At 66.4% G+C, this 57,671-nt stretch carries 51 protein-coding genes and 1 pseudogene (1 of these 52 cut by a window edge); 18 read left to right on the top strand and 34 right to left on the bottom strand.

What is annotated here, in order from left to right; genetic code table 11:
• Positions 1–919 carry the 5' portion of a PhoH family protein gene (locus tag AB0C34_RS20840; RefSeq protein WP_357075295.1) on the bottom strand. Its footprint begins 1,220 nt before the window's first position, so the window shows 919 of its 2,139 coding nt (coding positions 1–919); the start codon lies at positions 917–919; its stop codon lies off the left edge, out of view.
• 156 nt (positions 920–1,075) lie between these two features.
• Positions 1,076–1,978: a LysR family transcriptional regulator gene (locus tag AB0C34_RS20835; protein ID WP_357075240.1), complete on the bottom strand. Its 903-nt coding sequence runs from the start codon at positions 1,976–1,978 to the stop codon at positions 1,076–1,078.
• A gap of 99 nt (positions 1,979–2,077) precedes the next feature.
• Here AB0C34_RS20835 and AB0C34_RS20830 point away from each other — a divergent pair, with 99 nt between their 5' ends.
• Positions 2,078–3,298, top strand: coding sequence for an MFS transporter (locus tag AB0C34_RS20830; RefSeq protein WP_357075237.1), 1,221 nt, complete (start codon positions 2,078–2,080; stop codon positions 3,296–3,298).
• Between the two features lie 91 nt (positions 3,299–3,389).
• On the opposite strand, the gene AB0C34_RS20825 is transcribed toward AB0C34_RS20830, so the two are convergent.
• From AB0C34_RS20825 to AB0C34_RS20795, 7 genes are all read right to left on the bottom strand, one after another.
• Positions 3,390–4,130, bottom strand: a complete 741-nt coding sequence (locus AB0C34_RS20825) for a 16S rRNA (uracil(1498)-N(3))-methyltransferase (RefSeq protein WP_357075235.1) — start codon at positions 4,128–4,130, stop codon at positions 3,390–3,392.
• Entirely contained in the window at positions 4,131–5,288 is a 1,158-nt protein-coding gene (gene dnaJ, locus AB0C34_RS20820) for a molecular chaperone DnaJ (RefSeq protein WP_357075232.1), read from the bottom strand.
• A 150-nt stretch (positions 5,289–5,438) separates the two neighbouring features.
• Entirely contained in the window at positions 5,439–6,470 is a 1,032-nt protein-coding gene (hrcA, locus tag AB0C34_RS20815; RefSeq protein WP_357075229.1) for a heat-inducible transcriptional repressor HrcA, read from the bottom strand.
• Between the two features lie 192 nt (positions 6,471–6,662).
• Positions 6,663–7,583 (bottom strand): LLM class flavin-dependent oxidoreductase, encoded by a 921-nt coding sequence (locus AB0C34_RS20810; protein WP_357075226.1) that lies wholly within the window; start codon positions 7,581–7,583, stop codon positions 6,663–6,665.
• Between the two features lie 96 nt (positions 7,584–7,679).
• Positions 7,680–8,468 carry an alpha/beta hydrolase gene (locus AB0C34_RS20805; protein WP_357075292.1) on the bottom strand — a complete coding sequence of 263 codons (789 nt, stop codon included), beginning with the start codon at positions 8,466–8,468 and terminating at the stop codon, positions 7,680–7,682.
• Between the two features lie 34 nt (positions 8,469–8,502).
• Positions 8,503–9,324: an alpha/beta hydrolase gene (locus tag AB0C34_RS20800; RefSeq protein ID WP_357075223.1), complete on the bottom strand. Its 822-nt coding sequence runs from the start codon at positions 9,322–9,324 to the stop codon at positions 8,503–8,505.
• A gap of 34 nt (positions 9,325–9,358) precedes the next feature.
• Positions 9,359–10,177, bottom strand: coding sequence for an alpha/beta hydrolase (locus AB0C34_RS20795; RefSeq protein WP_357075220.1), 819 nt, complete (start codon positions 10,175–10,177; stop codon positions 9,359–9,361).
• 178 nt (positions 10,178–10,355) lie between these two features.
• Between AB0C34_RS20795 and AB0C34_RS20790 the strand changes: the two genes are divergently transcribed.
• Positions 10,356–11,321, top strand: a complete 966-nt coding sequence (locus AB0C34_RS20790; protein ID WP_357075217.1) for a helix-turn-helix domain-containing protein — start codon at positions 10,356–10,358, stop codon at positions 11,319–11,321.
• Positions 11,322–11,327: 6 nt separating this feature from the next.
• Here the strand turns inward: AB0C34_RS20790 and AB0C34_RS20785 are convergent, their stop codons facing one another.
• The gene (locus AB0C34_RS20785) at positions 11,328–11,540 is read right to left on the bottom strand and encodes a hypothetical protein (protein ID WP_357075214.1); all 213 of its coding nucleotides are present in this window, start codon (positions 11,538–11,540) and stop codon (positions 11,328–11,330) included.
• A 203-nt stretch (positions 11,541–11,743) separates the two neighbouring features.
• Entirely contained in the window at positions 11,744–13,033 is a 1,290-nt protein-coding gene (hemW, locus tag AB0C34_RS20780) for a radical SAM family heme chaperone HemW (RefSeq protein ID WP_357075211.1), read from the bottom strand.
• A gap of 116 nt (positions 13,034–13,149) precedes the next feature.
• On the opposite strand from hemW, the gene AB0C34_RS20775 reads away from it, so the two are divergent.
• From AB0C34_RS20775 to AB0C34_RS20745, 7 genes are all read left to right on the top strand, one after another.
• Positions 13,150–13,251, top strand: a complete 102-nt coding sequence (locus AB0C34_RS20775; RefSeq protein ID WP_357075208.1) for an Ms4527A family Cys-rich leader peptide — start codon at positions 13,150–13,152, stop codon at positions 13,249–13,251.
• Between the two features lie 143 nt (positions 13,252–13,394).
• The gene (locus tag AB0C34_RS20770; protein WP_357075205.1) at positions 13,395–15,206 is read left to right on the top strand and encodes a nitrite/sulfite reductase; all 1,812 of its coding nucleotides are present in this window, start codon (positions 13,395–13,397) and stop codon (positions 15,204–15,206) included.
• A gap of 54 nt (positions 15,207–15,260) precedes the next feature.
• Positions 15,261–15,980: a phosphoadenylyl-sulfate reductase gene (locus tag AB0C34_RS20765; RefSeq protein WP_357075202.1), complete on the top strand. Its 720-nt coding sequence runs from the start codon at positions 15,261–15,263 to the stop codon at positions 15,978–15,980.
• Positions 15,981–16,042: 62 nt separating this feature from the next.
• A complete protein-coding gene (gene cysD / locus AB0C34_RS20760) occupies positions 16,043–16,975 on the top strand; it encodes a sulfate adenylyltransferase subunit CysD (protein WP_357075199.1) in 933 nt (310 codons plus the stop codon).
• Position 16,976: 1 nt separating this feature from the next.
• Positions 16,977–18,272, top strand: coding sequence for a GTP-binding protein (locus AB0C34_RS20755; protein ID WP_357075196.1), 1,296 nt, complete (start codon positions 16,977–16,979; stop codon positions 18,270–18,272).
• A gap of 133 nt (positions 18,273–18,405) precedes the next feature.
• Positions 18,406–19,167, top strand: coding sequence for a sirohydrochlorin chelatase (locus tag AB0C34_RS20750; RefSeq protein WP_357075289.1), 762 nt, complete (start codon positions 18,406–18,408; stop codon positions 19,165–19,167).
• 416 nt (positions 19,168–19,583) lie between these two features.
• Positions 19,584–20,300 (top strand): anti-sigma factor, encoded by a 717-nt coding sequence (locus AB0C34_RS20745; protein WP_357075193.1) that lies wholly within the window; start codon positions 19,584–19,586, stop codon positions 20,298–20,300.
• Positions 20,301–20,451: 151 nt separating this feature from the next.
• Here AB0C34_RS20745 and AB0C34_RS20740 read toward each other — a convergent pair whose 3' ends face one another.
• Together AB0C34_RS20740 and AB0C34_RS20735 are read right to left on the bottom strand one after the other, a co-directional pair.
• A complete protein-coding gene (locus AB0C34_RS20740; protein ID WP_357075191.1) occupies positions 20,452–21,246 on the bottom strand; it encodes an HAD family hydrolase in 795 nt (264 codons plus the stop codon).
• A gap of 97 nt (positions 21,247–21,343) precedes the next feature.
• Positions 21,344–23,482, bottom strand: a complete 2,139-nt coding sequence (locus AB0C34_RS20735; protein WP_357075188.1) for an Hsp70 family protein — start codon at positions 23,480–23,482, stop codon at positions 21,344–21,346.
• Positions 23,483–23,981: 499 nt separating this feature from the next.
• Here AB0C34_RS20735 and AB0C34_RS20730 point away from each other — a divergent pair, with 499 nt between their 5' ends.
• Positions 23,982–24,752, top strand: a complete 771-nt coding sequence (locus tag AB0C34_RS20730) for an SDR family oxidoreductase (protein WP_357075185.1) — start codon at positions 23,982–23,984, stop codon at positions 24,750–24,752.
• Between the two features lie 73 nt (positions 24,753–24,825).
• Here the strand turns inward: AB0C34_RS20730 and AB0C34_RS20725 are convergent, their stop codons facing one another.
• The 9 genes from AB0C34_RS20725 to AB0C34_RS20685 form a co-directional block, all read right to left on the bottom strand.
• Positions 24,826–26,412 carry an FAD-dependent oxidoreductase gene (locus tag AB0C34_RS20725; protein ID WP_357075183.1) on the bottom strand — a complete coding sequence of 529 codons (1,587 nt, stop codon included), beginning with the start codon at positions 26,410–26,412 and terminating at the stop codon, positions 24,826–24,828.
• Positions 26,413–26,419: 7 nt separating this feature from the next.
• Positions 26,420–27,427 carry a diiron oxygenase gene (locus AB0C34_RS20720; protein ID WP_357075286.1) on the bottom strand — a complete coding sequence of 336 codons (1,008 nt, stop codon included), beginning with the start codon at positions 27,425–27,427 and terminating at the stop codon, positions 26,420–26,422.
• Positions 27,428–27,570: 143 nt separating this feature from the next.
• Positions 27,571–28,713, bottom strand: coding sequence for an Hsp70 family protein (locus tag AB0C34_RS20715; RefSeq protein WP_357075180.1), 1,143 nt, complete (start codon positions 28,711–28,713; stop codon positions 27,571–27,573).
• A gap of 551 nt (positions 28,714–29,264) precedes the next feature.
• Positions 29,265–30,260, bottom strand: a complete 996-nt coding sequence (locus tag AB0C34_RS20710; RefSeq protein ID WP_357075177.1) for a sulfate ABC transporter ATP-binding protein — start codon at positions 30,258–30,260, stop codon at positions 29,265–29,267.
• A complete protein-coding gene (cysW, locus tag AB0C34_RS20705) occupies positions 30,257–31,063 on the bottom strand; it encodes a sulfate ABC transporter permease subunit CysW (protein ID WP_357075175.1) in 807 nt (268 codons plus the stop codon). Before cysW ends, AB0C34_RS20710 begins: the two co-directional genes overlap by 4 nt.
• Positions 31,060–31,869 carry a sulfate ABC transporter permease subunit CysT gene (gene cysT, locus AB0C34_RS20700; RefSeq protein WP_357075283.1) on the bottom strand — a complete coding sequence of 270 codons (810 nt, stop codon included), beginning with the start codon at positions 31,867–31,869 and terminating at the stop codon, positions 31,060–31,062. Before cysT ends, cysW begins: the two co-directional genes overlap by 4 nt.
• Positions 31,870–31,989: 120 nt before the next feature.
• A complete protein-coding gene (locus AB0C34_RS20695) occupies positions 31,990–33,036 on the bottom strand; it encodes a sulfate ABC transporter substrate-binding protein (RefSeq protein ID WP_357075173.1) in 1,047 nt (348 codons plus the stop codon).
• A gap of 202 nt (positions 33,037–33,238) precedes the next feature.
• Entirely contained in the window at positions 33,239–33,328 is a 90-nt protein-coding gene (locus AB0C34_RS20690; protein ID WP_345789819.1) for an Ms4533A family Cys-rich leader peptide, read from the bottom strand.
• 425 nt (positions 33,329–33,753) lie between these two features.
• Positions 33,754–34,032: a hypothetical protein gene (locus tag AB0C34_RS20685; RefSeq protein ID WP_357075170.1), complete on the bottom strand. Its 279-nt coding sequence runs from the start codon at positions 34,030–34,032 to the stop codon at positions 33,754–33,756.
• 111 nt (positions 34,033–34,143) lie between these two features.
• Between AB0C34_RS20685 and AB0C34_RS20680 the strand changes: the two genes are divergently transcribed.
• Positions 34,144–36,114, top strand: a complete 1,971-nt coding sequence (locus AB0C34_RS20680; RefSeq protein WP_357075168.1) for a glycoside hydrolase family 15 protein — start codon at positions 34,144–34,146, stop codon at positions 36,112–36,114.
• Positions 36,115–36,152: 38 nt separating this feature from the next.
• Here AB0C34_RS20680 and AB0C34_RS20675 read toward each other — a convergent pair whose 3' ends face one another.
• The 5 genes from AB0C34_RS20675 to AB0C34_RS20655 all read right to left on the bottom strand — a co-directional run bounded on the left by AB0C34_RS20675 (position 36,153) and on the right by AB0C34_RS20655 (position 43,878).
• Positions 36,153–37,958 carry a dynamin family protein gene (locus AB0C34_RS20675; RefSeq protein ID WP_357075165.1) on the bottom strand — a complete coding sequence of 602 codons (1,806 nt, stop codon included), beginning with the start codon at positions 37,956–37,958 and terminating at the stop codon, positions 36,153–36,155.
• Between the two features lie 81 nt (positions 37,959–38,039).
• Positions 38,040–40,244, bottom strand: coding sequence for a hypothetical protein (locus tag AB0C34_RS20670; protein ID WP_357075162.1), 2,205 nt, complete (start codon positions 40,242–40,244; stop codon positions 38,040–38,042).
• 1,448 nt (positions 40,245–41,692) lie between these two features.
• Positions 41,693–42,361: an O-methyltransferase gene (locus AB0C34_RS20665; protein ID WP_357075159.1), complete on the bottom strand. Its 669-nt coding sequence runs from the start codon at positions 42,359–42,361 to the stop codon at positions 41,693–41,695.
• Positions 42,334–43,167: a hypothetical protein gene (locus AB0C34_RS20660; protein WP_357075156.1), complete on the bottom strand. Its 834-nt coding sequence runs from the start codon at positions 43,165–43,167 to the stop codon at positions 42,334–42,336. The genes AB0C34_RS20665 and AB0C34_RS20660 overlap by 28 nt, the downstream gene beginning before the upstream one ends.
• A gap of 294 nt (positions 43,168–43,461) precedes the next feature.
• Positions 43,462–43,878, bottom strand: a complete 417-nt coding sequence (locus AB0C34_RS20655; RefSeq protein WP_357075153.1) for a transposase — start codon at positions 43,876–43,878, stop codon at positions 43,462–43,464.
• Between the two features lie 692 nt (positions 43,879–44,570).
• On the opposite strand from AB0C34_RS20655, the gene AB0C34_RS20650 reads away from it, so the two are divergent.
• On the top strand, positions 44,571–45,293 hold the full coding sequence (locus tag AB0C34_RS20650; protein ID WP_357075151.1) for a hypothetical protein: 723 nt from the start codon (positions 44,571–44,573) through the stop codon (positions 45,291–45,293).
• Positions 45,294–46,149: 856 nt separating this feature from the next.
• On the opposite strand, the gene lepA is transcribed toward AB0C34_RS20650, so the two are convergent.
• Entirely contained in the window at positions 46,150–48,027 is a 1,878-nt protein-coding gene (gene lepA, locus AB0C34_RS20645; protein WP_357075148.1) for a translation elongation factor 4, read from the bottom strand.
• 596 nt (positions 48,028–48,623) lie between these two features.
• Between lepA and AB0C34_RS20640 the strand changes: the two genes are divergently transcribed.
• Positions 48,624–49,178, top strand: a complete 555-nt coding sequence (locus AB0C34_RS20640) for a type II toxin-antitoxin system PemK/MazF family toxin (protein WP_357075145.1) — start codon at positions 48,624–48,626, stop codon at positions 49,176–49,178.
• Between the two features lie 126 nt (positions 49,179–49,304).
• Here AB0C34_RS20640 and AB0C34_RS20635 read toward each other — a convergent pair whose 3' ends face one another.
• The 4 genes from AB0C34_RS20635 to AB0C34_RS20620 all read right to left on the bottom strand — a co-directional run bounded on the left by AB0C34_RS20635 (position 49,305) and on the right by AB0C34_RS20620 (position 53,657).
• A complete protein-coding gene (locus AB0C34_RS20635; protein WP_357075142.1) occupies positions 49,305–50,093 on the bottom strand; it encodes an aquaporin in 789 nt (262 codons plus the stop codon).
• 96 nt (positions 50,094–50,189) lie between these two features.
• The gene (locus AB0C34_RS20630) at positions 50,190–51,032 is read right to left on the bottom strand and encodes a transglutaminase family protein (protein WP_357075139.1); all 843 of its coding nucleotides are present in this window, start codon (positions 51,030–51,032) and stop codon (positions 50,190–50,192) included.
• The gene (locus AB0C34_RS20625) at positions 51,029–52,003 is read right to left on the bottom strand and encodes an alpha-E domain-containing protein (protein ID WP_357075136.1); all 975 of its coding nucleotides are present in this window, start codon (positions 52,001–52,003) and stop codon (positions 51,029–51,031) included. The genes AB0C34_RS20630 and AB0C34_RS20625 overlap by 4 nt, the downstream gene beginning before the upstream one ends.
• 7 nt (positions 52,004–52,010) lie before the next feature.
• Positions 52,011–53,657 carry a circularly permuted type 2 ATP-grasp protein gene (locus AB0C34_RS20620; RefSeq protein WP_357075280.1) on the bottom strand — a complete coding sequence of 549 codons (1,647 nt, stop codon included), beginning with the start codon at positions 53,655–53,657 and terminating at the stop codon, positions 52,011–52,013.
• Between the two features lie 340 nt (positions 53,658–53,997).
• Between AB0C34_RS20620 and rpsT the strand changes: the two genes are divergently transcribed.
• A complete protein-coding gene (gene rpsT, locus AB0C34_RS20615; protein ID WP_357075133.1) occupies positions 53,998–54,258 on the top strand; it encodes a 30S ribosomal protein S20 in 261 nt (86 codons plus the stop codon).
• A 182-nt stretch (positions 54,259–54,440) separates the two neighbouring features.
• A complete protein-coding gene (locus tag AB0C34_RS20610; protein WP_357075130.1) occupies positions 54,441–54,689 on the top strand; it encodes a hypothetical protein in 249 nt (82 codons plus the stop codon).
• 7 nt (positions 54,690–54,696) lie between these two features.
• On the opposite strand, the gene AB0C34_RS20605 is transcribed toward AB0C34_RS20610, so the two are convergent.
• Complete coding sequence (locus AB0C34_RS20605; RefSeq protein ID WP_357075128.1) at positions 54,697–55,029, bottom strand: hypothetical protein; 333 nt, start codon at positions 55,027–55,029, stop codon at positions 54,697–54,699.
• 275 nt (positions 55,030–55,304) lie between these two features.
• On the bottom strand, positions 55,305–55,379 hold the full coding sequence (locus AB0C34_RS20600) for a hypothetical protein (protein ID WP_357075277.1): 75 nt from the start codon (positions 55,377–55,379) through the stop codon (positions 55,305–55,307).
• Between the two features lie 350 nt (positions 55,380–55,729).
• Here AB0C34_RS20600 and AB0C34_RS20595 point away from each other — a divergent pair, with 350 nt between their 5' ends.
• The 3 genes and pseudogenes from AB0C34_RS20595 to AB0C34_RS20585 all read left to right on the top strand — a co-directional run bounded on the left by AB0C34_RS20595 (position 55,730) and on the right by AB0C34_RS20585 (position 57,660).
• Positions 55,730–55,939 (top strand): hypothetical protein, encoded by a 210-nt coding sequence (locus tag AB0C34_RS20595; protein ID WP_357075125.1) that lies wholly within the window; start codon positions 55,730–55,732, stop codon positions 55,937–55,939.
• A gap of 63 nt (positions 55,940–56,002) precedes the next feature.
• Positions 56,003–56,644, top strand: a pseudogene (locus AB0C34_RS20590) (aldo/keto reductase).
• 389 nt (positions 56,645–57,033) lie between these two features.
• On the top strand, positions 57,034–57,660 hold the full coding sequence (locus AB0C34_RS20585; RefSeq protein ID WP_357075122.1) for a maleylpyruvate isomerase family mycothiol-dependent enzyme: 627 nt from the start codon (positions 57,034–57,036) through the stop codon (positions 57,658–57,660).
• Positions 57,661–57,671 lie beyond the last annotated feature (11 nt).

Raw genomic sequence — 57,671 nt, 5'->3', positions numbered from 1 at the left:
CGGAACGTGTGTACACCGACCAAAGGTGATCACCCGACGCAAGCGTCGAAGCGCCATCCTGCGTGTAAACGCGGTAGATCTCTTTGAAACCTTGTGGGTAGACGCCCAGTACCTCGGTCGGACATCCGTCCGAGCCTATGACGAGGTCGCCGACCCGAAGCCCACCGATCGGACGAAAGCCGTCTGGGGTCAAAACCTTCGTGTGAAGCGGCTGCGCACGGCCGCGCATATACGCCAGCGGCGCCACCTCGATGACACCGGCCGCCATCAGCTTCGGAATGGCCTCCGGATCCATCATGTCGTGCAGCGCGTCGTAGAGCGGGCGCAGGTATGGATCGATCTTCTCGTTCAGCGTGCCGGGCAGGAAGCCGAGCCGCTCCCCCGCCTCTACCGCGGGGCGGGTGAGGATGATTCGGTTGACCTGCTTGGACTGCAACGCCTGGACGGCCTTGGCCATCGCGAGATAAGTCTTGCCGGTACCGGCGGGGCCGATGCCGAACACGATGGTGTTGGCGTCGATCGCGTCGACGTAGCGCTTCTGGTTGAGCGTCTTCGGCCGAATGGTCTTGCCGCGCCGGGACAGGATGTCCAGGCTGAGCACCTCCGCCGGGGACTCACTGGACCCCTCGGTGAGCATCGATACGGTGTGGCGCACCGCCTCCGGGGTGACCACTCGGTTACGGCCGGTGAGCGCGACCAGCTGCTCGATGACTCGCTCCGCGAGTGCGACGTCGGCCGCCTTACCGGTGAGGGTCACCGAATTGCCACGGACATGAATGTCGGCGTCGAGTAGTTTCTCCAGCTCACGCAGATTCTGGTCAGCCGAACCGAGAAACGGGAACACGGATTCGGGAGCGAGTTCGATACTCGAACGGACGGTGCGAGCTGCGGGGCCCGGACCGATGTCGCCGGTACCGATGCCTGCCGCGGGTGTAGTTGGGTCGCCGATCTCGCCTTGTGTTGTCAAAAGTGGCTATAGCCTGCTTTCCGGTCTCGTCTCTGCGGTATTGAGAAAAGTTTAACGCGCTGCACCGACACGGCCCAGTGAATAAGCCGCTATCGGTGCACAGCGTGATCACGGGATTCCACCGTGCCGCTGCGCCCAATCCTCGGTGAAGTCACGAAAGCGTCGCACCGCGTCCGACTGTCGCGCGGCTGCCGACCAGACCAGTCCGACCGCGCGGGCGGCGCCTGCGTCCGCGAGCGGCACCGCCACCGGACCGGACAGCGGGCCCGCCGATGGCAGGTCCGCACCCGGCAGAATCGCCACGCCCAACCCGGCCGACACCAGCCCTGCCACGGTGACCAGATCACTGGACTCGAACGCGATCCTCGGCCGGATGTCCGCGGCCGCGCACATCTCGTCGAAGATGCGCCGCATACCGAAACCGCGATGCATCGTGACGAACTCCGCGTCGGCCAGCTCGGCGAGCCGAGCCTGTCTGCGCCCGGCCAGCCGATGATCCGGGGGTACCGCGAGCACCAGAGGCTGGCGCAGCACCGTGTGCCAGCCGACCCCTGCGACCGCAGGGCGTGGCGAGACGATCCCGAGATCGGCATCCCCGTCGAGCACTCGCTTGGTCACCGCCTCGGCGGCGCCCTGCCACAGCACGACCGTGATCCGGCCGGACCCGCGCCGGAAGCCGCTGATCAGCTGCGGCACCAGCGACCCACCGAACGAATGCTGAAACGACAGCCGCAGCACACCTTCGGCCGGGTCGGCCAGATCGGCGACGGCCTGTTCGGCCGCGTCCAACTCGGACTGCGCGCGGCGGGCGTGCTCGTAATAGATCCGGCCGAACTCGTTGAGCGTGATGCGCTTTCCGCTCCGGTCGAACAGCTCTACACCGATTCTGCGCTCCAGCCGAGCCAGCATGCGCGAGAGCGTTGGCTGGGCAATGTGCAGTCGTTCGGCTGCCGCGCCGACGCGCTCCAGTTCGGCGAGTGTCGTGAACCACTCCAGATCTTTACCAAGCACAGCCCAACCTCTCTATATGCACATAGTGCATCAACTTTCCCATTATAATTCATTTCCTTTCCGAGCGGCCGTTGCTGATCCTGAACCGCAGGAGGCGCAATGACCACGACGCAGGACGAGACGGCGATCGAGCGGGACACCGGGCACGAACGCAGGATTACCATCGCGCTGTTCGCCGCGGGACTGACGACGTTCGCGTCCATGTACAGCGCCCAAGCGCTGCTGCCCAGTTTTTCGGCCGCGTTCGGCGCCACACCGGCACATGCCGCACTCGCGGTGTCGCTCACCACCGGATTTCTGGCGCTGGCGATCATTCCGGTCGGCGCGCTGTCGTCCCGGATCGGGCGGACCAGGGTGATGATCGGCTCCGCGGTCGCGGCGGCCGCGATCGGCGTGCTGCTGACGCTGAGCCCCTCGTTCGACCTGCTGCTCACCGGTCGTGCGTTACAGGGAATCGCGCTGGCCGGCGTGCCAGCGGTGGCGATGGCCTACCTCGCCGAGGAGATCGGCGGGGAGGGGCTGGGTGCCGCGATGGGCGTTTACGTCGCCGGAACGACGCTCGGCGGACTGACCGGCCGGCTGATCCCGGCGTTCGCCTTGGAAATGACGACGTGGCGGTGGGCGCAGGCGGCGGCTTCGCTCGCCGCGCTGGCGTGCACGCTCTGGTTCGTCCGCCGCCTACCGCCGTCCCGCGGCTTCGTGGCCAGGCCCGCCGGAATCCGCACAATGCTCGGCGATCTTGCGACACCGCTACGCCACCGTGGGTTGCGCGCGCTGTTCGGGTTGGGCTTCGTGCTGATGGGTGGGTTCGTCTCGGTCTACAACTATCTGGGCTACCGCCTGACCACGGCACCGTTCGAACTGCCGCAGACGCTGGTGGGACTGGTCTTCGTGCTGTATCTGGCCGGAACGGCAGCGTCGGCGGCGTCCGGTCGCCTAGCCGATCGGGTCGGCAGAGGGCAGGTACTCGCGGCATCGGTGGGGGTGATGGCGATCGGGCTCGCCGTGACGATTCCCGACCACCTCGGCACCGTTATCCTCGGTGTCTTGCTCTACACCGCAGGGTTTTTCGGTGCGCACACCGCGGCGAGCGCATGGGTCGGCGCGATCGCGAAGGGCAACCGGGGCGCTGCGTCGTCGCTCTACCTGTTCGCCTACTACCTGGGCAGCGCGCTCATCGGCGGCGGCGCGGGCGTCGCCTACGCCTGGGGTGGGTGGCTCGGATTGGTCCGCGGCATCGTGGTTCTTCTCGCGATCGCGGCGATGCTGGTCTGCACAGTGACGATTCATTCACGGCGCGCCGCGGTGGCGCACGACTGATCACGATCCGATCGGACCAGTCAGCGGCGGCCCCAGCCGAGTCGGGCACCCGCCAGCCGGCGACGTGCCACCCGGTCAGGCCCCGTGCTCGTCACCAACGCGGCGTGAGAGCGCCGAGCGCGCCGAGGGCGACCGCCGCGGCAGTGGACGTCCGCAGAACCGTCGGGCCGAGCAGGGTTACCCGCGCGCCCGCTTCGGCCAGCGCGGTCAATTCCGCATCATCCAGCCCGCCCTCCGGGCCGACGATCAGCATGATTTCGGAAGCCTCTGCGAACGCCAGTTCGGTGAAGCGGGCGTTGCCGGATTCGTGCAGCGCCGCGATGATGGCGCCGTCCGCCACGGCCGTGCGGACCACGCCGAGCAGATCGTTGGTGCGGTGTAGATCGGCTACGTCCGGGACGTAGGCGCGGCGGGACTGACGCGCAGCCGAACGGGCCGCCGCGCGCCACTTGTCGACCCCCTTCGCCGCCTTGCCGTCCCAGTTCGCGACGCAGCGCGCCGCCTGCCAAGGAACGATGGCGTCGGCGCCCGCCTCGGTCATGAGTTCGACGGCCAACTCCGATCGGTCGGATTTCGGGATCGCCTGCACGACCGTCACCCGCGGTGTCGGCGCGGCGGCCAGTACCCGATTGCGCACCGCCAATTCGAGCCGGTCCCGCTGCGCGGCGACGACCTCCGATTCCGCGAGCACGCCGCGTCCGTCGGAGAGCGTGATCGGTTCGCCGACCCGGATACGGCGAACCGTCGCGGCGTGCCTGCCCTCGTGACCGTCGAGCACCGCGATCGCGCCCGGTGCGGGCACCTCGTCGAGGTAGAAGACCGTCGCGGCCAACTAGCGCCCGCTGAACGACGCGCGCAGCCGGGCGAACAGGCCGCTGTTGTGCTCGGACTGCGCCGACATCACCTCCGCCTGCTCCCGCTCGCGCATGCCTTTGTATTTGCGCAGCGCTTCGGCCTGCTTGCTGTCCAACTTGGCCGGGATCACGATGTCCAGATGCGCGAGCAGATCGCCGCGCGCGCCGGAGCGCAGACGCGGCATGCCGTGACCGCGCAGCACCGAGACTTCGCCCGGCTGGGTGCCCGGCGCGACGGTCAACTCGGTGGGGCCGTCCAGGATGGTGTCGATCACGACCGTGGTGCCCAGCGCGGCGTCGACCATCGGCACGCGGATGGTGCAGTGCAAGTCGTCACCGTCGCGGACGAAGACATCGTGCGGCTGCTCGACGACCTCGACGTACAGGTCGCCCGCGTGCCCGCCTCCCGGCCCCACCTCGCCCTGCGCGGCCAGCCGCACCCGCATACCGTTCGCGACGCCGGCGGGAATCGGCGCGGCGATCTCGCGACGCGCGCGCACCCGGCCGTCGCCACCACATTTGTGGCACGGATCCGGGATGGTCTCACCCGCACCGCGGCAGGTCGGGCACGGACGCGAGGTCAGCACCTGGCCGAGGAACGACCGCTGCACGGACTGCACCTCACCGACGCCGCCACAGGTCTCGCAGCGCACCGGCTTGGACTTGCCGTTGGTGCCCGCGCCCTGGCAGATGTCGCACAGGATCGCCGTGTCCACGGTCAAGTGCTTGGTGACGCCGACCGCGCATTCGGCCAGGCTGAGCCGGGTACGAATCAGCGAATCGGCGCCCGGCTGGACGCGACCACGCGCCTTGCGTTGCCCGCCTCCGCCCGCTCCGCTCATGCCACCGAAGAACGCCTCGAATACGTCGCCCAGCCCACCGAAGCCCGCGCCGTTGAAGCCGCCACCGCCGCCACCGGATTCCAGCGGGTCGCCACCCAGGTCGACGATGCGCCGCTTCTCCGCGTCGGACAGCACCTCGTAGGCGCTCGACACTTCCTTGAACTTGGCCTGCGCCGCTTCGTCCGGGTTGACGTCGGGGTGGAGCTCACGCGCCAGCTTGCGGTATGCCCGCTTGATCTCCTGGTCGGTCGCGTTCTTCGCGACGCCGAGTAGTCCGTAGTAATCCCGTGCCACTTGAGCTCTCTAGTCCTTAGGCGTTCTCGACAGTGCCGCCGGTGCCCGCACCGCGTTCACCGCACGCTGACAACAGCATTAGTCTTGTCCACTCAACTTTATCCGGCCGAAAGAGCGAGCGTATCAGTGGCGTGTCCGACCATGTCACGCTCAGCGCTCGGCGAGGACCTCGCCGATGTATCGGGCGACGGCCGCCACCGAAGCGATCGTTCCCGGATAGTCCATTCGGGTCGGGCCGAGCACGCCCATGCCGCCGAGCACCGCACCGGCCGCACCGTAGCCAGTGGACACCACCGAAGTACCGCGCATTTGCTCGACCTGCGTCTCTTCACCGATCCGCACCGTCACCGTTCCGGGATGCTGGGCCGCGGCCAGCAGCTTGAGCACGATCACCTGCTCCTCCAGCGCCTCCAGCACCGAGCGTAGTGAGCCGGGGAAACCGAAGTCGGCCGCGTTGCGAGTGAGATTGGCCGTGCCGCCGAGCACCAACCGCTCCTCGGGATGTTCCACCAGCGTCTCGACCAGCACGGTGGACACCCGGATCAACACATCGCGTAGTCGTTGCGGCGCGTGCTCGGGCAGTTCGGCGACCGCCGCCGAGGCCGAGGCCAAGCGTTTGCCGTCCATCGCGCCGCCGAGCATGCCGCGCAGCGCGGCCAGATCCTCCTCATCGACCACCGCGCCGAGCTCCACCAACCGTTGGTCGACCCGGCCGGTGTCGGTGATCACCACCAGCAGCAACCGCGCGGGGTTGAGTGCGACAACCTCGATGTGGCGGACCGTGGACGCCGATACCGTCGGGTACTGCACTACCGCGACCTGCCTGGTCAGCTGGGCCAGTAGCCGCACACCACGCCGCAACACGTCATCGAGGTCGACACCCGACTCGAGAAATTCCATGATCGCCCTGCGTTCTGCGGGCGACAGCGGCTTCACCTCCGAGATCCGATCCACGAACTGGCGATAGCCCTTATCGGTCGGGATCCGACCGGAACTGGTGTGCGGCTGGGTGATGTAGCCCTCGGCCTCCAACACCGCCATGTCGTTGCGCACGGTCGCGCTGGAAACTCCCAGGTTGTGTCGGTCGACCAACGACTTCGACCCGATCGGCTCCTTGGTCGCGACATAGTCCGCGACGATCGCGCGCAGGACCTCGAAGCGCCGATCCTCGGTGCTCGACATCGGCCCACCTCCTCCGCTCTCGTCTCCACTCTCGCGGTGCCCACGAGCCGACGCCCCCGTCCTATCACACAAGTTCTGGCGAATTCCGGTTTCGTCTATTTATCCAGTCTAATGGCCTGCGGGAGGCGTGACCTCCCGGCGTAACTGGTGATTTCCAGCGCGGGCAGCGATTCGCCGACTGGGAATAGACCCTCAACCTACGTGTGGAAGCACCTCTGCGGCGATCCGCTCCATCTGGGCAGCCGAGTCGAACAGGGGGTTGATCAGGATCATTTCGGCTCCTGCCGCCGCTACCTCGCGCAGGCCCTCGATGCAGGCGGCGGGTGGGCCGCAGACAGCCACGGGAAGAAGACTCTTACCGTACGCACCGTATTGGGTGATCAGTACTTCGGACATTCGTGAACGGGCCCGGTCGGCGTCGTCGTCGACAGCGATGTAGACGCGTTTGACGATGCGGAAGTTCGTTGTCTCCCTGCCGGCGTCGGCGAGTGCGGTGCGAACGACCTGGACCTGCTCGGCGAACTCCGCCGTGGTGGTCGACCCCGCCCCGAAGAAACCGTGGCCGTGCCGCACGGCGCGCCGCAGGGCGGCGGGACGACGGCCGCCGAACCAGAGCGGCGGGTGCGGCTTCTGGAACGGCTTGGGCTCGATAGCGGCACCGCTCAGCTGCCAGAACTGGCCATCGATGTCGACTGTGGGCTGCGTCCAGAGCGCCTTCATGACCTGCAGCCCCTCGGTGAAGCGGGCCACGAGGTTGTCGTCGGGGTCGACGTCGAATGCGGTGAACATCCGGTTGCGTCCGCCGATGCCCACGCCGACCTCGAGACGCCCGCGACTGAGCTGATCCAGCGTGGCAATCCGTTTCGCCAGGTGCACCGGGTTGTGCAGGGGCGTGACGAATACGGCGCAACCGAGCCGCAACCGCTGATTGCAGGCCGCCGCGAACGCCAACGTCTCGAGTGGGCTCAGATTGGGGGACGATCCGAGCAGCTGCTCGGTCATCCACGCGCTCTCGAAGCCGAGTTCCTCGGCACGGTCCAGATAGCCGCGCAACTCGGTCGGCTGGAACATCCCGTCGGCGACGAGTTGTGGAACCGAGATGCCATAGTGCATGACGCCGACCCTATCTCCCCCCGACGACAAGCGGACCGCACCCCGGCCCGACCTGACCGTGACACCAGACGAAATGTCCCGCTCGGGCCGAGGCGGTCAGCGGAAAACAGCGGATTCGATGACGGCGGTCACGTCCTCGGGGCGGGAGACCAACGAGGCGTGCGAGGAGTTGATCTCAGCGGTCCGCGCACCCATCCGCTGGGCCATGAAGCGCTGGGACGCGGGCGGGATCACATGGTCCGCCCCCGAGACCAGGTACCAGCTGGGGGTGCTGGACCATGAGGTCGGTCCGGAGGGTTCGATATTGGCCGCCAACGCGATGGAACGCTGGTGGGCGATCATCTGCGCGGCGGTCGCGGAGTCGACATCCTGAGCGAAGACGGCATCGAAGCGGTCGGGCGCGATGTAGCCGTCGATGTTCTTGCCCGCGAGGCCCTCTGCGTCGTCGACGATCGCCGCCTGGAGCGTGGGCGGCAGCAGCTGACTTCCCGGAAACCGGATCGGGTCGAGGGCAGACTGCGCCACCTCGCCCTGCGCCGGCGCGAAAGCAGCTACGTAGACGAGGGATTCGACCTTCGGGTCGTGCACGTTGCTGATCACGAAACCGCCATAGGAGTGGCCGACGAGCACCACGGGACCGGAGAGGGTGTCCAGCGTGCGCTGGATGGCGGCGGCGTCCTTGGCCGGGCCGCGCAGCGGGTTGTCCGGCGTCACCACGTGATAGCCGCGGTGACGCAGCAGAGCGGCGACACCGTCCCAACTGGTGGCGTCGGCGAAGGCGCCGTGCACCAGCACGATGGTGGGCAGCGCCTGACCCTGCGCGGGCGCGCCCGCCACGGCGGTGGTGGTGACAGCCAGCGCGAGCGCGGCCACAATGCCGCGCATGGTCCGCCTGCGCTTCACGAGGTTTCCACCTTTCTCAGTTCTTCACGAAGTCGAGCAGGTCGGCGTTGAATTCCTGCTCGTAGGCGCCACACAGGCCGTGCGGCGCACCCGGATACACCTTGAGTTGACCTTGCGGGAGCAGCGACACGGTCTTGGGGGCCGCGTCGACGAACGGGACGATCTGGTCGTCGTCCCCGTGCCCGACCAGGATCGGGATGTCGATGATCGGTAGTTCCGCGGTGAAATCGGTCTCGGAGAACGCTCTGATGCACTCGAGCGCGCCATTGAGGCCGACCTGCATGCCCATCAGCCAGAACTGATCCCGAAGGCACTGCGAGACAGTTGATCCCGCGCGATCGGCACCATAGAAGGCAGTGGTGAGATCTTTGTAGAACTGGGATCGATCGGCGGCCAGGGCGGCCCGAAGATCGTCGAAGACCTCGATCGGAAGACCTTCCGGATTCGCCTCGGTCTGCAGCATCAGTGGCGGAACCGCCGCGAGCAGAACGGCTTTCGTGACCCGGGAGGTGCCATGTCTGGATAGGTACCTGGTGACCTCGCCGCCACCGGTCGAGTGCCCGACCAGCACGACGTCGGTGAGTTCCAGTTCGTTGAGTATTGCGCCGAGATCGTCGGCGTAGTGGTCCATATCGTGTCCGTCCCAGACCTGGCTGGACCGGCCGTGGCCACGACGGTCATGCGCGATGGCCCGATAGCCGTTGCTCGCCATCAGGTACATCTGGTTGTCCCACACATCGCCGGTCAGCGGCCATCCGTGGCTGAACACCACTGGACGCCCCGAACCCCAGTCCTTGTAGTAGATATCCACGTCATCGGTCGTCGTGATTGTTGGCATGACGTGCTCCTTCGGTCTGGAACAAACGAATGGACTACGTCTCGCCGGGGCCTGCTGGCAGGTTTCCGGCGAGGAATTCCAACGCGGTATCGCCGAGTTCACGCCACCCGTGGTCGGCGGTCATGCAGTGCCCGCGGTCGGCGAGCACCACGAGTTCGGTCACCGCCGGATTGCGGCGCTGGATTCGGTAGGCCGACCGCACGGTGGCCTCGGGCACGGTCCGGTCGAGGCCGCCCGCGAACATCAGCAACGGGCCCCGCTCGCTGCGGGTGTCCACGGCCGCTTCGCTCCGTGGCATGACATTGGCCAGACCCGCCTGAAACAGCGGCAGTCCCGGCGCGGGGATGGCGTAGTCGGCGAACAGCCGGTCGGATTCCACCCGAGATATCCCGTTGGCGAAGGCACGGTGATAAGTGTCGGCCGTGTGCGACCACGTCTTGGTGCGCAGCCACGGCCGACCCACAACGGATAACATGCTCCGCGGCCGCACCGCGGGGAGGGTCAGAACCCCTTTGAACTGTGCGGGCGCGATCGCGACGCACCCGCTGGCGAACCCGGTACCGAGCAGTTTTTGTGCGATCAGTCCACCGATGGAGTGCCCGATGACGACCGGCGGCATCGGCAACTCGGAGATGATCTCCGCATAGTGATCGGTGACCTCGGCGATGCCACGATTGTTGAGCGACTCGGAATTGATCCGCGTCGCCTCCGGCGTCTCGCCGTCGCCAGGCCACCCCGGCGCCGACACCTGATAACCCTCGGCATCGAATAGTTCGAGCCAAGGCGACCAACTGCTGCTGTGCATCCCCAAGCCGTGAATGAATACGACCGGACGTGATCGTGGTCGCGACACTTGGCCTCCTCGAGCGAACGGGATTCGACCCCACGTGGATCACCGTTCGACAGCGTATGACGGGCAGTGGCCGGAAAAAGGACTGTCCGTGCACGATCGTTGGCTCAGAATGCACGTCCCGAAACCCGCCGGACGTGCGACGATTGTCAAATCTGTCTCAATTGCGACGGAGGCTGCCATGACGGTCGTGTTCGATTCGGACACCATCGCGCCACACGAGCGGGTGGGCGCGGTGGCTGCCGCGATGCAGGAAGCGTCGGTCCCCTCCCACGTCGTCCTCGACCCGCCCGAGGACCGAGTGCATGCCACGTTCGATGTGTGGCAGTTCGGCGAAGCGAGCGTCTTCCGTGCGCGTACCTCGGGGATCCAGCTGATTCGCACACCGAAGCAGGTGCGCTGCTCGCCCGCTCCGGTACTGGCCGTCGCCGTGCAGCAGGCGGGCAACGGCAGATACGAGCAGGGCAGCGTGCAGCGTGTGATCCAGCCGGGCGACCTGCACGTCATGGACCTGAACGCGCCCTACGACTTCAGCTGGCGAGGTGAGGGCACATCCACCTGCCTGCACGTGCCGCTCGATCAGCTCGGCCTCTCGGCCGAGCTGATTCGTCAAGCCGCGACCCGAGTGCAGGACAGCCCGCACTATCGGCTGGTTGCCAACCACATCGTCGCGCTCACCACCGACGCCGACGCGCTCAGCACCGATCCGGCGGCCGCGCTGTCGGGCTGTGCCAGTATCGAATTGATCCGTGGGCTGCTGTTGTCGGCGGGCAGCGACGACGGCAGCGGCGCCGTCGTCGCTTCGGACATCGTGCTGTCCCGGATTCGCGCCTACGTTCGACGCAGCCTGGCCGATCCCGACCTCGGCGCGGAACAGATCGCCAGGGCACACAACATGTCGGTCCGGCAGCTGTACAAGATCTGCGCGAACGCGGACTACAGCCTGGAACAGTGGATCATCAGTCAGCGGCTCGAACAGGTGCGCGAGGACCTGACCAAGCCGGACAACAGGCACCGTACGATCTCGATGATCGCACGGCGCTGGGGTTTTCGCGATCCGTCACATTTCGCCAGGCGCTTTCGCGCCGCCTACGGACTGCCGCCGCGGGAATGGCGCACGATCGCGACAGCCGAACGCGAACCGTGACCTGACCTAGCCGCGACCGAGCTTCGCCTGCTTACCCGCGAGGGCATCGAGGCCGAGCATCGCCAATAACGACTGGCAGTCGTCGGCGTTCTGCGAATAACTGGCGACAGTGCGGGCGGCGACGGCGCTCTGGCGCGCGTTTTCCGCTTTTTCCGCTGCCCGCGCCTCGGCGAACTCGCCCTGCTCATGGATAAGAGTGATGTGTCGTGCCGACGCCATTGTTCTCCTTGGGGTTGCTGGCAGCCTACGCGGCGCACCTCCACCGCGATACCGGAACCGAAGGGGCATTTCGTGAAAATTTCACAATCTGCAGCGAACCGGGCTCGCTCGCGGTGGTGCGTCGTGGCATGGTCGACCCGCGGTGCGTGCGATTCGGCATCTCCATCGCCGAGCCGAGCGCCGGATCTCGTGCAGCGGAGTTGTCAGCCCAGCAGGTCGCGGACCACGCCGTCGGCGAGCAGACGACCACGATCGGTGAGTACGAGCCGATCACCCGATCGGTGCGCGAGACCATCGGCCACGACCCGCTCCGCTGCCGCCGTTCCGGATGCATCGAGGTCGGCCAACGGCAAGCCGGTGCGCAACCGGACGGCGAGCATGACGCGCTCCAGATATCGTTCGTCGTCGCCGAGTGCCTCCCAGCCCGCGGCGGGCAACCCGCCCTGGGCGACCCGATCCGCGTAGCGCGCAGGGTGTTTCACATTCCACCAGCGCACTCCGCCGACGTGACTGTGCGCCCCGGGCCCCGCGCCGAGCCAGTCGCCGCCATCCCAATAGCCGAGGTTGTGGCGGCAGACCGAGTCGTCACCCGCCGCCCAGTTCGATACCTCGTACCAGCCGAACCCGGCCGCGCCGAGCCGGGCATCGATGCGTTCGTAGCGTGCGGCGAGGACATCGTCATCCGGTGCGGGCAGTTCCCCGCGACGTACCCGGCGGGCCAACGCGGTGCCGTCCTCCACAATCAGCGAATAGGCCGAGACATGATCGACGCCCGCGCCGAGCACCGCGTCCAGGCTGGCGTCGAGATCGGCATCGGTCTCGCCCGGCGTCCCGTAGATCAAGTCCAGATTCACGTGCGCGAACCCGGCGGCGCGGGCCTCGCGCGCGGCGCCCACCGCACGGCCGGGGGTGTGTGTGCGGTCGAGCACCTTCAGCACGTGTGCCGCGGCCGACTGCATGCCCAGTGACACCCGGGTGAACCCGGCTTGTCGGATACGCTCGAAAAATTCCGGCGAGGTGGATTCCGGATTCGACTCCGTGGTCACCTCGGCGTCGGCCGCGAGGGTGAATTCGCCGCGAACCGCGTCGAGCACCGCGGCGAGCCCGGCGCCGCCGAGCAGCGAGGGCGTCCCACCACCGACGAAGATCGTGGCGACCTCCGGGGTCGCGGTCGGTAATGCGGCGAACTGGCGCGCGGCCGTCGCCAACTCCCCGCGCAACGCCTCCAGCCAGGACTGCGGCGAGGCCGAGGTACCCAGCTCCCCGGCGGTGTAGGTGTTGAAGTCGCAGTATCCGCACCGCGTCGCGCAGAACGGAACGTGCACATAGATTCCGAACGGGCCGTTCCCGAAATCACCGAGCGTCGGCGCCGACGCGTCGGCGCCGAGCGGGACAGCAGCAACTGAACTCACCCGTCCAGTGTGGACCGCGGTTCGACGGTGCTCATCGCCGGGCGGGAGGCGGTCGCCTCGAGTGCGATCCCGCGGACGCATTCGGAGGTGCTGAGATATGACTGCCGTCACAAACCAGGTCACCGGTCCAGGGAATTTCCCTCGAGATCGCGGAAAATATGACCGCGGGGTCGGATGGTCACCGCTGACATGGCACAATGGCCACCATGCGCGCATTGGGAGTACGACTTGTGGCACGCCGCCACGTCGATTACCAGCGCGTCTGTAGTGCGTGCTGTCTGCCCGGTTTCTCCCGGTAGCTCAACGGCACCCGCAGTCCGGATCCTGGCGATTCCCGACACCCCCGACACCTCGGACCCCATCGGCCGCTGACACCGCAGGCATGAGCCAGCCCCTCACGCCCTCAGCACGGATGTACCACCCACCCCGCAGGAGCGACCCCATGACGTCGAGCACCGACGCCGGTCCGAAAGATCAACCCGAGCCCGAATCCCGTCCGGGTCACACCACACACTCCGCACGCCCGCTCTCCGAACGCCGCGCCCGCCCGGACCGCCCGCGTCCCGAGGCATCCACCGGACCGCGCGCCCGCACCGGCAAGCCCGTGCGGCGCAAGGCCGAAGGCCAGTGGGCGCTGGGTTACCGCGAGCCGCTGAACCCGAACGAGCAGTCCAAAAAAGACGACAACCCCCTCAATGTCCGAGCCCGGATCGAGAACATCTACGCCAAGACCGGCTTCGACGGCATCGACAAGGGTGATCTGCGCGGCCGATTCCGCTGGTGGGGTCTCTACACCCAGCGCGAACAGGGCTACGACGGCAGTTGGACCGGCGACGAGAACATCGACCTGCTCGAGGCCAAATACTTCATGATGCGCATCCGCTGCGACGCGGGCGCGCTGAACGTCGCGCAATTGCGCACGCTCGGCCAGATCTCCACCGAGTTCGCCCGCGACACCGCCGACCTCTCCGACCGCGAGAATGTGCAGTACCACTGGATCGAGGTGGAGAACGTCCCCGAGATCTGGAAGCGGATCGAGTCGGTCGGATTGAAGACCACCGAGGCGTGCGGCGACTGCCCGCGCGTAGTTCTGGGTTCTCCGCTGGCCGGGGAGTCGCTGAACGAGATCATCGACCCGACGCCCGCGATCGACGAGATCGTGCGCCGCTACATCGGCAAGAAGGAGTACTCCAACCTGCCGCGCAAGTTCAAGACCGCCATCTCGGGTCAGCAGGATGTGGTGCACGAGATCAATGACGTCGCGTTCGTCGGTGTGGTCCACCCCGAGCACGGCCCCGGTCTGGACCTATGGGTCGGCGGCGGCCTGTCGACCAACCCGATGCTCGCGCAGCGGGTCGGCGTGTGGGTGCCGCTGGAGGAGGTCCCGGATGTGTGGGAGGCCGTCGTCTCGCTGTTCCGCGACTACGGTTATCGCCGCCTACGCACCAAGGCCCGGCTGAAATTTCTGGTCAAGGACTGGGGCATCGAGAAGTTCCGGCAGGTGCTCGAGGACGAGTTCCTGAAGCGCAAGCTGATCGACGGCCCGGCGCCGGAGCAGCCGACCACACCGATCGACCACGTCGGCGTGCAGAAACTGCGCAATGGGCGCAACGCCGTGGGCTTCTCCCCCATCGCGGGCCGGGTGTCGGGCACCGTTCTGACCAAAGTCGCCGACGCGGTGGAGCGGATCGGTTCCGACCGCATCCGGTTCACCCCGTACCAGAAGTTGATCGTGCTCGACGTCGACGACGACAAGGTCGACGCGCTCATCGACGAGTTGGCGCCCCTGGGATTGCAAGCCCGTCCCTCGCTGTGGCGGCGCAACCTGATGGCCTGCTCCGGCATCGAGTTCTGCAAGCTCTCCTTCGCCGAGACTCGCAAGCGGTCTCAGGTACTCGTGCCGGAACTGGAAGAGCGGCTCGCGGATATCAACGCGCAGTTGGACGTGCCGATCACCATCAACATCAACGGCTGCCCGAACTCATGCGCCAGGTCGCAGATCGCGGACATCGGATTCAAGGGTCAGCTGGTCGATGACGGCACCGGGAATCACGTGGAGGGTTTCCAGGTTCACCTTGGTGGCAGCCTCGGCTTCGACAGCGCCTTCGGCCGCAAGCTCCGCCAGCACAAGGTGACCAGCACCGAACTCGGTGACTACATCGAGCGGGTGGTGCGCAACTTCATCAAACACCGCGAAGCGGGTGAACGGTTCGCGCAGTGGACGGTTCGCGCCGATGAGGCCGACCTGCGCTGAGCGGCGATCGGGCAGAGCTGGGACAGGCATCGGCTCGGTGACGGGAGATCAATTGTGACAACGAAACTCGAGGACAAACTGTCCGCGGACGAGCTGCGGGCCCTCGCGGAACAGGGCGCGGCCGAACTCGGGCCGGACGCTTCGGCGATCGAACTGCTGCGGTGGACCGAGCAGACCTTCGGTTCCAGCTACATCGTCGCCTCGAACATGCAGGACGGCGTGCTGGTGCACCTTGCCGCCCAGGTCCGCGCCGGTGTGGACGTCCTGTTCCTGGATACCGGCTATCACTTCGCGGAGACCATCGGCACCCGCGACGCGGTGGCGGTCGTGTATGGGGTGAACGTGATCGACGTGCGCCCGCAGCACTCTGTCGTTGCCCAGGACCAGCTGCTCGGCAAGGACCTGTTCGCGCGTGATCCCAGCGAGTGCTGCCGGTTGCGCAAGGTCGTGCCACTGCAGAATTCGCTCACCGGCTACAACGCCTGGGTCACCGGTATCCGCCGGGTGGAGGCGCCCACCCGCGCGAACGCCCCGCTCATCTCCTTCGACGAGGCATTCGGACTGGTGAAGATCAACCCGATCGCACCGTGGTCGGACGACGAGATGCAGGCCTACATCGAAAAGCACGGCCTGCTCGTCAATCCCCTGGTCGAGGAGGGTTACCCGTCCATCGGCTGCGCACCGTGCACACGCAAACCGGAGCCGGGATCCGATCCGCGAAGCGGCCGTTGGGCCGGCCTCGCCAAAACCGAATGCGGATTACACACCGCATGACCCGGAGAAGGCAGCGTGCGTAACCACGTAGGGCCCTCGGGCACGCCAGAGAGAGATACAGCATGACCGAAACCATCCGAAGCGAACGCTCCCTCGGGATCAGCGATTTCGACACGCTCGCGGCGCTGGAGTCCGAATCGATCCACATCTTCCGCGAGGTGGCGGGCGAATTCGAGCGACCGGTGATCCTGTTCTCCGGTGGTAAGGACTCCACCGTGCTGCTGCATTTGGCGCTGAAGGCATTCTGGCCGGCGCCGCTGCCGTTCGCGCTGTTGCATGTCGACACCGGACACAACTTGCCCGAGGTGTTGGGGTTCCGGGACACCGTGGTCGAGCGCTACGGGCTGCGTCTGCACGTGGCCCGCGTGGAGGACTACCTGAGCGACGGACGACTCACCGAGCGGGCCGACGGCATTCGCAACCCGCTGCAGACCGTCCCGCTCCTGGACGCGATCGGTGAACACCGCTTCGATGCCGTGTTCGGCGGGGGCCGCCGCGACGAGGAGCGCTCCCGCGCCAAGGAGCGGATCTTCTCGCTGCGCAACGCGTTCGGACAGTGGGACCCGAAGCGGCAGCGTCCCGAGCTGTGGAACCTGTACAACGGGCGGCACGCGCCGGGCGAGCACGTGCGCGTGTTCCCGCTGAGCAACTGGACCGAGCTCGACATCTGGCGCTATATCGCCCGCGAGGACATCGACCTGGCGAGCATCTACTACGCGCACCAGCGTCCGGTGTATCAGCGCGACGGCATGTGGATGACACCTGGCGTCTGGGGCGGCCCACGCGAGGGCGAGGTGCTGGCGACCAGGTCGGTGCGCTATCGCACCGTCGGCGACGGATCGTCCACCGGCGCCATTCTTTCCGACGCGGCCGACAACGAAGCGATCCTCGCCGAGGTCGCCGCGTCCCGTCTGACCGAACGTGGTGCGACCCGCGGCGATGACCGCGTCTCCGAAGCCGCGATGGAAGACCGCAAGCGAGAGGGTTATTTCTGACATGTCCGACCTATTGAGGCTGGCCACCGCCGGTTCTGTCGACGACGGCAAGTCCACTCTGGTCGGACGTCTGCTCTACGACACGAAATCCGTCCTGGCCGATCAGATCGACGCCGTCACCCGCGCGTCGGTGGACAAAGGCCTTGCCACACCCGATCTCTCGCTGCTCGTGGACGGGTTGCGCGCAGAACGCGAACAGGGCATCACCATCGATGTCGCCTACCGCTACTTCGCCACGCCGCGGCGTTCGTTCGTGCTGGCGGACACCCCGGGGCACGTGCAGTACACCCGCAACACCGTGTCCGGAGCGTCCACCGCGCAGTTGGTGATCCTGCTCGTCGACGCGCGCAAGGGCGTCATCGAGCAGACCCGCCGTCATGCGGCGGTGCTGGCACTGCTCGGTGTGCCGAAACTGGTTCTCGCGGTGAACAAGATCGATCTGGTGGACGACCCCGCGACGGTGTTCGCCGACGTGTGCACGGAGTTCACCAAGCTCACCGGCACGCTGGGCTGGTCGAGCGAGGACGTCCTGGAGATCCCGGTCTCGGCATTGCATGGTGACAACATCGCCACGCGCTCGGACAACACCCCGTACTACCGCGGCCCGTCGCTGATCGAGCATTTGGAGTCGGTGCCAGTGGACGCCGACAGCACAGGTGATCACTCGCTGGGATTGCGGTTCCCGGTGCAGTATGTGATCCGACCGCGCACTGTCGACTACCCGGACTACCGTGGCTACGCCGGGCAGATTGCGGCGGGCACAGTCGCGCCGGGCGACGAGGTCGTGGTGCTGCCCTCCGGAATCCGCACCACCGTCGAGCGGATCGATACCCCGGACGGTGAACTCGCGGTGGCGCAGACCGGCCGCAGTGTCACGCTGATCTTGGCCGACGAAGTCGACATCTCGCGCGGCGACGTCATCGCCTCGGTGACCGACGCACCCGAGCCCCTCGACACATTCGATGCCACAGTCTGCTGGCTGGGCGACAAACCGCTGCGTCCCGGCGCGCGTCTGCTGCTCAAGCACGGCACCCGGACCACCCAAGCGATCGTCGGCACGCTGCTCGAGCGTTTCGACGAGCAACGCCTGGGCGCGGACGCGAGTCCGGAGTCGTTGACGCTCAACGACATCGGGCGCATCTCGGTCCGCGTCGCCGAGCCGGTCGCCGCCGACAACTACCGGGTGAACCGGCACACCGGCAGTTTCCTGCTGATCGATCCAGCCGGTGGCAATACGCTGGCCGCAGGGTTGGTCGGCGACGTGCTGTCCGCGGTCGAGGTCGGCACCGGAGCCTGAAATGCCCAGCACGCAAGCCCCGTTGTGCGCCGCGCCGCTCGTGCGCGGGGCGAATACTGTGCCTGCCGGCGCCGCGACCGGACTAGCGGGCTCTCCGACCACCCGTTTCGGCTATCGGCCGGCTGTCGGCGGCATGACCACCGGCCGGCCTCCCGCGCTGATCGCGGTGGCCCACGGTAGTCGGGACGCGCGGTCGGCGGCGACCGTGTCAGCGGTCGTCGCGGCCGTCGCGAGCGCACGACCGGACCTCGATGTTCGGTTGGCCTTCCTCGACCTCAACGCGCCTTCGGTCGAACAGGTCGTGGATGCCGTCGCGGCGCAGGGGCACACCCACGCGGTGGTGGCGCCTCTGTTGCTCGGCAGCGCCTTCCACGCCAGGGTCGACCTGCCCGGCCTGCTCGGCGCCGCCCGCGCCCGCTACCCCCGGTTACGGCTGGTCCAGGCCGACGTTCTCGGCGCCGATCCCCGGCTCGTCGCCGCGCTACAGGATCGAGTGCTGGCCGCCTGCGGGGCCGCGGAGGGGGTGCACCCGTCGGCGAAGTGTCGCCTCGGCATCGCGGTCGCGGCGGTCGGGTCGACGTCGCCCACCGCCAACGCACGTACTGCCGAGGTGGCCGGTCGACTCGCCGCGCTCACCGGTTTGCGCACGGAACTCTGCTTCGCGACCACCGAACCGTCTGTGGCCGAGGCGATGTCGCGACTGCACGCCCACGGTGCGGACCGCGTACTGGTCGCACCGTGGTTTCTGGCCCCAGGGCTGCTGACCGATCGTCTGGTGCGCGCAGCGCCGCGGGCCATCCACGCCGACGTCCTCGGTCCGCACCCGGCGCTCACCGACGTCATCCTGGATCGCTATCACGCGGCGATCGCCGAGTCGTCGACGCTTTCGGCCTGACCGGAAGCCGGCGCCGTCTTTCGCCGCCGAGACCTGGCTCCTACTTCGACCGCTTGGTCAACGGCGCGCCGCCAACCTCATAGATCGCTACCACCACGTCCCCGATCACGGTGGCAGGGTGCCGAGCGGACTCATGCGCGGGCGTCGAGCCGTACTGCCGCCCGAATGCCTCGATCCGACGGTGCCTCGGAAGCGGCCGCTGCTGAGCGCGCGGGCGAGGACGTCGACGCGTCGGGGTAGCCGATTAGTTGCAGCGAGAGCGGCATCATATGATCTACCGCACACCCCGCCGTTGTGTGCGTGAACGGCATCCGGCTTGGTCAGGCTTGGAAGGACACCGCATGGTCATCCGTGCCCGAGCAATACACGGCGCCTCGGACGCCGATGGCGTCAGCAACCCAGCAAACAATCAGGACATGCTATTCACTCTCGCAACGGATGCGGATGCGGATGCGGATGCGGATGAGCAGAGCCGCCCGCCCGCCGAGGAACGCACCAGTGCGCAATCGTCCGCCGACGGGCCGAACGACCTGGATTCGACCCGGATCATGCCGCCGCTCGCCGGGATCGACGCGCTCGGCCACACCGCCATCCTGCCGCCGCTCGAGTTGTTCGAAGAAGACATCCCGGCGGCATCGGAGCAGTGTCAGGTGCACGCCCCGCCGATTTCCCGCCGTCGCCCGTGGACGACACGGATCGTGACCGGTGTCGCGGCCGCGGTGGCCGCCGCGCTCGTGCTGATCGCCGGACTCGGTCTGATCGATCGCAACGTAGACGGCGCCGCGACATCGGCGACCGAACAGGTGCGGCGCGCCGCCGATTCCGTCACTCGCAACGGCACGGTGCACATCGACGGCGCCACGGCCACAGCGGTGCTGTCGCACAGTGTGGGCAAGGTGGTCGTGTCAGCCGTCCATCTGCCCGCGCTGGACGATGTCCACGCCTACCAGCTGTGGATGATTCCGGTCGGTGGCGCACCGCGGTCGGCCGGAATGTTGCACACCACGGGTGAATACCTCGAGCTGGCGGCCGATCTGCCCGACGACACCGCACTGATCGCGATCACCACCGAGCCGAGCGGCGGGTCGCCGCGGCCGACGACACCGGAGGTGGTCCGGATCGATCTGGCGTGAGTCGATCCGACGGCGCACGCGCGATGGCGCGGGCCACCGGTGCCCGGCAAGGCTGACACCGCCGCGCGCGAGCGCAACGGTCGCGATCGCGTGCTTCCGCCGCAATCGGCGTCGAGGCAACGCTACAGACTGCCGCCCCGAAACAGCCGCGTCAGGTTCGGAACCAACGCTCCAGAACGGTGGCGACGCCATCCTCGAGGACATGGTCGGTGACTTCGTCGGCGAGACAGCGCACCTGCTCGGGCGCGTTCGCCATCGCCACCGAATGCGCTGCCCAGCGCAGCATCTCGCGGTCGTTGTAGCCGTCGCCGATGGCCAAGGTCGCCGCGTGCGGGATGCCGAGCACGGTGCGCACTTGCTCCAGCGCCCAGCCCTTGGACACGCCCTGCCGGGAGACGGTCAGCCACGGGCCGAACTCGCCGTGCACCCAGCTCGCTCCGGGCACCTGCAGGGTGCGCAACGCGCGCAACATCTCTGGCAGTGAACCCTCCGGCCACCAGCCGTTCAGGCGCGGAGTGGGTTCGCTGCTCAATGCCTGGTGGTCGACGAGCAAGTAATCCCCGATCGAGAATTCGCCCGGGCTGATTCCGGTGGCCCACGTTTCGATCCCGACCTTCTCCACGGCGAAGATCATTTCTGGGAACAGCGCGCGCAGCGCGGTGACCGCTGGGGCCGGGTCGAAGGCCTGCACGGCGACCGGTTCGCCCTTGGCCACGTCGATGTGCACGGCGCCGTTCGAGCACAATGCGTGCCCTTCGTTCAATCCGAGTTCGGTGAGGACCGGACGCGCCGTCAGTAGGGTGCGCCCGGTGGTCACCACCACATGCGCGCCCGCCCCGACGGCCGCGCGCACGGCGGCGAGCACCCGTGCGCTGACCGGTCTCCCGGCGTCCAGCAACGTCCCGTCCACATCCAGCGCGATCAGCTGGGGTCCCCCGGATACCACCAGCCCATTGTGCCTGCGGAAGGTCGATGTCGTCAGTAGATCACCCGCTCCGAGACCGCCATTCGCGCGCCAGGATCGGTACTGCTTCGGTGCACTGCTAGCGACCCCGGCCCCCGCCGATGCCGGCGCCGCCCATACCGCCCGAAGCCGAACCGCCGGAGGTCGACCCGCCACCCGAGCTGGAACGGCCTACCGAGCCACCGGAAGCCGGAGCGCCCGAGGAGTTTCCCGCCGAGGACGCGCCGCTGGAAGGAGATCCGCCGTGGCTACCACCCGATCGGGAACCACCCGGCGAAGAACCGCCGTTCGAGGCTCTCCCCGTCGAGCCGACAGATGATGGCCCTCCGGTCATACCGCCCGCCGACACGCCACCGGAACCACCCCCAGATCGGGAACCCCCCGGCGCGGACCCGCGGTTCGAGGCTGCCCCGGTAGAGCCGACGGACGACGGCCCGCCCGCCGACCCAACAGAAGAGGACGAATCGCCGGTGGCGGAAGTACCATGCGTTGTCCCGCTGGTGGACCCATCGCGCCGCGATGTTGTTCCACCATGCGACGCCTCCGAAGGATTGCCCGCGGTCGACGCACCTTCGGAGGAAGTGTCGCCGGAGGAGTCGCCCTCGCCACCGGAAGAGATTCCGGATGCCGGGGTGTCGGAACCGGCTTCGGTGGACGGAGCGTCGGTGGAGTGTCCCGGCACTGTCGCGCCGGAAGCGGGCGGAGTAGCAGGATTCGGGATCGCGGGCGGCCAACCCGTCTGGGGTGCGGGCACGGTGGTACCGGGCGGCAGGGTGGGTGAGCCCGGGGGCGGTCCAGCGGGCGTGTCAGCACCCGGCGCGGGAGGCTGAGTAGGCACGGGCGGCCGACCGTGGCCGCTGGGCGGGCGATGAAGATCGAGTACGAACGGCAGCGAATTCACGAACACGGTCGGGTTGGTATACCTGCCGTCGCGGGGGTTCATCGGGCCACAGCGGTCTCGAGGTTCCCGATGCGAGCCGAACCGCGAGTCGGAGACCGAAGGGCCGTACGTCGCGCCGCGCGGAGCAGGCGTGATGAGGCGGCTGTACAGGGAAGCTCGCGGCGACAGAAACGATGGCATCACATACCCCGCGTGCCACCGCGCGGTGGCGGTCACCCGCGACCATGCCTCGGCGACCTGCTCGCCGCGCGCGTCGAACAACAGGGCCTCGGTCGGCGCGACGATGTCCGGGAAGCGCTTGGACAACGGCGACAGACCGGGAGCGGTAGGTCCGCCGAAAACTGTCACCGCCGACATGGCGACCGCGGAAACCACGGCGGCACTGGAGACCACCGCCGCGCGCGGCACCGCCGCCCGGCCGCCGGACGTGCCGAGCGCCGTCGTCCGTGCCGCCATGAGCGCAGCGCCGGCGGCGACGGTCTGACCGGGGTCAGCCGAAATCACCACGGGCCTACCGAGTTCGGCGAGCGTCTGCGCCACCTCGGCGGGCCGGGACGCGCCACCGACAAGCAGAATGCGACCGATGTCGGACATCGTGACACCTGACGCCCGGACACAGGCGCGCACCACCTCGAGCGAGTCGTGTACATGCGCGGTGCGCAGTCCATCGATGTCGACGATCGGCGTCATCGACCGACGCGCGGGGTCAGGCGCGTAGCGGGCAATCATCGACCCCAGCGGGCGGCCGCCGAAGTCGTAGGAACGCATCGGCTTTCCGATCATCGGATGGTTGTCCCAGTCCGGACCGACGCGCACCACGGTCACGTCCAGGCTGGTGCCGCCGAGGTCGTAGACCAGCACGAAATTCGACTCCAACGGGCCGTGCTCGTACTCGAGCCACTCGGCCGCAGCTACCGGCTCGGGCACCAGCAGCACATCGCCCGCGCCCGACAGGGCGAGCGCCTGGCGCAACAGCGCGACCTGTTTGTCGGAATATGCTGCCGGGTAGGTCGTTATGACCCCTGCTTCGGTGGCCGCGGACTCGGCCGCACGCAGTTCCTGCACGACCGCGGCAACCAAGTTGGCGGGCGACCATAATCGGCCCCCGACGACAACAGTCTCCGGGTCACGACTCAGATCAGCGAAATCCGTGATCGCCATGCCGAACCGAGAAATCCCGCCGACGCGAAGACCACCCGCGCTGTCGAAGGTTACCGCGGTGCGACGAGACCGCACCACAGGGCGCGTGTGCGCACCGCGAACCGACGCCGTCACCGAGTTCACTGAACCGATGCTGAAACCCAGACCTGTGGTCATCCGCTATCCCGTCAACGCACCGTGACCACGTCTATCGCACAGGGGATCCCAGCGGCCGCGGTCGTCTTCCAAACAGCGACTACAGGTTAGCTGCTTCGCGTCCATACAGATGCGTAATTGATATGCGATTTCCCTCCAATCGCCCCGGCTGCCCATATCACCAGGTAGTGACATCGAAGCTAATGCGTTCAGCCTCACGGACAGGCCAATCTCACTGCGGCTCGCTAGATTCCGCTACCGCACAGCGATCTGGTTATCCGCGTCGAAATCCGACCGAGAGATGGCTCCGCTCCCCCATTCCACACCATCCGATAGGCACCAACTGGTCGGTAACCAAATCATCGCCACTGCTTCATATTTCCGATGACGCTCTGCACCGAGCCATCGAATGACACGTCAAATGCAACGGCTGATACCCGCCAGCGATGCCGCTCCGGTCCGGCTTGACTCGACAGCGCGGTCACACCACGGCGGTGAGATCGCAAGAGTGGAAGGGAATATGACGACGATGGGTATGCGGTTCGCGAGGCAAGTCGTCCTGATCACCGGCGCCAGCTCGGGGGTGGGCAAAGCGGTGGCGATTCGGGTCGCAGGCGAGGGCGCGGCAGTTGTGCTCGGCGCACGGGGCAAGGACGCGGGCGAACAGGTGGTCGCCGACATCCGCGCGGCCGGCGGTCGCGCACTGTTCGTGCCGACCGATGTCACGGTGGAACAGGATGTGGCCCGGTTGACCGAGGCGGCGCTGTCCGAATACGGCCGCCTGGACGCTGCGTTCAACAACGCGGGTGCCGTACGCGCGGTCGGGCCGGTCACGGAGATCGACGAGTCGGGCTGGCGCGCCGACCTGGAACTGAATCTGACCAGCGTGTTCTATGGCCTGCGACACCAGGTCTCGGCGCTGGCCGCGTCCGGCGGCGGGGCGATTCTGAACAACGCGTCGAATCTGGGCGTGGTCGGCATGGGTTCGGTGGCGCCGTACGTAGCGGCCAAGCACGGCGTGGTCGGGTTGACCAGAGCGGTGGCGTTGGAGGCGGCCGACCGAGGTATTCGAGTCAACGCCCTGGTGTCCGGGGCGATCGACACGCCGGCGTTCCGGAACTCGATGGGCGCAACGCCTGAGGGAGTGGCGGCCATCGCCGCGCTGCATCCGCTCGGCCGGATCAGCACGCCCGATGAGATCGCCTCGTTCTGTGCGTACCTGCTCAGCCGCGAGGCGAGCTTCGTCACCGGAGCGGCGCTGGCCATCGACGGCGGGTTCACCGCACGCTGACCGTCCAGTGCGGCCGGACGGCAGAACCGCCCTGAGGAACAGCACCGCCTCGGTCCGCCGCGGTGGGCTTTCTTCAGGCGCGAGCCAGCAGACGCCGAATCCGGCTCGGCCGAACAGCGGCGGCCCCTCCGGCGCGGACCGCGGGCCGACGCGCCCGCACCAGACGGTCGAAATCTGCCGGGGTGCCCGTGGGTTCGGGTAGCCGACCTGCGTTGAAGTCCGTGGCCAGCTGCCGCACGGTCTGCTGCGCACAGGACTTGTTGGTGCCGATGAAACCGGTAGGGCCGCGCTTGATCCAGCCAGTGACGTAGACACCGCAGAGTGCGGTGCCGCCCACCCGGTCCAGCACCCGGCCTCCCTGGTTCGGGATCACCGCCGCGTTCTCGTCGAACGGAAGATCAGGTACCCGAACGCCGCGGTAGCCGACCGAGGTGAGCACCAACCTCGCGTCTAAACGCTCGATCCTCCCCGTCGCGACCGCGCGGACGCGACCGTCGGGATCGGTGACGAGTTCCGTGCGGCCGACGTTGATACCGAGCGCCCGGTCGGCGCCGAGAATTCGGGTGGGTGCGGCCAGGTACCGGAACACAATTCGCTTGCGTCCTCGGACCGGGCGGGCACGCGCGCTGTGTAACAACCGCAGCTTCTGTTCGATCTGATAGGGCAGTCGCGCCCCGGGCTCGGGCAGCTCGCCCTCGATCACCACATCGACATCGGCGCCCAGCAGACCGACGAATTCCGGCACAGTGAACGCGGATTCGAGCGGACCGCGGCGACCGAGCACGACCACCTCCTCGATCTCGCTGTCGCGCAACGCCCGCAGTGCGTGCGGGGCGATATCGGTCTCGGCGAGCGTGTCGGGCGCACTGGTCAGGATGCGGGCCATGTCCAGCGCGACGTTGCCGTTGCCGACGATCACCGCGCGCCGCCCGGTCAGCTCGACGACGCGGTCGGCGTGCTCGGGATGACCGTTGTACCAACCGACGAAGTCGGTGGCCGGCACGTTGCCGGCGATCCCCTCACCCGGAATACCGAGCTTGCGATCCGATGACGCACCCACCGCGTAGATCACGGCGTGGAAGTGGCCGAGCAACTCGGCCTGCGAGATGTGCACGCCGATCTCGACATTCAGGTACGAGCCGAACCCCGGCTGCGCCGCGATCACGTCGAACAACTCGCCGACCTTGCGGGTTTTGTCATGGTCCGGCGCCACGCCGTGCCTGGCCAGACCGTAAGGCACCGGCAGCCGGTCGAATACGGTCACCGACACGTCGGACTGGGTGAGCAGCTCGTCGGCGGCGTACATCGCCGACGGCCCGGACCCCACGATCGCTACGCGCGGCGGCTGCCGATCGGTGTGGATTTCGGCCGCGGGCACCGGCCGGGCCAGCAGTGGGCGCGGACGTGTCCGCCGGTAGAAGTCGGCGTTGATCTCGAGGAACGGCTGCTGCTCAGCGGTCAGGTTCCGGGCCGGCACCAGGGCGTCGACCGGGCAGGCGGTGGCGCAGGCGCCGCAGTCCACGCACGCCTTCGGGTCCACGTACAGCATCTCCGCCGTCGGAAAGTCCGGCTCGTCGGGAGTCGGGTGTATGCAGTTGACCGGGCAGGCGTAGACGCACGACGCGTCGCTGCAGCACGACTGGGTGACGACATAGGGCATGACAGGTTCAGGCGACCTTGTTCGTGGCGCGCAAGGGCTCCGAGCGGTATCGGGAGGTGTGGCCATCGATCCGGAGCAGCTTCCAGACCATCGTGGAAACCGGGTTGATCAGCCCGATGTCCTTGGCCAGCGTGCGCACGTCGCAGAAGTAGTCGCTGAAAACCTGTGTGGCTTCCTTGGACCCGTAGAACAGCTCTTTGCGGACCTTGTCCGGAATGTCGAACTTCTGAAAGAACGACCGCGGCGGTGTCACGATGGCGCGACCGAGAATCCACATCACAATCGGCATGGCCAGCGACAGCACGAACTTCTCGCCCGCGCCCGCCTGGGGCACATGGTTTTTCAGGAACTCGTGCGCGAACGAGATGTGCCGCGCCTCTTCCGCCACATGGATGGCCATGACACCGCGCATGATCGGGTGCACCTGTTCACCCGAGCGCAGAATCTGCTTCTGGATGTGGTCGATCGGTTCCTCGCCGGCCAGCACCGCCATGAAGAACAGATTCGGGAACCGGGCGGCCACCGGCGCGCCCAAGTACTTGAACTTGCTGGTCAGCGGACCCATGCCCGGTACGTCCAGCCCGATCCGATTGACCATCTCCTGGAACATCAGGGTGTGATTGTGCTCCTCGATCATCTCGTGCGAGCAATACCGGAACTCCGGCGAACCGTTCGGCAGGCCGAAGTTGTGGATCACCATGCCACTGATCAGGATGGACTCGAATTGCAGACCGACTTTGGCGATATTGGCCTGCCGGTACTTGCCTACCGCGATCTGCTGTTCGGTCGACAGCCCTCGATACCAGGGGTGACGCCCGACCGTATCGGCGGATACGGGCAGGATCCAGCGTTCCGCACCGGCATCGACGGCGAAATCGGGGTTGTCCCAATCGATGTCCTCGAACGGATCGAAATGTTTGTCGACTGACCCTTCGGAGAGCAGCAGCAGCTTGGCGGCGTACTCCTGCGCCTTGGCCAGATCGGGATCGACTGTGGGCGTAACGGCTGTTGACATCGTCGTCACTGCCTCTCCTCGGTGGGACCTTTTACCTGTATCCCATGGTTACACCAACGGAGAGTAACGTCAACCCAGCATGCACCGGGTCACCCGGCGGCGCCCGCCCTCATCGCGAGCACCGCCGGACAGCCCACCTACCGCTACCCGACCTGTGACAACCCGACGATCACCCCGTCACCGGGCACCGCGACCGACATACCGACGCCGGTCAACGCCAACACCGCGAGGACAGCGACCCTGGTCCACCGGCGCTTGGTGCGGCGGGACAGCACCAGCGCGCGGGTGACCGCGCGGCGGCGGGCGCTGCCGTCGCGTTGGTCGGACTGCGCCTCGGCCGCGGCCGCCGCCCTGCGACCGATGATCGCGGCACCGTCGGCGACGGTCCGCTCGGGATCGGGCGCGATCAGCACCGGCCTGGCCAACTCGGCCGCCAGCACCTGGGCCACCTCCACCGGCCGTGCCGCGCCGCCGACCACGAGGACACAGTCGACATCGGCCATGGTGACGTCCGCGATCCGCAGACAGCGGTAGACGAGTTGCAGCGATTCCTTGACAAGGTCCCTGCGTAGTTCGTCCGCAGCCGCCTCCGTCACCGCCTCCGCGACCGAGGACGACGGCAGACCGCGACCCGCGCGTTCGGCGACCAGCGCACCGAACGCGCGACCACCGAACTCGGTGGAGCGCAACGGCTCACCGACGATCGGATTGTGCGGACGACCGGCGCCGACCCGGACCAGCGTTACGTCGAGGCTGGTGCCGCCGAGGTCGTAGACCAGCGCGAGGCCGGGCATGAGCGGTCCGCGGTCGGCCTCGAGCCAGGTCGCCGCCGCGATCGGTTCGGCGACCAGCGCCACCGTGGTGAGATCGGCAGCGTCCAGTGCCGCACGGAGCTCCCCCACCTGCTCACCGCTGTAGCCGGCTGGGTGGGTTAGGGCGATGCCGACACCGGCGCTGCACGACGGATGATCGTCCAGCACCTCGCGAATCACACAGTCGGCGACCGTCGCGACGAGATTCGCACGCGAGAGCGGACGATGCCGCACCCGTGCCCGCATGATCGAACGCTGGGTGAGATCGGCGAACTCGACGATCGCGCGACCGTGCCGGGGAATCATGCCGACCCGGGCCGAGCCGGTGCTATCGAAGGTCAACGTCGTGCGGCGGGTAATCGCCTGCGAACACTGCTTTTTGCGGTGCCCCGGCGGGGCCTTGGCCGAACCTTCCTCCGCCAGTGCGGAAACCGTGTTCACCGTACCGATGCTCAAACCGAGACCAACCGCCATCGCAATCCACCTGATCGCCGCGCCGATTTGCTTCGAACGCAGTCCAGGCAACCACTCCGCGATCTTCATGCCAACCCTGGACAACCGATTGTCCGCAAGCCGCCTGTACCGACCACGTCCCACACTCCGGCCATCGGTCGGACTCACCTGCGTGCCGCGCCGACACCGGCCACCCAGTCGGGTTTCCCTGCGACACGCGAGGTTCGGACCAGCCCATCACGGTTTGCCCGTAAGCCGATCCCAGCAATCCCTCCCGAATCAACACTGGACCACGTGCTGGAACCACCCACGAGATAGGTTGCGACAGATTAGCTGCATCGCCCCTGTGCGCCCATCGGCGTGCCGCATCGGACCGATTCGGCCATGCGTTCGGCGCGATTACCGACGCCGACGCGACTCTACCCCTCGCAGCTCGGCACGGTTCGGAGCGGCCGTCCGTCCAGCTTCGCGACCCGAGATCACGCAGCGGGCAGGACGATCGGCAACACCCCAGCCACGGGACCACTGCCGCGCGCCGACGCCAACGTGCGCCGTTCGCCGCGAACTGCTGGCTAATGCGTGGGAAGTTCCGGGATGCGTGTGGCACGCGCGTACACCGTCTCACCGTCCGACAGCCGCAACGCTTCCGCGTCGCCACGGGTGACCTGCGCGGCGAACAGGTCGCCGGTGGCGGCGTTACGGAGTTCGACGCGCACCTCGAAACCGAGGTGGACAACACGCTCGACCGTTGCCCTGGTGACGCCGGCCGATTCCGCGGTGCCCTCGTGCTCGGCGAGGGCCATACTCGGGTCGCGGCCGACCCGAATGTCATGCGGTCGCACCAGATGTCCGTTCAGCCGGGCCACCGCGCCGAGAAAGGACATCACGAATTCGTTGGCGGGCCGGTCGTACACGTCCTCCGGGCTGCCGATCTGCTCGATGCGGCCCTTGTTCATCACCGCGATCCGATCGGCGACGTCGAGCGCCTCCTCCTGGTCGTGGGTGACCAGCACGGTGGTCACGTGGACTTCTTCGTGCAGCCTGCGCAGCCAGGTACGCAGGTCGGCACGGACCTTGGCGTCCAGCGCGCCGAACGGCTCGTCCAACAACAGCACCTGCGGGTCGACGGCCAGCGCGCGGGCAAGGGCCATGCGCTGACGCTGCCCGCCCGACAACTGAGCCGGGTACCGATGCTGGAAGCCGTCCAGCCCGACGATCCCGAGCAGTTCGTCGACGCGCTTGGCGATCTCGGTCTTCGGGCGCTTGCGGATCTTCAGGCCGAAGGCCACGTTGTCGCGCACCGTCATGTGCTTGAACGCCGCGTAATGCTGGAACACGAAACCGATATCGCGCTTCTGCGGCGCCACCCGGGTGACATCGCGTCCGGCGATGGTGACCACGCCGGAGTCCAGTGACTCGAGGCCGGCGATCGACCGCAGCAGCGTCGACTTGCCCGAGCCGGAAGGGCCGAGCAACGCGGTCAACTCCCCGGATGGGATGTCGATGGTGACATCGTCGAGGGCCGCGAACGAGCCGTAGTTCTTCTTCGCGTTGGTCACGGTGATCACTTGGCGCCCCGCTTACGCTCGAGGAGGGTCATCAGCAGAAGAGTCACGAGGGCAATACCCATCAGCAACGTCGCGGCGGCATAGGCGCCGAAGGTGTTGTGGTCATTGATGTATCGACCGTGCACGAGCAGCGTCAGCGTCTGTGACTTTCCGGGTAGGGCGGAGGACACCATGATCACCGCGCCGAACTCGCCGAGCGCGCGGGCCACCGTGAGCACCACACCGTAGGTCAGGCCCCACCGGATCGCGGGCAGCGTAATACGCCAGAACGTCTGCCACCGAGAGGCGCCGAGGGTGGCCGCGGCCTGCTCCTGGTCGTCTCCGATCTCGTGCAGCACCGGCTCGACCTCGCGCACTACGAACGGCAACGTGACGAAAATGGTGGCGATCACCATGCCGGGCAGGTTGAAGATGACCTGCACGCCCAGGTCTTCCAGGCCACCGAACCAACCGCCCGCGCCCCACAGCAGGATCAGCGAGACGCCGATCACCACCGGCGACACCGCGAACGGCAGATCCACGATGCCCTGCACCAGAGTGCGGCCGGGGAATTTGCCGCGGACCAGTGCGATCGCAGTGACGATGCCGAAGACAACGTTCAACGGGACGACGATCGCCACGATGAGAATCGACAGCTGAAACGCCGAGACCGCCGCGGGGGTTGAGATCGAGTCGACGAACGCACCAACACCCCGTTCGAAGGTGCGCCACAGAATGATGAGCAACGGCAGGAGCAGCAGAATGAACAGATAGCCGAGCGCCACCGTCCGGAGTGAGATACGCGTCGACGCGGCCAGTTTCATCGGTCGGCCTGCTCTTTGCGCGTGGATCGTTCGGCGAGTAGCCGCAGCACCAGCAGCGTTGCGAACGAAATGACCAGCAGCGCGACCGATACCGCCGCGGCGTTCACCGGCCGGTCGATCTCGATCTGCTTCTGGATGTACTGCGAAGCCATCTCGGTCTTGCGCGGAATCGCGCCGCCGATCAGCACCACCGAACCGTATTCGCCGATCGCGCGGGCGAAGGCGAGACCGCCGCCGCTGATGATCGCGGGCGCCAGTGTCGGAAGCACGATGCGGCGGAAGGTGGTCCAGTTGTTCGCACCGAGCGACAGCGCGGCCTGCTCGACCTCACGATCGGCCTCGATGAGCACCGGCTGCACCGACCGCACCACGAACGGCAGCGTGACGAACGCCAGCGCCACGATCAAGCCCGGCTGGGTGGCGTTGAGGTGGATATCGATCGGACTCTGCGGGCCGTACAACGCCAGCAGCACGATGCTCGCCACGATCGTCGGTAGCGCGAAAGGCAGGTCGATCAGCGCGTTGACCAGTCCTTTGCCGACGAACTCGTCGCGGACCAGCACCCAGGCGATCATCGTGCCCATCACCACATTGATCAGTGCGACCACCACCGAAACCAGCACGGTGATGCGCAGCGAATCCAGTGCGGCAGGAGCGGTGACCGCATCCCAGAAGCCGGACCAACCGTCCTCGAAACCGGTCACGGTCAACGCAGCCAGCGGTAACAGCACGATGATGCTGAGCCACAGCATCGCGGTGGCGATACCGAGCGGGCCGACCGAGCCGGTCACGCGCAGCCATGACAAGGCCCCGCGAGCGGGTGCGGGCGCGGTGGCGGAGCCGCCGCGACCACCTACCCGCGCAGTCCCGGCGTTGCTGCTAGCAGTCACAATCGTCCAGTATCCCGTGTCCGACGAGGCGCCCGATTATTTGGTCGCGTTGTCGTAGATCACCGCGACGGAACCGGTATTCGGGGTGAACAGCTCCTTGTCGACGGTCTTCCAACCACCGAGATCGTCGATCGTCCACAGTTGCCGCGGGGTCGGGAAGTCCTTGGCGTAGTCGGCGGCCACTTGCGGATCGACCGGCCGGAAACCGGCCTCGGCCCACGCCTTCTGGCCCTGCGCGGTGAACAGGAAGTCGCGGAAGGCGACCGCCTTATCCTGACTCTTGCTGGTCTTCAGCACCGCGACCGGATTCTCGATCTTGAAGGTGACCGGCGGGATGATGTGCTCGATCGGGTCACCGTTGCGCTCGGCGAAGATCGCCTCGTTCTCGTAACTCAGCAGCACGTCACCGGTGCCCTGTAGGAAGGTCTCGGTCGCCTCGCGGCCGGATTTCGGCTGAACCCTCACGTGCTCCTTGGTGACCAACCGGCTCAGGTAGTCCAGGCCCGCCTGCGGATTCTTGCCGCCGTCGCTCGCGGCCGCGTACGGCGCGAGCAGATTCCACTTGGCCGAGCCCGAGCTGAACGGGTTCGGGGTGACCACCTCGATGCCCGGCTTCAGCAGGTCGTCCCAATCCTTGATGCCCTTCGGATTACCCTTGCGGACCACGATCGCGACGACCGAGCCGAACGGAATTCCCTTGCTGGCGTCGGCATTCCAGCTCGCGTCCACCAGGCCCGCGTCGACCAGGCGGGTGACGTCCGGCTCGACGGAGAAGTTCACGATGTCGGCCGCCGCGCCATCCTTGACCTTGCGGGACTGGTCGCCCGACGCTCCATAGGACTGTTGGATCTGGACGCCCTTCCCCTGGTCGGTCTTGTTGAACTCGGGGATCACCTTGTCGAATCCGGGCTTCGGCACCGCATAGGCATAGAGGTTCAGGGTGCCCGCACTGCCGTCCGAGGCACCTCCCCCGACGGTGTCACTGGCTCCGCCGCCACATGCGGTGAGCGCGACCGCCGCGAGCGCGGTGACAGCGACGGCGCCGAAGCGCCGACGCGGGGAGAGCCACGATTTGCGAGACATCAGGGTTGGCCTTTCCTGCGGACCGCCATTGTCCGGTAATAGCGTCGGTGGCGGATAAAACTAACGGTGTTCGGTGGACCTGCGCCGCATTGCGCGGCGATATCGCGATTCGTCGGCCGAATCTCCTCGCCAGAGGTCGAGTCCGTTTGCGAGAAGGTTGCGCCGGCCCGCGGGCGGGCGACGCGAAAGGACCCGTCGCCGATCAGCGACAGAGAATGTCCGCGACTGCGAGATCACCGACAGCGATCAACGCCAATTCATGGCGGACCTGCGGGACGGCACTCGAAGACACGGGCAGACTGTAACAGAGCAACGATGGGAGTTCGAACCATCGTGCTTCGACAACCAGCAGGACTCAGCCCATAGCCGCAGGCCTGGATGGTCTTCGTACCCGCAACAGGCGGTCCGAGTAGACGAACGTCACTTCTGCACGCTGCGCCTGGCTGCGTGCGGATCCCGGAGAAGCGCGCAGTACACCAGAACGTCGACGCCCTGACGTGGCGGCAGGATCGGCGACCACTTCGACGATCCGCCGATCCGGACAGCTCGCTTCCTCGGCAAAGATGTCGGCACGACGGCGACCGCGGTCGCCGAACTCAGCGAAAGATGCAACGACCGGCCAGCATGAACCAGTATGCGCTCAGCGGGTGAGCAACCAGGCGACCACGACAAGCACGAGCAGCGCGACCAACGCGAGCTGAACCCGCGAACGCGGCATCAGCGCGCCCCGCTCTGCACGGGCCGACCGCTGTGGGCGGCGGCCACCAGCTCTGGTTCGGGAATGAACGCCGCAGGACTCAGCACCGGCGGCACTGCCGCGGCGGCGTGCCTGCGATCAATGCGACGTAGCACCGCCCGCAACAGACGGTCGAGTCCATAAGCGATGGCGAAGCTGATCGGGACCATCCCTACCAGGACAACCAGGAACTGCGGGATGAACGGCAATCCCGCGACCCACAGCTCGAAGCCGTCCCACCAACCTGCGATGCGATGCACGGCTCCAGCCTAGTAGGTCCGCCGCGGCGCTCCGCACGACCAACGCACTCGCAACCACATCGAGGGGCCGCAACAGTGGACGCCGAACACGGATCGGTCCGAAGATAGGGTATGGCGTCCTCCAATGACCGCATTGTCGACGAACCCGGCAGCATGTCGCTGTCGACCGCCATGATCGAAGCGCGACATCACGGCACCTTTCCCCCAATCGATGACTATGCCTTCCTCTCCGACTGCGAGACCAACTGCCTCATCGCCAGCAACGGCGCGGTCGAATGGATGTGCATACCGCGGCCGGACTCGCCGAGCATCTTCGGCGCGATGCTGGACCGCAGCGCGGGGCACTTCCGGATCGGGCCCTATGGCGTCAACGTTCCCGCCGCCCGCCGCTATCTGCCCGGCGGGATAATCCTGGAGACCACATGGCAGACCGACACCGGCTGGCTGATCGTGCGCGACGCCATGGTGCTCGGGCCATGGCACAACAACGACCAGCGCAGTAGGACGCACCGACGCACACCGATGGACTGGGACGCCGAACACGTGCTACTGCGCACGGTGAAATGTGTGAGCGGCACGGTAGAACTCGAGATGAGCTGCGAGCCCGCGTTCGCCTATCATCGGGCCTCCGCTCGCTGGGAGTACACCGGCAAAGTGTACGAGGAGGCGACCGCGGTCCGTGGCGACGACCCGAGCGCGGGCCCGTCCCTGCGGCTCACCACCGATCTGCGACTCGGCTTGGAGGGCAGGCAAGCCCGGGCCCGTACCAGGATGAAAGAGGGCGACCAGGTATTCGTCGCGCTCACGTGGTCGGAGCTGCCCGCGCCGCGTACTTTCGACGACGCCGCACAGCGGATGTGGCAGACCACCGAATGCTGGCGCCAGTGGATCACGCTCGGCAAATTCCCGGATCACCCGTGGCGCGACTACTTGCAGCGCAGTGCGCTCACACTCAAAGGACTCGCCTACGCGCCGACGGGAGCGCTCTTGGCCGCCGCTACCACATCGCTGCCGGAAACACCACGTGGGCAACGCAATTGGGACTACCGCTATACCTGGGTGCGCGACGCCAGCTTCGCGCTGTGGGGCCTGTACACGCTGGGCCTGGATCGCGAGGCCGACGACTTCTTCGCCTTCCTCAACGACGCGACGACCGGTGAGAACGGCGAACCGGTTCCGCTACAGGTGCTCTACGGCATCGGCGGCGAGCGCGAACTCGACGAGCACATCCTCGAACACCTCACCGGTTACGACAGCGCCCGGCCGGTACGGGTCGGCAACAACGCCTACAACCAGGACCAGCACGACATCTGGGGCACCATGCTCGACGCGGTGTACCTGCATGTGAAGTCACGGCAGCAGGTGCCCGAGACGTTGTGGCCATTGCTGGTTCGCCAGGTGCACGCCGCCATCACACACTGGCAGGAACCCGACCGCGGAATCTGGGAGGTGCGCGGCGAGCCGCAACACTTCACCTCGTCCAAAATAATGTGCTGGGTGGCTCTGGACCGCGGCGCGAAATTGGCCGAGCTGCATGGCCAGTTCGAGCATGCCGCCGACTGGTACGCCATCGCCGAAGAGATCAAGACCGACATCCTCACCCATGGCGTGAACGCCGAGGGAGTGTTCACGCAGGTATACGGCGGCGACACGTTGGACGCCGCACTGCTGCTCGTGGTGCTGACCCGCTTTCTGCCGCCGGAGGATCATCGGGTGCGCGCCACGGTGTTGTCCATTGCCGACCGCCTCACCGAGAACGGCCTGGTCCTGCGGTATCGAACCGAAACCACCGACGACGGACTGACCGGCGCGGAGGGAACATTCACGATCTGCTCGTTCTGGCTGGTCTCCGCGCTGGTCGAGATCGGCGAAGTACAGCGAGCCAGGCATCTGTGCGAGCGGCTGCTCGGCTTCGCCAGCCCGCTCGGGCTCTACGCCGAGGAGATCGACCCGCGCAGCGGTCGCCACCTCGGTAACTTCCCCCAGGCATTCACCCATCTGGCCTTGATCAACGCCTTGACACATGTGATCAGAGCCGAGGAATCTCGGCGGGCGGGCCAGTTCCAGCCCGCGCACACCTAGTAGGGCGATTCGCCGACCGCCCCACCCGAGCGCTGCGGCTACCCTGCGATCAAGGCGTCGGCCTCGTCGCGGAGCCGGCGCAGGGTGCCGAACTGCACTTCGAGGTCGGCGACCCGTTCCTCGCTGCGCGCGCCATACTTCCCATAGGCCTCCTCGGCCACTCGCAGCGCCTCGTCCGCGCCCCGCGATAGGTCCGTCGCGATGTCGGTGAAGTGGTCGCGCAGCACCCGCTGCACAGCGCGCAATCGGTTGCGCGATTCCTTGCTGACCTGGAAGATCACGTCGTCCATCAGGCGCGCGACCGCCACCTTGGCCTCGGCTCGCCTGCGCAGCTTGCGGTTCTTGCGGTCGTCCCACAGCGCGTTGACGCCGAGCAACACGCCCGCGCCCGCCGAGTACCAGTTCACCAACGACATACCGAGCAGACTGGTGGCGAGACCGACCATCAGGATGCCGCCGTAGGAACCCCGCAGACCGGTCAGGAACTGCTGTGTGACACCGGCTTTCGCACTTTCCAGGGATTCCAAGGACTGCACGTGTTCGAGCACCTCGCCAGGAGAGGCCAGGCGCAGGTCGACCGTCGGCGCCGCGCGGTTGTCGGCCGGGAACTTGGCGGCAACCTGCTCGCACAGCTCCATCGAGCGGTAGTGCGCCATCGCGAAGTTCTCTTCGACAGCGTCGCAGATCCTCGCGTCCAGGTCGGCGTCGAAGTCCCGCCACCGACGTGCCGGATCGGTCTCGGCGATCTCGGCTTCGGCGTTACGAATCAGGCTGCGCAGCCGATGACGAAGATCGTGCTCGATGTCGGCCATCAGCTCCGTGCTGCCGTCGACCAGGGTGACCTGCCAGTTCGCCGTCCGCTGACGCAGCTGATCGGCGTCGTCGCGGGCACGGGTGAGTTGCGCGGTGATCTCCGCCCTGCGACGTGGATCACGCAAAGCCTCGGCCTCGGTGCGCAATGTCATCGCGAGGTGGTCGCCGACCAAGCGGATATCCCGCACGGCGGCTTCCAGCGCGACCGTGTCGGCTCGGGCGACCACGTAGTCGCGCAGGTGATCGATCAGTTGCGGCACACCTGATTCGATGTCGCGCTGATAGCCGCCGGATAGTCCGGCCTGCCGATGCAACTCCGCGGACACCGGCGCCACCGCGAACCCCAGACCCGCCGCATCGAGCAACTCCCGGTTGCGCTGCTGGGTGTGCGACCAGTGCGGATGGATATCGATCTTGTTCAGTACGCAGATCACGGTGGGGCAGATCTGCTCGATGCGCTGCAGTTCGGCGATCTGCTCGATGGTCAGTTCGGCGCCCGCGTCGCCGACGTAGAGCACCGCGTCCGCGGCGGCGATCATCGACCAGGTGGTGCGGTTGTCGCCCAGTGCCCCCGGCGCGTCCATGACGACCACACCATCGGCGAGCAGGGGGGTGGGCTGGGTGAACTCCGCGCGCACGACACCCTGGGCGGCCAGTGCCGGGCCGGGATCGAGCGGATCGACCGATTGGCGCTCGGTGCGACCCACCTCGTTCTGGCGCACCAGTGTCGCGCTCGGCTCCGGACCGTACTCGACGATGACTGGAACGCTCAGTTCGCTGTTCGTCGCACTGACCGCGGCCCCGACCAGGCTGTTGACCAGCGTGCTCATGCCGTTCTTCGGCTCACCCACAACCACGAGGCGCACCCGGGGATCGGCCACCCTGGCGCGGACCATGTTCAATCGACTGCCGAGATCGTCACGTCCCGCGGACCGGGCCGTCTTCCGCAGCTCGTCGAGTATTCGGATGAGCGGGGCCATCGCGTCCGGATGTTTCACGGTCGCGGCCTTCAGCCCGGCAGCGGCAGACAACCCTCCTCCTTACTCTCGGTTTCTCTCGATCGATATACCCCTTGCCAGCGCCCTGCAGTCGTTCAATTCTCGACGAATCGGCTACATCAGCAGGTGATCCAGCCCGCCGGACACCAGATGGTGTGGCTCGGCGCCGGTCGACTCCGGCATCAACGCGCTGGACAGGTTACCGCCCGAGTCCACGGTGAGCACAGAGTGGTCGACGATCGGGTGATCCGCCACCATCAGCGGCATGAGACCGGGACCGGCGGCGTGGTCACCACCGATCGGTGCGGAGATTCCGTGCAATTTAGGGTCTATGACCTGCGGTTTGACCGGCACCGGCACTTGGGCGGGCGGGACATAGGTCGGCGCGACCGGGGTGTGCGGCTCGATGTCGACGGTGGGGGCGCTCGGCGCGTGGGTCGGCGCGCTGTAGGTCGGCGCGACGGTCGGGTGCGCGGGCACCGAAACGGTCGGCACGTCATCGGTCGGCAGATCGTTGGTCGGTGCGTCATCGGTCGGCTGATGGGTCGGCCGGGTGCTGTGCGAGGTCCCGGCCCCGGTGCCCGGGGCGTCGATACCGCCCGGGGTCGTCGCGTCGTCGTCGGGGCCGGACGTCGGTGTTGCCGGCTTGGTGACCGTCCGGCCTGGTGGCTCCGTGGTCGGTACGTTCGGACCGGTGCCGACACCGCCGTGCGGCACCGTCGTGGTGCCCGCTCCCGGGACCTTGATGGTCCCCTGATCCGGCGTCTTGGGTACCGACGGGGTGGTCACGTCGTCGGGAAGGGTCGGCGTCGGCGTGGTCTTGACGATCGTCGTCGGCTTGGTCGTCGGAGACGACGTCGGGCCGGACGGCGGCGAGTCGGTCACCGGAGCGGGCTCGAGCACGGGCACCGGCCGCACGATGTGGTCGAACAGCGCGGGCACGACCGCGGCCGGTGCGGTCAGCACCGACGGGCCTTCCGGAGCGGCGAGCGCGTTCGCGATCGGCGTAGTGGCCGCGTCCGGCTGGATCGTCGTCTGCAGTGGGGTGGCGACGATCGGTGTGGCGACGAACGCGGCGGGAGCGGCGGGAGCGACCGACGCTGTTGGCGCCACCGACGCGGCAGGCGCCACGGATGCCATCGGAGCGACCGGACCTGACACTACGGCGATCGGCGCCGAGGCCGCCAGTGGCTGCCCGACCGGTTGTGCGGCGCTCGCCGCGAGAGACTGCGCCGCGGGCGTACCGGCGGTAGGCGCGGCGAGGGCGCCGAGCCCGGGACTGCTTTGGCCCGACGCCTGCGCCTCGGTGGCTGTGCGGCCGGCGCCGTCCGGCACGTGTATGCCGTCGGCCAGCCCGTCGGTGAACTGATCGAGCTGGTCGCCGACCTGGCCGGCCGCGGCATCGACCTTCATCTCCGAGGTGAAATAGACCCCGTTCGGACCGAGTCCGAAGTCGATCGACCACTGCGTGCCGACGAAAACCCCGAGGTGATCGCCGCCCGCGCCGACGCCGTCGAACGGATCGCCCGCCGCCGGTGTCGCATCGAGGGCGATGTTGCCGGGCAGGTCGAAAACGGTGGAGCCGGGGGCGACGAAGCCGTTGGCGCCCGGCAGGCCGAAGCCGTGGCCGGCCTGCCCGAGTCCATGGCCCGGCAGTCCGAATCCGTGGCCCCCGGGCTCGACCGCGCCGGACGGATCGGAACCGACGGGACCGGGCAGCGAAAGACCATCGGACACATGGCCTTGGGTCCCGGAGAGCGTGAGCCCGGCATGGTTGCCACCGACACCGGGGATGTGTGGGATGCCGCCCGGCCCGGGCACACCCCCACCGGAGAATCCGGGCAGCTGCATACCGTGCCCGCCCGCGTCACCACCCGGCAGAGTCGGCAGCGGCAGCCCGGCGTCGGTACCGCCGTACTCGCCGTCGAGCGTCGGCAACGAGGGCAGGTCGACGTAGCCGGGATCGGTGCTCGGCAATGTGAAGCCCGGCGCCCACTGACCGTGCACGACAGGCGAATTCGACGCGGTCGGCGGCGCGTACGGCGTGGGTTCGACCACCGGATCAGGAAAGGTGACCACCGGGCTCGGCTGGTCGGGGTCGGGGTCGGTGTTGTGCGCCCAGCCGGTATTCCAGCTGTCGAGCCGGGACTCGTCCGGCTGTGCGGGGACGCCACCGCCGTTCGCGGCCACGAGTGCGCCGCCGGTCACATACGCGCCCGCCCGCGCCACCTGCGCGACACCGGTTGCCACCCGATAGGCGGTGTCACCCGCGCGGTCGGCCGCTTCGGAATCGTCGTCGAAGGGCAGATCACGCGTCATGGCAACTCCACTCTCGATGTCCAGCATCCTCACCGCGCCGGGTCGACCGAGTGAAGATCACCTAACAATATTTCGGAAATACCCGACTGTCACATTCTCCAGGACTGTAGAGAATCCGATTGCGCCGAGCAACACAACCTTGCCATCACCGATAACAGAACGACAGCCCTATTTCCAGTGGCCCGGAAACTGGACATCGCCTCGGAATACCCCCGGTAGCGGCCCGATTCGGCGCGCGTCGACAGTCGTCGTGACCAGCACCCGGGTAAAGCGCGAGAAATGCACAGATCTCCGAGCGTCATACGAGAACTGTGCGTTCGAGGTCGACGTGTGATATCCCACCGGGCGAGGGACTCCTGGTCGGACCAGGGTTTGCACACCGAGTTGGCGTCGCCGGGAGTCCCTGCGCCGACGTTGATCAATCGCGCACTTCGGAGTGTCAGGCCGGCGGCGATTAGCCGACCCGTTCTAGCCGTCGTCTGCGGCCGGCCAACGCGGTCGCTGGGGGCTCCGGGGCCGAGGAGGCTGGTGAGGCGGCACATGGCTGGGGGTTGGGGGGTTGACGTAGCGGCGCAGGTTCTCGTGTTGTGGTGCCGAGATCGGGTGAGGAGTTCCAGAGGCTGGCGCCGGATTCGCTGAGATCGGTGCGGCCGGAGTGGCGGTTTCCGTGCGGTTCCCAACCGGTGCTGGGCCCGTCAGTGGCGGTGGCGGCGTCCAGGAAGTCGCGGGCTTGGTCGTAGGACGGCCGCGCGTAGCCTATGGCGGGGCACGCGTGGCTGCCGGAGAGGCGGTTGCGGGACCGGACCGACGGTGGGTAAACAACAAACTGGCCCGCGGATGCGGTCCTTGATCAGCCGGGGAGGAGCCGGGCGGTGCCAGCGTCCCAGTCCACCGTTTCGAGGACGTGGTCGTGGTGGCTGGCGTCGCTGTGGCGAGCGAGTACGTGGCTTCGCGCCTTTGGACTCGGCGGGGTAGCAGCGACTGCGCAGGTCGAGGTCTTCGATGTTGACCTGGGGCAGCTCGTCTGCGCCAGGACAGGTTTCGCACTGCATCCGCCATATGGTCTCGCGCGACTGGATGTCACGTCGGGCGATGAACCGGTCGATAGCGGCGCGCGAGCGCACCCGGGTGTCGGAGTCCGCCGGGTGGAACCCCGCCATCGCCAGCGGACGATTCGTGGCGGAGTGTCCGTCGGGTGCGCGGCCGGCGCTGGAGATCGTCCAGGGAAGGCGCGTCCTTCCCGTCATCCACAGATCGTGGTGATTTCTCCAGAACTCTCTGGGTCCCCCACCAGTCGGGCCGAGCAGACCGCAACATCGACAAGAAGCGGCGATGGAAACGCGGGTACAGCACCGGCTTCCGGACGATGGCGAGTTGACGTTTCGATCACCCTTCTACCATCGCTGTCGGCACGACAACACGATGAAGCCCCCAGTTCCACAGACCATTCACGACAGCGAATCACGCTTCCGAGCGATGATCAGTCCGTCCGCGATCGTCAGCAGCACAGATTCGACGCGGTGGTCTGCGCGGACGTGTCTGTTGAATTGCTTGATGGCCAGAGCGTTGCCAGTGGGCGCGTCCTCGGCGACAGCGCCTCCGTAGAGGGCATTGTCGGCCAATATCAGCCCGCCGGGTCTGACCAAAGGAACGAGCAGTTCCCAGTAGTCGATGTAGCCGGTCTTGTCGGCGTCGATGAAAGCCAAGTCGACTTCTATGTCTCGGGGTAGGTCCAGCAGCGTTGCCGTCGCCGGACCGAAGTGTGGCCGGATGACGTTCGACACGCCCGCGCCCACCCACGCCGCTGTGGCCATATCGCTCCATTCCTCGGAGATGTCGTGAGTATGCACAACACCGCCCTCGGATAAACCCTTCGCAAGAGCAATCGCGGAGTAGCCGGTGAACGTGCCGACCTCAACGATGACACGTGCGGCGGTCAACCGCGCCAGAAATGTCAAGAGGACGGCTTGCTCATGTGGGATCTGCATCTCCGCAGCAGCTCCGAGAGCGGCGGTTTTCTCGATCAACTTTTGTTGGGCAGGCAGTGGCGGTTCAGCCTGCGCCAGTACATAGCTGGCCAGTCTCGGAGTCAACCCGATGCGTTTATCGATGTACATGGCGGCTCCAGTTTGATTAGGTCGATCGCGATATCACGTAGACAAGTGGGTACATCTGCGGGCAGCAGATTCTGAACGACAGAGAGCTCGGTGGAATTGATCGGATAAGTGAGCAGATCGCATCTGGCGGCTGCTATCCTGCGCAGCATCTGCGCTTGGAACTCGCCTACGGGCACCGGCCCTCGTGCAATCATGAAGAAACCGTCGAATTGATCACGTTCAGAGTCGGTTATCGGGTCATGTGAGAATCTGCCCGCCTGCTTGAGCAACGATTTCCCGGCCGGAACAAGAAATTTGGCCAAGTCCATATGAATCAGGCGATGTCGTTTGAGCGCTTCCTCCAGAACACAACCTGCAGGAATATCCAGCGCCCCTAGGAGAGTGAGCACTCGTTCATGGTCGCGTGCCCACATCCCGCTGAAGGCAGGATTACACGCCACCATGCGAGGTCTGATCACCGTGGCGTAGGTCGACGGGGAGCAGCTTCCAGCATAAACTTGGGTTGCCGAATAGCGATCGTACCAAGCGCTCGCTTGGACCAAGTAGTCCGCAGAAAGACCCTTATCGATAACCTTCTCGAAGAGATCGATCAACATCCTCCACACACCAAAGGCAATGTGATGGCCCAAGATCCAACGGTAAAAAGCGCGTTCATCCACATCCCGCGGCGGCTGCAGTACCTCGCGGCGCGGACGTAACGCCAGCGAAGCGTATGGGGACATCTCCTCCCGACCGCCTGGCAGCAGTGGTAGTTCGGGCATGGGCAACGGCAGCGGTCGCAGCTTTCCGCGCACCAACGAGCTCATAGCAATTCCTCATAACTCCGGCATGGTCCTGCCTCGGTATGCAGCTGTCCAATCACCGGATCGCACGCGCGATGCGCCCGATGCAGATACTCCGACCACGCCAGATTTGCTGTCCCGCCTGATCACCCTCACATACACGACTCCAGACGATACGACAGAGCCCGGATCTACCGACTCGAAATCCCAAGATTGCAACTCGAAATCAGGTCCGAAAGGTGTAATGGCAGAGTGGCGGGTGCCGACCCAGACTGCAAGTGCGCGTTGGCGTTTGCGGAGGAAGACGTAGCGGGATCGTCACAGTTTTCGGCCAGGAAATACCGCCGATCCAGCGGTGCGGATGCAGCATCGGTCACAATGCGCAATGCCGATCCGACAGTTGCCGACCTTGCTCAGGGTCCCCGAATACTGCCGCGCCACGCACGGCGACCCGTTGCCGCCCTTGACGAACCCGGTGCCATCCAGCACCCACGCTTCCAAGTAGATCAGATCACACACTCTGCGGGACACCGCTTTCCGTACCGAAATGACAATCTCCGGCGAGCTGATGGCCAACTGCTGCAACCACTGGTGGCCGATCCCTGGTAGCTCGGCCATCTGCCGCATCGACTTCCGCTTAACGTCGAGCATCAGCCCGCGCAGATTCGCCCCAGCGGTGACCACCGGATCCTGACACGTCAGCGACGAGAACACCTCGCGGACAAACGAATCCACCCGGACACGGCAATTCCGCCCTCCGCAACGCGGGAACCTCAGGGTCGACGCGCAACTCTTGACTTCCACTACAGCCGAGTCGATAATCCTGTACTGCGAGTTGGCTTCGATGCGAAAACCGCTACCGGGGTTGCCCGATTGTCCAGCGGAGCAATGTATCCATGCCCCCCGGGAGGGATGCAAGTGAAGCGCGTGCTCGATTGCTTCGAGATGCACAAGGATGAAATCGATGAGGTGATCCCACCAATATTCAGGTCGGCCAACCGCGTTCGAAATGGATGACTACGAGTGCGGGCACCGACGATGTCGCCGTTGCAGCGCGATCCGCGCACAGGGCCATCGTAGTGTGGTTATCCGTGTCGAGTGTTTGCCTGCAGACGGGAGTTCGCGCGGAGCGCGCCCAGATGCCGGCGCCGTCGTGCCGTCGGCCGATATGGGCAGATCGAGGCGGGGCGCCAGATTGCCGAGTGCATGGTCGCAGTGAGTACAGCGCAGGTTCCGCCGCACGAAAGCAGATCGACCCCACCCCGCCAGGGCCTCGAGCCCATCCCCACTAGACCGCAGACGAACTCATCCGTGCCGCTGAACTCGGTGAGATCACCTAGATGTCCTATCGGACCGCACTGCACGATAGGAGCGAACTCTTAGTTATCGATGACGGCCTGATCGTAACCAATTAAAGGAGAACAACAATGCCCACCGACACGAGCAATAGTAAGATACTGCTGGATCTAATAGATGAGTACGCCGCCGAGCATAGAAAGCATAAAATTTTCGATTACATCCTGCACAAGACCGAGTTGCCGATGGACCGGCGTTTCAGCCAACTCAACAAGTTTATCGTTTTTTCTTTCACATTCTCGGACATGATGGACCTGGTCGCAAGGCACTACGAAACCCGCCCGGGTCCATACAGTGCCGAGATCGTGCAGCACTGCAAAGACGACATGCACCACTTCCGAATGGTGGTCTCCGACTTCCAATTGCGGATGGGGATCAATGAGATCAAGCTGAAAGAAATAGAACCAGTGCTCTACCCCGAAGGGCACTTATTCATGCGACTGTACGGGTATCAGATGATGTCGATCTGCTTCAGACTCATCGATAGACCCGTGCCGCTGGTGTGCTTTATGGAGGCAATCGAGGGATCGTCTCAGGCGGCGATCAAGGGATACCACCAGGCCCTGGTGCATTATCAGGAATTCAGCGGACTGGACCTGCAGTACTTCGGTGACGCGCATCTATCCATCGAGTTGGGCCACGAATGCCTTCTGAGCAAACTCCAGGTGAGTGACGAGGAGCTCGACGAATGCAAGGAGATCATCGAGGAACATTTCGGAAATGCCCGGAAGATGTTGGACGCATCCCTCGAGTGCACCTACGAATATGAGAAGGAAGTTCTAGCGAAACGGTAGGCGCTGGTGAAAATGCCGCATCCCCCGGGTACGGACCCTGGTGAACTCGCGAAATCAACCAAGGTGTCCGCAACGCCGTGATAAGGCCTGTTGAACTGGGTTTCCGAGCAATGCCGAACGTGTGGACGACCAGGGAGGGGCACCTTACCGGACGATCTGAAAGTCATCTGGATTCGATCTTGGCGAGTCCCCGATATCGAGTCCGCCCGGCGGCGGAGCGCGGTGTATACGATCCTGGTTCAGTTGATGTCGCAGGCTACGGGGTGGTGGGTATGGTCGCAGCGGGCTGCATGCTCGGCCGGGTCGGATAGCCAGTCCCGAGTGGCGATATCGGCGGTGTTGTTCGTCCTCGAGTCGCCGATGATGACGCGAACTTCGAACAGGCTCGTCGGGTGGTTGGGTTGAGGTATTCGCTGCGTAGTCGCCGATTGAATGATTCGATGTAGTGTCGACCACGGACGCAGGACCGAGAGTGCTTGTGTCTCGGCCTGTTTCCCGTGCCGGCCTCCGCACCCCGGCGTATCCATTTCGGAGCACCGGGGCTCTCCACGAACCCGTGAGATGACGCCGCCCTGAGGTATGCCGGTGTCGTTCACCGTGCAACATGGACACGCAGACACCATCAGGGTCACCACGCACGGGGACGGGAGGCAACCGTGGAGATCCCCTCGACGACGGCGGTGGCGTCTCAGACCTGGTGCGCGCCACCGCCTTCGACCGTTTCGTCAAAGGGCCCGGCTCTCCCGACTCCAGTCTCGGTCTCGCTTTATGCTCCGCCACCGGCCGAACCGCATTCCGGCACCGCCGTACTCGACGACTCGATCGACGGCACCCGCCTTCGCGCGACGGGCTAGCCCTACTTCTTGTCCTTCGGTTTGTCCGAGGCCGCGTCCGAGGACAGCGCGGCCACGAACGCTTCCTGCGGGACATCGACGCGGCCGATCGTCTTCATCCGCTTCTTGCCTTCCTTCTGCTTCTCCAGCAGCTTGCGCTTACGGCTGATATCGCCGCCGTAACACTTCGCGAGCACGTCCTTGCGAATAGCCCGGATATTCTCGCGCGCAATGATCTTCGAGCCGATCGCGGCCTGGATCGGCACCTCGAACTGCTGCCGCGGGATCAACTCGCGCAGCTTGGTGGTCATCTTGTGGCCGTAGGCTTGGGCGGCGTCCTTGTGCACGATTGCGCTGAACGCGTCCACCGCCTCACCCTGCAGCAGTATGTCGACCTTGACCAGCTGCGATTCCTGCTCGCCCGACTCCTCGTAATCAAGACTGGCATAGCCGCGGGTGCGCGACTTCAGCGAGTCGAAGAAGTCGAAGATGATCTCCGCCATCGGCATGGTGTAGCGCAACTCGACCCGGGTCTCCGAGAGATAGTCCATGCCGCCGAGCTCACCGCGGCGGGACTGACACAGCTCCATGATCGAGCCGATGAACTCGCTCGGAGAGATGATGGTGCACTTCACGATGGGCTCGTAAACGTTGCGCACCTTGCCTTCCGGCCAATACGAGGGATTGGTGACGACATGCTCGGCGCCGTCCTCCATGTCCACCCGGTAGACCACGTTCGGCGCCGTCGAGATCAGATCCAGGTCGAACTCGCGCTGCAACCGCTCGCGGGTGATCTCCATATGCAGCAGACCGAGGAAGCCGCAGCGAAAACCGAAGCCGAGCGCCACCGAGGTCTCCGGGGTATAGGTCAGCGCGGCATCGTTGAGCTGGAGCTTCTCCAACGCGTCGCGTAGATCCGGGTAGTCGGAGCCATCCACCGGATAGAGACCCGAGTACACCATCGGGCGCGGCTCGCGGTAGCCGGTGAGCGGCTCGGTCGCCCCGCCGCGCGCGCCGGTCACCGTGTCGCCGACCTTCGACTGGCGCACGTCCTTCACACCGGTGATCAGGTAGCCGACCTCGCCGACGCCGAGACCCTGGGTGGGCTTGGGCTCCGGTGAGACGATGCCGATCTCCAGCAACTCATGGGTGGCGCCGGTGGACATCATCTTGATCTTCTCGCGCGGAGTCAGCTTGCCGTCCACCACGCGGACATAGGTGACCACGCCGCGATAGGTGTCGTAGACCGAGTCGAAGATCATCGCTCGGGCCGGCGCGTCCGCGTCGCCGACCGGCGGCGGCACCTGCGCGATCACCTGGTCGAGCAGTTCAGCGACACCCTCGCCGGTCTTGCCGGACACGCGCAGTACATCCGAAGGGTCACAGCCGACGATGTGCGCCAGTTCCGCCGCATAGCGCTCCGGGTCGGCGGCGGGCAGATCGATCTTGTTCAACACCGGGATGACGGTCAGGTCCTTGTCCAGCGCCAGGTACAAGTTGGCCAGCGTCTGCGCCTCGATGCCCTGCGCGGCGTCGACCAGCAGAATCGCGCCCTCACATGCCTCCAGCGCGCGCGACACCTCGTAGGTGAAGTCGACGTGGCCGGGCGTGTCGATCAGATGCAGCACGAAGTCGGTGCCCAGGTGCTCGCCCGACCTCGGCTTCCAGGGCAACCGGACATTCTGGGCCTTGATCGTGATGCCGCGCTCGCGTTCGATATCCATCCGGTCCAGGTATTGGGCGCGCATCTGCCGCTCCTCGACCACTCCGGTCAGCTGCAACATGCGGTCGGCCAGCGTCGACTTGCCATGGTCGATGTGCGCGATGATGCAGAAGTTCCGGATCCGGCTGGGATCGGTGAACGTCGTGTCGGCGAAGCTGGCGGGCACTCCACTCCTCATGGGTATCGGCAAACTGCCGTCTATCGTCCCATGAGCAGAGGTGTTGATCGGCAGCGGCTGTGTTGGTTTGGCAGCGCCTGCTGCGCTGCGGGTTCGCGGCCCCTTGCTGGCTCGCGTCCCAGCGGCCGAGACTTGCGCCTGCGGCGTGGGCGCTTCGGCCGCTGGGACGCGAGCCGGGCCGCGAACGGTGCTCGTAAGACTCGCACCGGCGGGGCGGGAATTTCTCGGGTTGCCGTTGGTTCCCGACGGGGGTCCGCAGATCGTGACTGGGTCTTCGGTGCGCGCCGAGCCGATGTGTTGTCGGTTGACGTTGGTTCCCGACGGGGAGTTTGTCGATTGCCGTTGGTTCCCGACGGTGGGGTCGGGAATTTGTCGGTTGCCGTTGGTTCTCGACGGGGTTGACGACGTCGCGGGTGGTGGTTGGTTCCTGACAAGCCGGGAATCTCGCAGCTCGCCCGATCGGCCGAGAATGGCGCGGCTCAGCGCTGTTCTCGACGCATTTCCACTTCATGTGCCGCTCGGATGCCGGATTATCCCGACGACACGGCGAATCGGGCGCGGATGAGAAGACGCGGGCGCGCCGTTATTCTCCACAGATGGCCCGAAGTTGGAACTCTCTCGGCAAGCAGCTCGGTCTCATCGCGAAGGAGCAGGGGCCGAAGATCGTCAAGCAGCAGGGACCGAAGTTGGTCGAACGACTGGTGGGAACGCTGGCGCAGCGGCGTGCGCCGGGTGGCGTCGCGGTGCGGCCCACCGCGTCCACGCCGGTCCCGACGGCCGAGCGGGCACGGCAGATCGTCTATTCCCCGCAGCTGGACGGCCGGGCCGACCCGGGCGAGATCGTCTGGACCTGGGTGCCGTTCGAAGAGGATCCGAGTAACGGCAAGGATCGGCCGGTGTTGGTCGTCGGGCGCGACAACCGCACGCTGCTCGGTCTGATGCTGTCGTCGAATCCTGAACGTGCGCACGACCGCAACTGGGTCGGCATCGGCAGCGGGTCGTGGGACAACGCCGGGCGGCCGAGTTGGGTCCGGCTCGATCGGGTCCTGGACGTACCGGAGGCGGGCATCCGCCGCGAGGGGGCGATCCTGGCGCGCACAACATTCGATCTGGTCGCACACCGGCTGTGCGCCGAATACTCCTGGCACTGAGGTCCCGCCTGGTCCGATGCCCTCGAGCCGATCGGGTTCGCCACCGCGGGCGGCGGACTCACCGCACGAACACCGTCCCGCCGACACCCGTCGCGACCGGATCATCACCCCAACAGCCGCGCCGGCTCAGGAGATCATCTCGCGGGAACGGCCGAACAGCAGGCCGTACACCAACGCGCCGAGCGCGCCGCCGATCAGCGGGAATACTATGAACGCCCAGACCTGCCCCATCGCGCCGTCCTGATAGGGGGCCACCGCGAGGCTGCGGGCGGGATTGACCGAGGTGTTGTCCACCGGAATCGAGACCAGGTAGATCACCGTGAGCGTCACGCCGATCGACAGTCCGGCCAGTGGCACGTCGGAGATCTGATCGGTCGAGGCCAGTACCACGAACACCAGCAGCGCCGTCAGCATCACCTCGACGATGATCATGGCGGCCATGCCGTAGCCGTTCTGCAGGACCACCTCCCCGAGCGGTCCGGTCTTCGCCGACGGACTGTGCGCGCCCCACCCGTTCGCGGCCAGCCCTTCGACCGAGCGGTCGTAGGACGGCAGATTCTTGGCCAGCGCGAACAACACGAGACCGGCCAGCAGCCCGCCGATCAACTGGGCGATCACGTACCCGGCCGCGGTCACCGCATGCACCCGGCCGAGCAGCAACTGGCCGAGCGTGACGGCTGGATTGACATGACAACCCGAGATCGGCCCGATCGCGTAGACGAGGAACATCAGCGACAGACCGAACGCCAGCGCCACCCCCAGCGCGCCGACCCGCTCCCCCGCCAGCACCGCCGTCCCCGCGCCGGAGATCACCAGGACGAAGGTGCCGAGCGCCTCGGCGCCCCATTTCTTGCTGTCGGGAATCGGTTTGTGCTCGACACCCTCTTCGACAACTTCCTGAGCCGTTGGAGACATCTGCCCACCTTCCGCGTTCCGGACTGGTGCTCTTGCGAGCCGTGGTACCGCTTCGACAACAGAGCCGCTCCGAGATCGATGGTTGCTCGCCGGACGCTACGCGAGTCTGGTGATCTCTACAACGACCTCGAGATCGGTGGAGCCACCCCCGGAGAATATGCCCTTCAGCGGCGGAACATCGGCATAATCGCGGCCTACCCCTACCGAAACGTGCTGTTCGTTGCTGGCGATATTGTTCGTAGGGTCATAGCCCCACCAGGCGCCGGTCCACGCCTCGATCCAGGCGTGCGACTGCCCGGCTGCCGTCGCGCCGATCTCGGCGGACGAGTCGGGATGGAGATAGCCGGAAACGTACCGGCTCGGGATACCCATACTGCGCAGCAACACCAGAGTCAGGTGCGCATAGTCCTGACACACCCCTTGTCGATCGGCGAACGCCTGCACCGCCGAGGTCCGCACCGAGGTGGTGCCCGCGAGATAGTCCATCTCTTGGTGCACCCACTCCGCCGCGCGCACGACGGCCTTCGCAGGCGGTACGCCGCGCGAGAGCTGGCGAGCCACGGTGGCGAGTTTCCGATCGGGCGGCACGTAGGCGGTGGATGCGAGCATCTCGCCGAACCGGTCGACGATCTGTTCCGCTCGCAGTTGTTCCCAACTCAACTCGTCCGCGGGGCCCACGAACGGTTCGGTCTCCACCACCGAGGAACCGGTGACCTCCAGTTCCGTGTGCGGCGCGTACAGGTCGAAGGCGGTGACAGCGGTGCCCCAATAGTCGGTGTAGCGATAGGAACGCGTCGCGGGCACGGTCTCGACTCGGTTCAAGATGACGTTCTGCCTGCTGTCGGCCCTCGGTGTGAGCCTGGCCTCGTTGAACGACCTGGTCACCGGCGCGTCGTAGACGTAGCCGGTGGTGTGCACCACCCTGATCCGCCAACTCATGGTTCGCCCTCCACCCGCACCAGGCTGTCCTGGCTGCTGCGCAAGTCGGTCCAGGCCACCCAGGGCGCCGCGTGGAAGTATTGCAGCGCGATCGCCTCGCTCACCGCGCGACAGATCTTCTGCAGCGAGAGCAGCCTGGTCTGCAGATCTTCCAGCAGCACGCCAGGCGGCAGGAACTCGAGTTCGCTGCGCGCGGTGCCGAGCAGGCGTTGCGCCTCGGGTCTGGCACCGATCCTGCTGCTCGGACGCTGATCCAGTTCCGCCAGACAGGTCTCGGCCACCCGCACCGAATGGAACACCGAGCGCGGGAACAGGCGGTCGAGCAGGATGAATTCGGCCACCAGGTTGGCATCTAGCGCGCCGCGATGGGTCCGCAGATAGGTGTCGTGGGCTCCCGCCGAGCGCAACACGGTCACCCAGGCGGGCGAGGAGGTCCGATCGCCGGCACGCGAAAGCAGCAGCCGCACTGTCATGTCCACGCGCTCGATGGCGCGGCCGAGTAGCAGGAAACGGTAGCCGTCGTCACGGCTGAGGGTGGAATCCGACAACCCGGCGAACATCGCCGCGCGGTCCTTGATGTAGTGGAAGAACTCATGTGGCCCGAGGCCGCGCGCCGCCTTCTCCGCGACGGCCAGCCCGATATAGGTGGCATTCAGGCACTCCCACATCTCACTGGAGGTGACCTCCCTGGCGCCCTTGGCATTCTCGCGCGCGTTGGCGATCGAATCGATGATCGAGCCGCCGTGCTCGCGGCTGAACGCCACCAGGTCGGTCACCGACCACACGTCCAGTTCACCCTGCGGCGGCTCGATTCCGAGCACGCGCAGCAGGATCCGGGATGTGCGGTCCGGGTCCACCGTCGCGTCCTCGAGCAGTTGGTGCACCGCGACGTCGAGAATGCGTGCGGTGTCGTCGGCGCGTTCGACATAGCGGCCGATCCAATACAGGGATTCGGCGTTGCGAGCCAGCATCAGCGCATCACCTCCCAGCCGGCCGCTGCGGTCGGCCGACACCACCGTGCGGTGACTGTCCGCCCGGCCGCTGGCCTTGTTGTTGCTGCTGCTGTTGCTGATTCGCCTGCATCGCGGTCGGTTCCCGGCCCAACTCGAACGACTCCGCCTGCGGCGGATCGCCGACCAGCTCCGCGCCCGCCAGCTCTCGATCGACGGGCGAGGCGCGACCCGCGAGCACCCAGGTGTCCTTGCTGCCGCCGCCCTGACTGGAGTTCACCACCAGCGAACCTTCCGGCAACGCGACCCTGGTCAGTCCGCCGGGCAGCACCCAGATGTCGTCACCGTCGTTGACCGCGAACGGCCGCAGATCGACATGCCGAGGCACCAGTGCGTTGCCGATCTTGGTCGGCACGGTCGACAGCTGCACGACCGGCTGCGCGACCCAACCGCGCGGGTCGGCCTTGATTCGGCGTCGGGCCGCCGCGAGTTCGCGCGGCGTCGCGTCCGGCCCGATCACGATGCCGTAGCCGCCGGAACCTTCTACCGGCTTGATCACCAATTCGCCGATCCGGTCCAGCACTTCCTCGCGTTCGTCGTCCAGCCAGCAGCGAAAGGTGTCGACGTTGGGCAGAACCGGCTTCTCGTTGAGGTAGTACTCGATGATCGTGGGCACGTAGGTGTAGATCAGCTTGTCGTCGGCGACGCCGTTGCCGACCGCGCTGGAGATGACGACGTTGCCCGCCCGCGCCGCGTTCAGGACACCGGCCACGCCGAGCACCGAATCCGGCAGGAAGTGCATGGGATCGAGGAAGGTGTCGTCGATGCGTCGGTAGATCACGTCGACCTGCCGCTCGCCCGCCGTCGTACGCATGTAGACGACATTGTCGCGGCAGAACAGGTCACGGCCTTCCACCAACTCCACGCCCATCTGCCTGGCCAGCAGCGAATGCTCGAAGTACGCGGCGTTGTGCACGCCGGGGGTGAGTACCACCACGGTGGGATCGGCTTCGTTCGGCGCGGCCGAAGCACGCAACGCCGCGAGCAGATAACTCGGATAATCGCCGACCGCGCGTACCCGATGCGAGGAGAACAGGTCGGGGAAGACCCGCGCCATTGTTCGACGGTTCTCCATCACATAGGAGACGCCTGACGGGGAGCGCAGATTGTCTTCCAGCACACGGAAATCGCCGCGCTCGTCCCGGATCAGGTCGATGCCCGCGACATGGATGCGCACCCCGTTCGGCGGCACCAGACCGGCTGCCTCCCGGTGGAAGTGGTGGCATGAGGTGACCAGGCGCTTGGGGATCACCTGGTCGCGCAGGATGTTCTGTTCGCCGTACACGTCCGCGAGGAACAGTTCCAGCGCGATCACACGCTGTTCGATACCGCGCTCGAGTTTTTCCCACTCGGCCGCGGCGATCACCCGCGGCACCAGATCGAGCGGAAACGGGCGCTCTTGTCCGGACAGCGAGAAGGTGATGCCCTGATCGATGAACGCGCGGTCCAGCGCCTCCGAGCGCGCGGCGAGATCGGCGACGTCGATCGGCGCGAGCGCGGCGAAAATCCCGTTGTACGGCTGGTGTACCCGACCGGCGCGGTCGAACATTTCGTCGAAGGCTTCGGCGTAGCGGCCCGGTGCATATCCCTCGAACAGTCCCGTCTGCCTCCTCATCCCGTCGTCCGCCGCACGCCCGGCACGAACCGACGAGGACCTGGCGGGCCGTGGCGGGGAGACGGAGGTCATGGGAAAATCGTGCAGCATTCAGTCACCAACACTGGGTGTGACGCAGATAAATTTCTTGCATCACTCCTATTCCTTGGGTGAATCTCCGGTCACCGGTTGGACCGGTCGTTCGGGCTTCGACCAGGCCGGACACGCACCGATTTCCTGTGCTGAACGCCGACTGGTAACCTCGACCTTCGGCGCTGCGGTACCCGTTCACTCCCGGGTGTGTCGCGCGCTCCCGAACTTTTCCAGGACACCCACCAGACAGGAACACGAGGAAACACGCGTGGCCAACATCAAGTCCCAGATGAAGCGGATCCGCACCAACGAGGAGGCGCGCAAGCGCAACCAGTCGGTCAAGTCCGCGCTGCGCACCGCCATCCGTGGCTTCCGCGAGGCCGCGGCCGCCGGTGACAAGGAAAAGGCCACCGAGCGCCTGCAGTTCGTCGGCCGCAAGCTGGACAAGGCCGCCTCGAAGGGCGTCATCCACGCCAACCAGGCCGCCAACAAGAAGTCGGCCCTGGCGCTGGCTCTCAACAAGCTCTGACCCAGCGGTACCGCTGGCCGGTATCGTTCACGTTTTGACGCAGCCGCCATGGCCTCGATGACCAAGGCGGCTTTTGTCGTGCCCAGACCATCCGGCATGTCCGTCGGCTCGCTCACCTGGCACTCGCCCGGGGATTCTGGATCATCCCGCGCCGGATCGACGCTCCAGCTACCATTCGGCGCATGGTAACCGTGTATGCCAATCAGACCGTTGTCCGCAGCGAGGACCTGCCGGATGTGATCCGGGCGGCGGAAGTGCTCGGATTCGGCTTGAAAATCGAGAATGTGCTGGTTCCCGACGACGACGACGGCGGTTACTCCTTGGAGTGGATCGTCACGCGAGACGAGGACGTGCCCGCCTACGAGGAGTGGGAAGGCCGCTACGAGGACACCGAGGACGACGAGGAACTGACGCTCACCTCGGTGGAATAGTCCCAGGTCACGGTGCTTGCGGAGCGGCGGCCAGCCGATCCAGCGCCGTCTGGGACTCCTCATCCGCCGGGCGGTGGACGATGATCCGCTGATCGGGATCCCGCCCCGGCATCAGCACTTCATAGCTGAAAATCAGCGGCACGACAATCGGATGGCACAGCGGTTTGTTCCCCGACCCTGCACTCGGACGTCGTGGCGAGCCCACGCCTGCGCGAACTCGGCGCTGTGTCGTGAACTCGACGATCAGATCCGCGAGCACCTGATCGTCCGGCCCGCGCGGACCGCGGACCCGCGATACCTCCCGGATGATCCGTTCCCGTTCGACGTAGAAATCTCGCATGCCCGGGTCCAGCGGACATGGGCCACATGATGTTCCCCGCTGCTGCGTGGGGGGGGCCGAAATCGGTGATCAGCGCCGCCATCACACCCCCCCGTTCCAGGCCAGGATGTCGTAGCGATGGTTCACCAGCCGCGCGGGCAGCGGCGACAGGTCGTTGACCAGCCTCGCGAGTGCGGGTGCCGGCACCGTGCTCGGTTTACCGGTGTTCGGCAGCCGCTGCCGCGCCAGGTCGAACGGTAGATACGCTCGTCGGCGTCCAGCCGCAATGCCTGCGACTACGCCTCGAGCACCTCCGCCGACGGACGCAGGCCGCGCCCCTGTTCCAGTCGCACGATGTAGTCCGTGCTCACCCCTGCCAGCTCGGCGGCCTCCTCCCGCCGCGGGCCCGGCGTCCGCCGCGCCTCCACCTGCGCCGCGGCAATCCGAGATCGCGCGGAGTCATCCGCTCTCGCCGGTCCCGCAGGAAGGCCGCCAGTTCGTGGATCTGATCTGCGCCGCTCCCAGGCCCGCGATGATCACGCGAGTTTCCGCCTTCGGGCCCGAGGTCGCGGCGGGGGGTTCGATCTGCCGTGCCAGTTATCACCGTCGATCTTACGGCTGCCTGGGAGTTGCTTTCCCAGGAAGAAGCGTCCGTCATCCAGCCCGCACACGGCGGAAATTGTGTTTGGACAACACAGCAGCGCGACGACAAGGACTGGACATGTCCGGCGCTCGCACCCTCGACACCTACCGGCTGCTCGGGCAACCCGGCCTTCGGGTATCGCCCCTGTCCCTCGGAACCATGACCTTCGGCGCGGACTGGGGGTGGGGAGCCGATCAGGACGAGGCTCGCACGATCTTCGACACCTCTCTCGACCGCGGCGGAAACTTCGTCGATACGGCGAGCCAAGACACTAACGGCACCCCCTAGCAACTTATCGGCGAATTCACCGCGAACAACCGTGAAAGCCTGGTGCTGGCAACCAAATACACGATGGCGCGGCGCGCGGGCAACCCGAACTCCGAAGGCAACCACCGCAAAAGCATGTTCGCCTCGGTCGAGGCCAGCCTGCGCAGGCTGAACACCGACTACACCGACCTGATCTACCTGCACGCCTGGGACTTCCTGACCCCGGTCGAGGAAATCCCGCGCGGCATCGACGATCTGGTGCGCTCGGGCAAGGTGCTCTACGTCGGAATCTCGGACGCTCCGGCCGGGCAGGTCTTCCGGATGCAGACCATCGCCGACCTGCACGCCTGATCACCACTGATCGCGCTGCAGATCGAGGACAGCCTGATCGAGCGGACCGTAAAACGTGACCTCATCTTGATGGCACGCGAACTCGGGCTCGGGGTGGAGCCGTGGTCGGCACTGGCCAGCGGCGTACTCACCGAAAAGTACAGCCGCGCGGACCTGGAGCACGAAGCGGAGGGTTCGCCCGAGGGAAACCGCAAGAACGTGGCCGCCGCCAATGGCTCGCTCACCGAACGCGACCTCGCGATCGCGGACGTGGTGAAGGAAGTCGCTGCCGATATCGGCAGAACTCCTTCGCAAGTCGCACTGACCTGGACCCTGCGCGAGCAGGGTGTCACCGCACCGAACAGACGCGCGCACCACCGCGCGACTCGAGGATAACCTCGGCGCGCTCGACGTCGAATTCGAGACAACCCAGTTGGCCCGGCTAAAGCAGGCCAGCGCCATCGACCTCGGTTTCCCGCACGAGTTCCCGACTCGACCGATGACCCGCAGCGTCGCCTTCGGCGATCTGACAATCGAAGGGCGCGAATAATCTCGGCCCGGTGTGCCAGTGCGAGCCGGAGTTACACCATCGCTGGCTGCTGTCTTGGGCGCGGTGCCGCGGTCGCACACCGCCGTAAGAGTCGTGTCCCGGCCCATCGCGTTCCCGGCCGCCCGGTGGTGCCGCTCTAATGCGTCGCGTCGCCGCCGCGCCGGTGGTCCGGCCGATGAGTTCGGGCGTTGCGAACCGTCTGCATCGGTGATAGCGCCGACGACGGAGAGTGACAATGGACCGGAACGAGATCATGGCGTGGACCCGCTCCGAACGACTCGGGCTCGCCAAATTCCTCGACAGCCTCGACCAGCACGAGTGGAGTGCCGATTCCTTGTGTCCCGGCTGGACCGTGCACGACGTGCTGGCCCACGTCACAGTGGTGGACACCTTCCGGGCGACGATCGCGGGTGTGATTCGGGCCCGGGGGAACTGGAATCGGATGACCGAGCGGAGGGCACGCGATTGGGCGGCGCACCACCCGCCCGCCCAGCTCATCGCGCAACTCCGCGAGAATGCAGGGTCGGCGCGCCGGGCACCGGGCACCAGTCCACTGGATCCGCTGGTGGACACCATGGTTCACGGTCAAGACATCGCCCGACCGCTCGGGCGGTGGCGGGCGATGCCCACCGAACCGGCGGTCGCCGCACTGGAACACGTCCTGCGGAGCAGGTTCTACGGTGCCAGGACACGCCTGCGCGGCGTGCGACTGGTGGCCACCGACACGGACTGGTCGGCTGGCGCCGGATCGGAGGAGATTCGTGGGTCGCTGAGCGATCTGTTGCTCGTCGCGACCGGGCGCGCGGCCGGGCTCGCAGGGGTGACGGGGGCGGGTGCGCAGCGAATCGCCGACGCGCTCTGACTGGTCCGCCG

Source organism: Nocardia sp. NPDC049220 (genome assembly GCF_040647855.1).
Taxonomy (GTDB): Bacteria; Actinomycetota; Actinomycetes; order Mycobacteriales; family Mycobacteriaceae; genus Nocardia.
Note: the sequence above shows the minus strand (reverse complement) of the source record. Positions and strands in the feature narration are given on the sequence as shown.

Coding starts and splice junctions, on each gene's coding strand:
- AB0C34_RS20830 (WP_357075237.1), top strand. CDS start 2,078: ATGACCACGACGCAGGACGAGACGGCGATCGAGCGGGACACCGGGCAC.
- hrcA (WP_357075229.1), bottom strand. CDS start 6,470: ATGTCGAGCACCGAGGATCGGCGCTTCGAGGTCCTGCGCGCGATCGTC.
- AB0C34_RS20810 (WP_357075226.1), bottom strand. CDS start 7,583: ATGCACTATGGCATCTCGGTTCCACAACTCGTCGCCGACGGGATGTTC.
- AB0C34_RS20805 (WP_357075292.1), bottom strand. CDS start 8,468: ATGCGCGGCATTGTGGCCGCGCTCGCGCTGGCTGTCACCACCACCGCC.
- AB0C34_RS20800 (WP_357075223.1), bottom strand. CDS start 9,324: ATGCCAACAATCACGACGACCGATGACGTGGATATCTACTACAAGGAC.
- AB0C34_RS20790 (WP_357075217.1), top strand. CDS start 10,356: ATGACGGTCGTGTTCGATTCGGACACCATCGCGCCACACGAGCGGGTG.
- AB0C34_RS20785 (WP_357075214.1), bottom strand. CDS start 11,540: ATGGCGTCGGCACGACACATCACTCTTATCCATGAGCAGGGCGAGTTC.
- hemW (WP_357075211.1), bottom strand. CDS start 13,033: ATGCGTCCGCGGGATCGCACTCGAGGCGACCGCCTCCCGCCCGGCGAT.
- AB0C34_RS20775 (WP_357075208.1), top strand. CDS start 13,150: ATGGCCACCATGCGCGCATTGGGAGTACGACTTGTGGCACGCCGCCAC.
- AB0C34_RS20770 (WP_357075205.1), top strand. CDS start 13,395: ATGACGTCGAGCACCGACGCCGGTCCGAAAGATCAACCCGAGCCCGAA.
- cysD (WP_357075199.1), top strand. CDS start 16,043: ATGACCGAAACCATCCGAAGCGAACGCTCCCTCGGGATCAGCGATTTC.
- AB0C34_RS20755 (WP_357075196.1), top strand. CDS start 16,977: ATGTCCGACCTATTGAGGCTGGCCACCGCCGGTTCTGTCGACGACGGC.
- AB0C34_RS20750 (WP_357075289.1), top strand. CDS start 18,406: ATGACCACCGGCCGGCCTCCCGCGCTGATCGCGGTGGCCCACGGTAGT.
- AB0C34_RS20745 (WP_357075193.1), top strand. CDS start 19,584: ATGCTATTCACTCTCGCAACGGATGCGGATGCGGATGCGGATGCGGAT.
- AB0C34_RS20735 (WP_357075188.1), bottom strand. CDS start 23,482: ATGACCACAGGTCTGGGTTTCAGCATCGGTTCAGTGAACTCGGTGACG.
- AB0C34_RS20730 (WP_357075185.1), top strand. CDS start 23,982: ATGACGACGATGGGTATGCGGTTCGCGAGGCAAGTCGTCCTGATCACC.
- AB0C34_RS20725 (WP_357075183.1), bottom strand. CDS start 26,412: ATGCCCTATGTCGTCACCCAGTCGTGCTGCAGCGACGCGTCGTGCGTC.
- AB0C34_RS20720 (WP_357075286.1), bottom strand. CDS start 27,427: ATGTCAACAGCCGTTACGCCCACAGTCGATCCCGATCTGGCCAAGGCG.
- AB0C34_RS20715 (WP_357075180.1), bottom strand. CDS start 28,713: ATGGCGGTTGGTCTCGGTTTGAGCATCGGTACGGTGAACACGGTTTCC.
- cysW (WP_357075175.1), bottom strand. CDS start 31,063: ATGAAACTGGCCGCGTCGACGCGTATCTCACTCCGGACGGTGGCGCTC.
- AB0C34_RS20695 (WP_357075173.1), bottom strand. CDS start 33,036: ATGTCTCGCAAATCGTGGCTCTCCCCGCGTCGGCGCTTCGGCGCCGTC.
- AB0C34_RS20680 (WP_357075168.1), top strand. CDS start 34,144: ATGGCGTCCTCCAATGACCGCATTGTCGACGAACCCGGCAGCATGTCG.
- AB0C34_RS20670 (WP_357075162.1), bottom strand. CDS start 40,244: ATGACGCGTGATCTGCCCTTCGACGACGATTCCGAAGCGGCCGACCGC.
- AB0C34_RS20665 (WP_357075159.1), bottom strand. CDS start 42,361: ATGTACATCGATAAACGCATCGGGTTGACTCCGAGACTGGCCAGCTAT.
- AB0C34_RS20660 (WP_357075156.1), bottom strand. CDS start 43,167: ATGAGCTCGTTGGTGCGCGGAAAGCTGCGACCGCTGCCGTTGCCCATG.
- AB0C34_RS20650 (WP_357075151.1), top strand. CDS start 44,571: ATGCCCACCGACACGAGCAATAGTAAGATACTGCTGGATCTAATAGAT.
- lepA (WP_357075148.1), bottom strand. CDS start 48,027: ATGAGGAGTGGAGTGCCCGCCAGCTTCGCCGACACGACGTTCACCGAT.
- AB0C34_RS20640 (WP_357075145.1), top strand. CDS start 48,624: ATGGCCCGAAGTTGGAACTCTCTCGGCAAGCAGCTCGGTCTCATCGCG.
- AB0C34_RS20635 (WP_357075142.1), bottom strand. CDS start 50,093: ATGTCTCCAACGGCTCAGGAAGTTGTCGAAGAGGGTGTCGAGCACAAA.
- AB0C34_RS20630 (WP_357075139.1), bottom strand. CDS start 51,032: ATGAGTTGGCGGATCAGGGTGGTGCACACCACCGGCTACGTCTACGAC.
- AB0C34_RS20625 (WP_357075136.1), bottom strand. CDS start 52,003: ATGCTGGCTCGCAACGCCGAATCCCTGTATTGGATCGGCCGCTATGTC.
- AB0C34_RS20620 (WP_357075280.1), bottom strand. CDS start 53,657: ATGAGGAGGCAGACGGGACTGTTCGAGGGATATGCACCGGGCCGCTAC.
- AB0C34_RS20610 (WP_357075130.1), top strand. CDS start 54,441: ATGGTAACCGTGTATGCCAATCAGACCGTTGTCCGCAGCGAGGACCTG.
- AB0C34_RS20605 (WP_357075128.1), bottom strand. CDS start 55,029: ATGCGAGATTTCTACGTCGAACGGGAACGGATCATCCGGGAGGTATCG.
- AB0C34_RS20595 (WP_357075125.1), top strand. CDS start 55,730: ATGTCCGGCGCTCGCACCCTCGACACCTACCGGCTGCTCGGGCAACCC.
- AB0C34_RS20585 (WP_357075122.1), top strand. CDS start 57,034: ATGGACCGGAACGAGATCATGGCGTGGACCCGCTCCGAACGACTCGGG.